Raw genomic sequence first — 55427 nt, forward strand, 5'->3', positions numbered from 1 at the left:
CTCGGATGAACGGCAATGATCATCGTCGCAGAGCGTACGCGCACGCCGAGACGGGCCAGGGCGGCGTCGAGTACGTGGCGATGATCGGCGTCGTCGCCGCGGTCGTCGCGGGGATCGTGGCGCTGACCGTCCCCACCGACACGGCCGTGGCTCTGGAGGACGCGGTCTGCCGGATCGTCAACGCGGGCGACGGCGGCGACGGCTGTGACTCCGGGGAGGGAGGCGGGGGCGACGACGGAGGTGGCGGCGGGGAAGGCGACCCACCGGAGGGACCGCCCGGCGACCCGTTCCAGCCCGCGAAGTGCCTGCTCTCGCAGGATCAGACCAAGGAAACCGTCGTCGTCCAGATCCTCTTCATCAAGATCAGCAGCTCCGAGCAGATCAAGCTCCAGCAGTGGTCCGACGGCACCGTCACCCTGGAGCGGATCACCGAGTCCGGAGGCGGCGTCACCGCCAGCATCTCCGCCGGCATCCCGGGTCTGAAGGACTGGGGCGGCAGCGCGTCGCTCAGCGGCAGCTACATGAAGGGCAGCGGCAGCGGCGGCCAGTGGCTGTTCAACGGCAACAAGACCGGCGACCCGCAGAAGGACCTGGAGCTCAATCTGGAGGACGCCAAGCAGTTCACCGAGTACCTCAAGCAGAATGACGGTTGCCGCTACCAGAGCGGCTACAACCCCGGGGCGGCGATGGGAGCCTGCCAGCAGGACGCGGCCTCCAAGAAGCCGGACCTCGAACCGGAGAAGGCGCCGGACGTCGACATCACCAAGACCAGCACCGAGGCGGCGGGCAGCGTCAGCTTCGGCAAGTCCTTCACCAAGGGCAAGGGCGGCAAGGACAAGGACGGCAAGCCGACCGAACTCGGCAACATATCCGGTGAGTTCGGGACCGGCACCATGACCGAGGACGTCGTCGTCATGCGCGCCAACACCGGCCCCGACGCCGGCAAGATCACCTTCATCTACACCTTCAGCGTCGACGCCAAGGGCGGCGAACTCGCCCAGGGCAAAGCCACCCGGATGCAGCAGGTCGCCGTCACCTACGACGCCGCCACCTACGACCAGGAAGAGAAGGACGGCAAGGAACACCGCCCGGAGAAACTCGTGATCACCACCAGCCAGGAGAACGGCGCAGGCGCCGGCGTACAGGCCGGAGCGGGCGCCAACATCCCCGGAACACCGGTCACCATCGACGTCGGCGGCGGTGGCGGCACCATCGAGTCCAAGATCCACACCGAGTCCGCCGAACTGGTCCTCGACAACGACGGCGACAGCGAACTCGTCGAGGACTGGCTCCGCGACCGCGGCGACTTCCCCGCCAGTGACGCCCTGCCCACCCCCTCGGAAGCGGCCGAGGCACCCGGCAGCGACGCCGGACCACTGGAACGCCTCCTGCACGACAAGGCCAAACTCTCCCGCCTCGACTACAACGCCAACACCGACTGGTGGAACGCCTCACTCGGCATCGGCTTCGGCATCTCCGCCGGCCAGGTCACACTCGGCTTCAAACTCTTCGGCATCGACATCACCCACGAAGAGAAGAACCAGACCATCACCGGCGACCCCACCTACGCCACCGGCCCCAAGAACGGCGGCGCACGCCCCTGGGTCGAGTGGAAGAACTGCACGCAGACAACACCGATCGCCTAGGGCCTGCCGTTGCCCCTGGGCCGGACATGCCGGCCCCGGGGCATCGCCGGGACGGACCGTGGAAGGGCCGCACGCCGCACCCGTATCATCCGCCGGGAAACGGGAGGGGCTTGGTGGCGCCGCGCGACAACTGGCCCGGGACGACCATCCGGAGAGAGCACAGAGATGAAGGTCAGTCAGTGAAGGCCGCCGTACGCCGCTGGGCCCCATACGTGGCACTGTCGTTGGCACTCGCGGTCGCCGCCGGCTACGGGTGGTACCGGATGAGCGACACCGGAAAGGGCTGGCGGTACGAGGAGCGTCTGAAGACGTTCTGCGAGGGCCTGATCCCGTACGAGGAGTCCGCCGGGTTCACGGGTAAGGACGGGGCACGTCTCTCGCGGGACTACCGCGCGGGCGGGTCCGAGGGGGACTACGACTCGTGCACGGTCGCGGGTCTCGACCTCACCATAGGACGGCTCCCCGACTCCACCTCCGACAGCGACCGCCCCGACGTCTTCGACCGGCTGGGCGAGGTCGACGCGGACTCCCCGCCCGTACCCCTCGGCGGCGGGTGGCGCGGCTACACCGACCTCGTCAACACAGCGGTTGTCCTCGCCTGTGACAACAAGCCCGGGTCGGTTGTCGTGACGGCGCACGACGACGACGCGGCGGACGCGTCCAGAGCCCAAGGAATCGCGGAGTTGGTGGCCGCCACCGCGGTCGAGGCGGCCGGTCGCTGGGACTGCGGCGTGAAGGCCGGCGGCCGGATCCCGAAGCCCGCCGCCGAGCCGGAGCGCGCCTCGCGCTTCCACGCGACGGGGACGTGCGAGGGGATACCGCTGGGCGATCAGGACGACGTGCACTGGATCAAGGAAGGTCCGGCGAGCGGCACAGCGCCCCTGGAGGAATGCGCACTGGGCGAGACGAAGGCCGAAGCCGTCAACCTGTTCGAGTTCGAGGCGGCGTTCGGGCCCTTCGCGCAGCGCCTGCGCTCGGACGATTCCGACCGCGGCGATTTCGAGCGGGGAGCGGGCGGTTCCCAGGGCTTCTTCTGGGCGACCGCCCGCTGCCCCGGTGACGGCGCCCGGGCCGTCTTCTGGGTCGATCCGACGGAATATGCCTACGTCGACAAAGAGGCGAACGAGTTCGCCAGGATGGCTCTCAGCACGTTCGCCGAACGCAGGGCGGAGCAACACGGCTGCACCGACCTGACGTTGCCGACGGCATCGTCGTAGGGGCTCTGCGCATCGCACGCGCACCACACCGGCCGCGCCGCCTGCGTCCAAGTCCGTCGCTGATGGGGAATGCTGACGGTCTGGCGGTCTGACGGACCGAGGCGAGGAGCGGTGTGGTGCGAGAGACGGACGTGATCGTCGTCGGCGCTGGTGCGGCCGGTCTCTCCCTCGCGTACAGGCTCCGCACCCCTCCCCCCGGCCATCCGGTTCCCGACGTGACCCTGGTCGACGCCCCTGCCGGTCCCTTGAGGCCGCCGGAGCGCACCTGGTGCTTCTGGGAGGCGTCCCCCGGGGACTTCGACAGCGCGTTGACCGCCTCCTGGGACTCGCTGCGCGTACGGGGGCGGGACGGGGCGGCAACTGTCGGGCGGCCCGCCCCCTTCCACTACAAGATGCTGCGGTCCGGCTCGTTCGAAGCCCTGCTGGCCGGGCGGCTGGACGTGCCCGGGGCGCCGCGCCGGGTGGTGGCCCGCGTCGACGGGATCAGGGACATGGCGTCCGGCCGCGGCGCCGAGGTGACGGGCGTCGCCGCCGACGGGAGCGTGCTGACACTGCGGGGCCGCTGGGTCTTCGACTCGCGTCCCCCGCGCGCCCTGCCACCGGCGCGGACGACGCTGCTCCAGCACTTCCGTGGCTGGTTCGTCCGGACCGACCGGCCGGTGTTCGATCCCACGACCGCCGATCTGATGGACTTCCGGACCCCGCAGCCCGTCAACGGACTGTCGTTCGGATACGTCCTGCCGACGAGCGCGTACGAGGCGCTGGTCGAATACACCGAGTTCTCCCGCGCGGTGCTGGACGACGCGGGATACGCCCGGGCGCTCAGGCAGTACACCGAGCAGGTCCTGGGGCTGGGCGCCTTCGAGGTGACCGCGACCGAGCAGGGTGTCATCCCGATGACCGACGGCCGCTTTCCCCGGCGCGCGGGCCGTTCGGTGTTCCGGATCGGGACCGCCGGCGGCGCCACCCGCCCGTCGACCGGTTACACGTTCGCCGCCGTGCAGCGGCAGGCGCGGGCCGTCGCCGACGCGTACCACACCGGACGGGTGCCCGAACCGCCGCCCGCCTACTCGGCGCGCGCCAGGGCGATGGACGCCGTTCTGCTGCGCGGGCTGGACAGCGGCCGGGTCGACGGCGCCGAGTTCTTCGAAGGGCTGTTCCGGCGCGTACCGATGGAGCGGCTGCTCCGTTTCCTGGACGGCGACACCCGACCGTACGAGGACTTCACGATCGGCCTGCGCACCCCGGTCCGGCCGATGCTGCGCACCGTCGCCGAACTGCCCTGGCTGCTCAGACGGCGGACCGGGACTCCATGAAACCCAAGAGACCGATGTGACCGACGAAACAGGTGGCACCGAAAGGAAACGGCCGTCAGATGACGCTCCTGCACGACGCGGAACTCTCCGCCGCCTTCGACCACGCCGCACTCGCCTACGACCGGCTGGTCGGCGTCAACCCCGGCTACCACGCGCATCTCAGGCGCTCCGCGCGGCGCCTGCGGCCGCCCCGTGGCGGCGCCGGGCTCCGGCTGCTCGATCTGGGGTGCGGGACCGGAGCGTCGACGGCCGCGCTGCTCACGGCCGCCCCGCACGCCGAGATCGTGGCGGTGGACGCCTCGGCCGGGATGCTGGAGCGAGCGGCCGCCAAGCCGTGGCCCACCGGCGTCTCGTTCGTCCACGCGCCCGTGGAACGGCTGGCGGAGGCGGGCGTCACCGGTCCGTTCGACGCGGTCTTCGCCGCGTACCTCTTCCGGAACGTCACCGACCCGGACCGGACACTCGCTCTCGTACGGTCCTTGCTCGCGCCGGGCGGCCGGCTCGGTGTGCACGAGTACGCGCTCGGTGGACGCGCCGTGGACCGCGCGGTCTGGACAGCCGTGTGCAAGGGCGTCGTCCTTCCCGCCGGGCGGCTGGCCGGTGACACGGACCTCTACCGTCATCTGTGGCGCAGCGTGGTCGAGTTCGACACCGCGTCGGCCTTCGGCGACCGGCTGCGCCGCGCCGGGTTCGCGGATGTCCGGGTGCTGCCGATGCCGGGCTGGCAGACGGGTATCGCGCACACCTTCGTGGGCCGCCGGGGCTCGCGGTGACCGCCCGGCACGGGACGGGCCGGAGCGACCTGGCCGTCCCGCGCCGGGGCCGGGACCGCCGCGCCCGGGTGATCCGGCATGCGCCGGGGCGGGACCGCTTCGGCGGTGACGCCCCTGACGTCGCGGTCGTCGGGGGCGGTATCGCCGGGCTCGCCGCCGCGACCGCGCTCGCGGAGCGCGGTGCGGGCGTCACGCTGTACGAGCGCGAACAGGGCCTCGGCGGGCGTCTGACCGGGTGGCCCGTCACGCTGGCCGACGGTTCGGCGGCCACCATGAGCCGGGGCTTCCATGCCTTCTTCCGGCAGTACTACAACCTCCGGGGCCTGCTCCGGCGTGCCGATCCCGGCCTCGGCACGCTGACCGGGCTGCCGGACTATCCGCTACGGCACAGCGCGGGCGCGTACGACAGTTTCGCCCGTGTTCCCCGCACACCGCCGTGGAGCGCCCTGGGATTCGTCGGGCTCAGCCCCACGTTCGGATGGCGGGATCTCGGCCGGATGGATCCGAGGGCCGCGCTGCCGCTGCTCGATGTGCGGGTGCCTGAGGTGTACGAGGAGTTGGACAAGGTCAGTGCCCAGGACTTCCTGGCCGGGATCCGTTTTCCGGAGGCGGCGCGGCATCTGGCGTTCGAGGTGTTCTCCCGCAGCTTCTTCTCCGATCCCGCCGAACTGTCCGCGGCCGAGCTGGTGTTGATGTTCCACATCTACTTCCTGGGATCGAGCGAGGGCCTGCTCTTCGACGTACCGGACGAGCCCTTCCCCACCGCCCTGTGGGAGCCGCTGGGCTCGTATCTCGCCGGGCACGGCGTCGAGTTGCGTACCGGAAGGCCGGTGGACGAGGTGGCACCCGCGGCCGGCGGTGGACTGAAGGTGACGGCGGATGGGCGGCCACGGCGGTACGACGCGGTGGTGCTCGCGCTGGACAGCGGAGGGCTGCGCCAAGTGGTCGCTCAGTCCCCCCGGTTGTGCGACGCGTGGTGGCGTGCGCGGATCGGACGGTTGCGCGAAGCCCCGCCGTTCCTGGTGTCGCGGCTGTGGCTGGACGGCCCGGTGGCCGCCGACCGGCCCGGTTTCCTGGGCACCAGCGGATTCGGCGGGCTCGACAACGTGAGTGTGCTGGACCGCTGGGAGGGCGAGGCGGCTCGGTGGGCGAGCCGGACCGGCGGCTCGGTGATCGAGCTGCACGCGTACGCCGTCGCTCCCGGCGCCGACCGGGCCCTCCAACAGAGGCTGCTGGTCGAGCAGTTGCACCGGGTGTACCCGGAGACGCGGGACGCGAGGACCGTCGACGCGCGGCACGAATGGCGGTCGGACTGTCCGCTGTTCCCGGTGGGGGGTTACGGCGACCGGCCCACCGTACGCACACCGGACCCGGATGTCGTGGTGGCGGGCGACCTCGTCCGTACGGATCTGCCGGTGGCGCTCATGGAACGCGCCGCGACCACGGGCTTCCTGGCCGCCAACGCGCTGCTGGAGAGGTGGGGCGTACGCGGTCAGACGCTGTGGACCGTACCGGACAGGGGACGGTCGGCCGGGCTGCGCGCGCTCGTACGGCTGGCCCGGCGCTGATCCGAGCGGCGGTGGCCGGTCCAGGTCCCCGGTCATCCGCCGTACTGTGCGCACTCGCTGTTGTCGCCGCCGCTGCGGCAGCCCACGGGCCCGCTCGGTGCGGGGACGGGGCGATTCCGCTCGTCCTCGTGGGACTGGAGGGCGGCTCCGGCGAAGAAGGCGCAGGCGATGAGCAGGGCCGTCGCGCCCTGGCTCACCGCGGTCACGGTCGCTCGCGCGCGGGACGCGACGACGGCGGCCAGGAACGCCACAAGGCCGACTCCGCCGAGGGCGGGCAGATAGCGCCAGAGGGATGCCGACTCGGCACTGGCGGCCGGGTCGAGGTCGAAATGGTCGAAGAAGGGCCACAGAACGACGATCACGGCCACGGCGACCAGCTCGACGAAGACGAGTGCGCAAGAGGCTCCCACGTCGGGGCCTCGCTCCGTGCGGGACTTCACCGAGGCGTCGAAGGCCGGGGGCGCGAGGGGCAGGTCGCTCATGTCGAACACACTGCCGGTCGGCGCGGCGCGCGGGCATGAGTACGGATACCTAGGGGCGTGTCCGCGAAGGAGCGCCGGCCGCCCCGGGGGGGGGCAGGGCCCGCGGCGGTTGGTGCGGTGCGTCGCGAGACGGAGGACCGGTCTCGTACCGGGCGTACTCGGCCGACTGAGGACAACGCGGCGGGTGCCGTGCCAGGCGTCGCGGGCCGGGCGGGACTTCGCGGACACGGCGTGGCCCTGTCGCCGCCGGGGCGAACGCTCCCCGGTCCCGCCTGATCCAAACGACAGACCCTAGCCCGGAAAGCGGCCCGTGCTGCGCAGGTGCCAGCGGCGTTCCGCGTACGCGAGGTCGTCGCGCCACAGGCGCCCGGCCACCGCGCGCATCAGCGGGCGCAGTGCGGGGGCGGCGGCGCGGGCGGCGGCGAAGCCCGGTCGGTCGGAGGCGGCGACGACCGCCTCGACGACGGCGGTACGGGGCCGGCCGCGGTCGTCGTGGCCGAGCGGGGTGGCATGGGTCTCCACGACGGAGCCCCGGCCCTCGCCCTCCGTGATGCGCATGACGACCGTGCGCGGCTCCGGCGCCGTGAAGACGGCGCGCACGGGCACCACGGCCCGCCCGGCGACCTTGAAGGAGACGTCCACGGCGAAGCCGTCACCCGCGTCGGACCCGGCGTCGGGGCTCTCTCCACCGCCCTCCGGGCTCGACAGGACTGTGAGATCCACGAAGGAGTACGGGTGCAGCCAGGCGCCGTGCCAGGGGTCGAGCCGGTTGGCCACCACGTCCTCGGGCTCGCACACGCCGAAGCCGGTGTAGACGGCGTCGACGGATCCGGCCGCCTCGGGCCGGGGCGGGACGACCGGCCGGTCCAACGGGCTCTCGCCCCCCGCACGGTCGAGCCGTACCCAGGCCAACACCCCGTCGTCGTACGCCGGGTAGGGCTCCCAGCCCGTGAACGGCCCGCCGTCCAGGGCGAGTCCGTGCCAGTGGCAGATGAGCGTGCCGCAGTGCACCCGGCTGTCCTTGAGCGGCGCGCCGAGGTGCGGACAGGCACCCGGGCCGGCCACCAGTTTCCCCGACTCGTCGCGCCACAGGACCAGTTCGACGCCCGAGATGGTCCGTCCCAGCGGGCGGCCGGGGCGTACGTCGCGGGCGGCGCCGGCGACGTACCAGTTGCCGGACGGCCGGGCGAGCGCCCGTCGCAACGCGCCGGCGATGACGCCCGGCCGGGCATCGCGCCAACTTGGCTTCTGCTGCGTCCAGTTGACGGCACGTCGGCGCAGCTGTAGCGGGTACCGTCCACGCTCCCCGCCGCGCACGGGTCGATCCCTCACGCCACCTCCTCGTGCACGGCGCCCTGACGCGCCCGCGTCGCTCGTACACCGGTGGACGCGGCCGGCGTACCGGGCACCCGCGCGACGACCCTCGTCCGGGCCGCCCTCGTCCGGGCCGCCGCCACCCGTACCAGCCCGTCGACGGCCACGGCGGCCCGCCGCCGGCGCGGCACGACGGCACGGCGGTGCAGTACGGCGTACCCGTCGTCGGCGACGGCGTCGAGGATCCCCCCGTACAGCACGAACGCCGCGCGGATGCAGGGCCGCGACTGCGGGGCGAGCATGGCGAGCCCCGGCGCCGCCCGCCGGTAGACCCCGCGGGTCAGGGCGACGGCGGCCTTCACCCCGGCCGTGATCCGCGGGTCACGGGCGCCGGTGGTACGACTCCACTCCAGCAGCTCGCGGTCGACTCCGTGAGCGGCGAGCAGATCCGCGGGGAGATAGATCCGGCCGCGATCGAGGTCTTCGCCGACGTCCCTGACGAAGTTGGTCAGTTGGAAGGCGACGCCCAGCGCGGCGGCGTGCGGGGCCGCCTCCTCGCGGGGGACGACGGTGCCCAGCACGGGCAGCATCTGGAGGCCGATCACGGCGGCCGAGCCGTACATGTAGCCGTACAGATCGTCGTAGGTGGCGTAGTCCGTGACCGTCAGGTCGCTGCGCATGGAAGCCATGAAGGCGGTGAACAGCCGGTGGTCGATTCCGTAGCTCGCCGCGGTGTGGGCGAGCGCCCCGACCACCGGTTCGCGACTGCGTCCCGAGCGCAGCCCGTCCTCCAACCGCGCCTGGAGGGTGTCCAGTTGGGCGGTCCGCTCGGCGGTGGTCGTGGCCGGGTGTTCGAGGTCGTCGACGATGTCGTCGGCCCAGCGGGCGAAGCCGTAGAGGGCGTGCACGGCGGGCCGCCGTTCGACGGGCAGGAGGCGGGTGGCGAGGAAGTAGGTCCTCCCGTGGCGGGCGTTGAGCCGACGGCACCGCGCGTAGGCGGCGCGCAGACAGGGGTCGGCGATGCCGGCGGCGTCGAGTTCGCGTTCGGTCATGCGCGCCGTCCTTTCGGTACGGGGACGGTCTCCAGGCCCCCGGGGCCGGTTCCCGTGACGCGGGCGGCGGCGAGCTTGCCGGAGATCAGGACGGTGGGGACGCCGACTCCGGGTGTGGTGCCGCAGCCGGCGAGCACGGCGTTCGTGGTGCCGCGCACCAGGTTGCGCGGGCGGAAGGGGCCGGTCTGCGCGAACGTGTGGGCGGCGGAGAAGGGCGTGCCCGCCGCGTGTCCTTCGGCGGCCCAGTCGGCGGGCGTGACCAGGCACTCCTCTTCGATGGCGGCACCGAGTCCGTCCAGTCCGCGCCGTTCGAGCTCGGCGAGGAGGCTGTCGCGGTAGCGCGGACCGAGGTCCGCCCACTCCTGGACGCCGGGTCCGATACGGGTGTTGGGGCAGGGCGCCAGGATGTAGTGGAGGTGGCGGCCCGGTGGTGCGAGGGAGGGGTCGGTGGCTGTGGGGCGGGTGATGAGCAGTGAGGGATCGCTCATGAGGCTCCCGGTGTGGGTCAGTTCCCTGAATGTGCCCTTCCATGCCTGTCCGAACGAGATGGTGTGGTGGCCGAGCGCCGGCCAGGTGCGGTCGGTGCCCGCGTGCAGGACCACCGCGGACGGTGAGAACCGCAGCGGGACCGTACGGTACGGCCGTCTGCCGAGCAGGCGATAGGTGACGGGCAGGTCGGGTGTGAGGACGACCGCGTCGCAGGGGATGCGTACCCGGTCGTCGCCCCGGCCGGTGATGACGGCCGTGATCCGGTCACCTGATCCCTTGTGGGATCCCCCTCCGGCTCCCCCGCCCGACCGTTCCAGGCGTGTGACGTCGTGGCCGTAACGGAAGTCGGCGCCCGCGTCGGCCGCCGCCTCCGCCATGGCCCGGGGCAGGGCGTGCATGCCGCCACGGGGGAAGTAGACCCCGGCGACGGTGTCCATGTAGGCGATGACGGCGTACGCGGCCAGTGCCTTGGCGGGCGGGACTCCGGCGTACAGGGCCTGGAAGGAGAAGATCCGGCGCAGGCGTTCGTCCGCGAGGAACGACCCGACGCGGGCGTCCAGCCGGCCGAAGCCGCCCAGTGCCGCGAGACGTGCGAGGTCGGGGTGGAGCAGTCGCAGGGGCGAGTCGAAGTTGGCGTCGATGAAACGCCGCATCTGTACCGCGTACAGCTTCTCCAGCCAGCGGCGCAGCCGACGGTAACCGTCCGCCTCACGGGCGCCCGCGAAACGCTCGACCTCGGCCGCCATCGCGTCGGCGCCGGTGTGGACGTCGAGCGCGCTGCCGTCGGCGAAGCGCGCCCGGTAGGCGGGATGCAGCGGGATGAGGTCGAGCCGGTCGGCGAGCTTGTCGCCGACCGCGGCGAAGACCTCCTCGACGAGGTCGGGCATGGTGAGGACGGTGGGGCCGGTGTCGATCCGGTAGCCGCCGCGTTCGAGATGGCCGGCGCGGCCGCCGGGCCGGGAGCCGCGCTCGACGACGGTGACGGCGCGTCCGGCGCCGAGCAGATGCAGGGCGGCGGAGAGCCCGGCGAGCCCGGCTCCGACCACGACGACGTGGTCGGTCGGTCCGTCGACTGTCTTCATCGGCCGCTCCCCCGGCCGACGCCGGCGATCGGTGGGGCGACACGGACGACGACGCGGCAGGGCGCGGCGCCGTGGGCGGGGGCGCGGTCGGGGGCCCGGTCAACCAGGGCGGTGGGCCTGCCCTGCCGGATGTCACCGCCGCCGGGGTCGCCGGTACGCCTCGGATCGCCGAAGTCGCCAGGCAGGTCCTCGCGAAGCCGGATGGCGTCAGCGGCGCGGTTCGCCGGGCGGAGCCCGTACACAAAGGTATTGAGGCCCCCGGCCCGCACCGCCCTCGTGACGGCATCCGGCCGCCAGACGCCTCCCCGCTGTCCTCCGGAGGGTCGTGCCCCGGTCCTGTTTCGGCCCATCGCGTTTCCTCTCCTCGTGTCGGACGGCCGTGTTCACCGTTCATCCGGATCGGACGGGGAGTTCGGAGGCGCTGTCCCCGGCGAGTTCTGGTGGCGCGCCTCAGTCCACCACGGTCGTCGGCCGCACGTCGGTCAGCCGCGTCAATGGTGCGCCTCTTCGGGTGACACCGCACCGCTGAGCGTCGCCCGGCCGGGTGCCGTCCCGCCGCGCCTTTCGCCGATACGGCGGAAAGACCGACGTCGGCGCGCCGTCACCCGGCCCGGTCACGTCGTGGGCCTATAGATACCCCTGACGGCCCGAACGGAGCGAACCGCGGGCACGAGTGAGCACCGTTGAGCGGAAGGAGCACCATGACCGTCTCGGTCGTCCTGTTCACCAGCGACCTGCGCCTGCACGACAACCCCACTCTCCACGCCGCCCTGGCCGGCGCGGACGAGGTGGTGCCGCTCTTCGTCCTCGACGAGGCCATCGCATCGGCCGGGTTCGCCACGCCCAACCGGTGGGCGTTCCTCGCGGACTGTCTGACCGATCTCGACGCGGGACTCCGGGAGCGCGGCGGCCGGCTCGTCGTACGCACCGGCGACGTGGTGGCGCGGGCGCGTGAGGTCGCCGCCGAGGCGGGCGCGGACGAGGTGAGGACGGCCGGCGGCGTCAGCGGTTACGCCCAGCGGCGCGAGGAACGGCTGCGGCGCGGGCTGGAGTCCGACGGCCGCCGGCTCTGTGTCCACGAGGCCACGCTCACCGCGCTCCCGCCGGGGGCCGTCACACCGGGCGGCTCGGATCACTTCGCGGTCTTCACCCCGTACTTCCGCCGCTGGTCGCGCGAGCGCCCGCGCGACGTACTCGCGGCTCCCCGGACCGTACGAGTGCCGGCCGGGATCGGTTCCGGCCGTGTCCCGGCGCGTGCGGACACCCCGGGAGTCTCGGAGGGTCTCGCCGAGGGCGGAGAGACGGCGGGCCGGAAGCGGTTCGCCGCCTGGAAGCGGTCCGGCCTCGCGGCGTACGAGGACGGTCAGGACGACCTGGCGGGCGACATGACCTCGCGGCTCTCGCCGCACCTGCACTTCGGCACGCTCTCCCCCACCGAACTCGTCGTGCGGGCGCGCCGGGCGGGCGGTGCGGGTGCCGAGGCGTTCGTACGGCAGTTGTGCTGGCGGGACTTCCACCACCAGGTGCTGGCCGCCCGGCCCGACGCGTCGGTGGCCGACTACCGCACCAAGCACGACCGTTGGCGGTCGGAGGAGTCCGCCGGTGCGGAGATCGAGGCATGGAAGGCGGGCCGTACGGGCTATCCCGTGGTGGACGCCGCCATGCGCCAGCTGCGCCACGAGGGGTGGATGCACAACCGGGGGCGGCTGCTGACCGCGAGCTTCCTCACGAAGACGCTGTACGTGGACTGGCGTGTGGGCGCGCGTCACTTCCTGGAGCTGCTGGTGGACGGCGACATCGCCAACAATCAGCTCAACTGGCAGTGGGTGGCGGGGACCGGCACGGACTCGCGCCCCAACCGGATGCTCAACCCGGTGATCCAGGGCAAGCGGTACGACCCGGAGGGGCGCTATGTACGGCGCTGGGTACCGGAGTTGAGCGGATTGGCGGGCTCGGCCGTCCACGAGCCGTGGAGACTCCCGGGGCCCGAACGGGCCGGGTACGACTACCCGGACCCGCTCGTGGAACTGGCCGAGGGCCGCGACCGCTTCCGCCGGGCACGCGAGAAGAGCTGAGCGTGCGCCGGGACAGACCCTAAGGCGTGTTCGCCGGGCCCGGACGCGCCGACGGTGACAGATGGACGCGGCAGTCGCTCAGGCCCGGCAGGTCCGGGATCCGTTCGACCCGCCAGCCGCGCGCGTACGCCGGTGGACGGGCCTGCCCCGCCACCACGAACGCCACCGGCCGCTCGCTCGCGACGGCCACGAGCTGGGCCGGGGTGATGCTCCCGTCGTGGCCGCCTGTCTGCCGTGACGCGCAGCCCGCCCGGAAGGCCACCCTGATCGCCTCGGTACCGCTGATCACACACGGCGGTCTGACACCCTGCCGGGCCAACACCGCTGCCACACCGCTCAACTTGACCCGGTCGGCCCGGCTCCGTTCCGCGCGGTCCGCGACGACGGAACCCTGGACCCACAGATGCGCGACCGCCGCCGTCACGAGGAGCCCGACGACCAGCCGGCGGGGCCGGGCGGTCCGGACGAGCCAGACCAGAAGGAGAGCGGTGGGCAGGGCGAACAGCGCGTACACGGGGAGCAGGAAGCGCGGCGCGGCGTATCCGATCAGCAGCAGGTACTGCACGGCCATCGACAGACCGACCAGCGTCGGCACCAGCACGAGAGGCAGCCGTCGCAGGCGTGCGGCGACCAGCACCCCGCCGAGGGTGAGCAGCGGCAGGGCGAACCACCAGATCGCGGTGGCCGGCCGACGCCACCGGATGTCGCAGGGGCGGCAGAGCAACCGCCCGTCGAGCGAGCGCATGTGGTCGCCGAAGACGAGGTGCCAGCCGAGGTGTCCCTGGATCTCGCTGGCGCGCGCGAGCCGCGTGAAGAGCCCGCCGTAACTGACGTACGCCTCGATGATCCACTCCGCGCAGCCGATCGCCCCGCCTGCCGCGAGCGCCGTCAGCAGGGCCCACCGCCGCCACCGTCGGACGGCGAGGGCGACGAGTGCGAGGGGCGCGCTGAGCCAGAAGGCGTCGGTGGGACGCATGAGCGCGACGAAGGCCACGGCGACGCCGAGACCGATGAGAGCCGTACGGTCGGTCCGGTCGAGCGCCGCCCTGACGAAGAAGCCGACGGCGCCGAGGCAGCCGAGGGCGACCCAGAGGTTCGGCATGACCTGCGGCCCGTAGAAGAGCGTGATCCACAGCCCTGCGAACAGGGCGCCCGCGAGGGCGAGTACGGAGGCGGGAAGCAGCCGTCGCCAGACACCGAGGGCGAGGAAGAGTCCGGCGCCCGAGAGCAACGCCAGATAGGCGCGGAGCACTTCGACGGATGAGGTGAGCGAGGTGACCGGGGCGATGAGGAAGGTAATGCCGCGCGCGCGTGGGGCGCTGAAGAACGCGGTGTCGGAAGGGGCGCGGCTGACTTGGCTGGTGTACACGGTCTCGTCCCAGCCGAGCCCGGATCCCGGTACGAGGAAGACGAGTTGAACAATCGTGTACACGCTCGCGACGACCGCCGGCCAGAGGAGACCGCCGTCGGCCGTCCAGTCCCGGCGGGCCGGGCGGCTCGTCTCTCGCAGGCCGGTCGCGACGGCCTTGGTCTGTGTCATGGCCCAAAGCTGCCTGGCCGGGACGTACCGGGCCGACGGGACACGCCACGAGACGAATATTAAGAAATCGCATCTAAAGCATACGATTCACTCGATGGGCGTGTATCCGAACGTGGGTGCCTCGCCCGGCGAGGAGACCATCCGGCGCGCCAACTGCACGATATGGGCGCGCAGATCGGTGTCGTCGCCGGCGGCCGGGCCGAGAATCAGCCGGGTGATCTGCGGGAACGCTGTCGGCAGGATGGCGAGGCCGATGAGCGCGAGGAGAGTGCTCGCCGCCTCCCCGTCGGACTCGGAACCCAGGGTGTCGGAGAGCGTTCCGACCATGTCGCGGTAGTGGGCGGTGCGCGGCTGTTCGTTCGGCAGGCCGCCTCCGTCGTAGTGGAGGGCCTCCCACATCATCAGGCGCAGCAGTTGCGGGTTGCGCCGGTGGAGGTCGTAGATCCGGCCGGCGTAATCGGCGGGGTCGCCGGACGGCGGCCCGAGCAGTGTGGCGTGTTCGGTCAGGGCCTCGGAGATGACGGCGGCGAAGAGCTTCTCCTTGCTACCGAAGTAGCCGTAGATCCGTTCCTTGCTGACGCCCGCCTGTTCGGCGATACGGCCGACGCGTGCGCCGCCCATGCCGTGGGCGGCGAATTCGTCGCGGGCGGCGGCCAGCAGCCGGGCGCGGGTTCCTGCCAGTTGATCGGTGCGAGGCATGGTGGAACCCTACATTGCCGACCAGACGGTTGGTTGGCTACGGTGCGGATCATGACAACGACACGAGGAACGGACACGGACGCGGTCACCGGTTCGGACACGGAGGTCTGGGTGACCGGGCTCGGGGCGACCACGCCGCTGGGTGGTGACGCGCCGTCGACGTGGTCCGCGATGTGCGCCGGGGAGAACGGGGTCGGCGCGCTGGACGACGACTGGGCGGCGGAGCTGCCCTCTCGGCTCGCGGCCCGGCTGCGGGTGGACCCGGCGACGGCGCTGCCGCGGACCGAGGCCCGCCGGCTGGACCGGTGCGAGCAGGCCGCGCTCGTCAGCGCCCGCGAGGCATGGGCCGACGCGGCGCGCCCGCAGGCCGATCCGGAACGGATCGCGGTCGTGATCGGCACGGGAGTCGGAGGCGTACTCTCGCTGCTCGGCCAGGACGACATCCTGGAGGCGTCCGGGCCGCGCAAGGTCTCGCCGCACACCGTGCCCATGCTGATGGCCAACGGGCCCGCCGCCTGGGTGAGCATCGACCTGGGCGCCCTGGGCGGGGCGCACACGCCGGTGAGCGCGTGCGCTTCCGGGGCCGAGGCAATCGCCACCGGGCTCGACCTGATCCGGCTCGGCCGGGCCGATGTGGTCGTGGCGGGCGGGGCGGAGGCATGTCTGCACGCGCTGCCGCTGGCGGGGTTCGGGCGGATGATGGCGCTGTCCACGGCCAACGACGATCCGGCGGGGGCCTCGCGGCCGTTCGACGCGGGACGCGACGGCTTCGTGCTGGGCGAGGGCGCGGCCGTACTGGTGCTGGAGCACGCGGAGTTCGCCCGCTCGCGCGGCGCCCGCGCCCACGGCGTGCTCGTCGGCGCCGGGGTGACGTCCAGCGGGCGGCACATCACCGCCTCGGACCCGGCCGGCCAGGCGCGCGCCATCCGAACGGCCCTGCGGTCGGGCGGGCTCACTCCGGAGGACGTCGGGCTCGTGCACGCGCACGCGACGTCCACCCCGCAGGGTGACGTGGCGGAGGCGGAGGCCATCGCCGAGGCGGTCGGCAGGCACCCGGTCGTCACGGCGACCAAGTCGATGACGGGTCATCCGCTGGGCGCGTCCGGGGCCCTGGGCGCGATGGCGGCGGTGCTCGCTCTGCGGGACGGGACGGTGCCGGCCACCAGGAATCTCGACACGCTCGACCCGGCGATCGACCTCGATGTCGTCTCCGGCCGTCCTCGTCAGGGGGCCTGGACGGCGGGGGTCGCCAACTCCTTCGGCTTCGGCGGCCACAATGTCTCGCTGGCGTTCACGGCGGCGGGATCGAACGCGCGTACGGCCGGGGGGTTCTGACCTGTCGTTGGACACACCGCGCCGCCACACGGATTATATATGGGTAAATAGCCCTTTTCGTTCAGTGAGGACGCAGTGCCGATGCCGCAGCGCACCATGCGAGGATTCTCGGTCGGATATCTCGGCGCCGCGATCGTCTTCGCGATCGGCATGCTGGGTACGACGCTGCCCACACCGCTGTACGGGCTCTACCGCGAGGAGCTCGGCTTCTCCGAGTTCATGGTGACGGTGGTCTTCGCCGTCTACGCCTTCGGGGTCATCGCCGTGCTGCTGCTGGCCGGCAACCTCTCCGACCAGGTCGGCCGCCGGCCCGTTCTCTTCATCGGGCTCGGACTCTCCGTCGCCAGCGCGGTGTGCTTCTTGTCGGAGGGCGGACTGCCCCTGCTTTTCGCGGGGCGCCTCCTGTCGGGCTTCGCGGCCGGGCTGTTCAGCGGCGCCGCCACCGCCACCGTGATGGAGCTGGCACCGCCGGGCCGTGCCGCACGCGCGGGGCTGGCCGCCACAGCGGCGAACATGGGCGGGCTGGGATGCGGTCCGCTGCTCGCGGGGCTGCTCGCGGAGTACGCGCCGCTCCCGCTGCGCCTGCCGTTCGCCGCGGCACTGGGGCTCGCGATCATCGGGATGGTCCTGACGTGGTTCCTGCCCGAGCCGGTCGAGCACCGGACACAGCGGCCGAGGCTGCAACCGCAGGGACTGAAGGTCCCCCCGCGGGTGCGCGGGATCTTCCTGCCCGCGGCGCTGGCCGGGTTCGCCGGTTTCGCCCTGCTGGGGCTGTGCACGGCGGTGGCGCCGACGTTCATCGCGACGACCCTGGGCGAGCCCAATCTGGCGGTGTCGGGCGCCGTCGTGTTCTCGGTCTTCCTGGCCTCCACCGTCGGACAGTCCCTGATGGGCCGGGTGGGTGCGGCCGGGGCGCTGCCGGGCGGCAGCCTGGTGCTGGTCGCGGGAGTCGTACTGGTCGGCACATCCCTGTTGGTCGAGTCGCTGGCACTGCTGGTGATCGGCGTGATCTGCGCCGGGCTGGGGCAGGGGCTGGCGTTCCGCGCGGCCATCACGTCCATCGGCGAGGCGGCGCCGCCGGAGTCGCGTGGCGGCACGATCTCGGCGTTCTTCGTCGTCGCCTACGTCGGCATCTCCCTGCCGGTGATCGGGATCGGCGCGCTGACGCTGCTGCTGAGCCTGCGGGTCGCGGGGCTGATCTTCACCGGCTGCGTGGCGGTGCTGGCGGCGTGTGTCGGGCTGTACGAGCTCCGTGAACTGCGGGTAAGGCGGAAGGCCGGCGCGGCGTCAGACGGCTGAGGCGCTGGTGGCTTGGGTGGGGCGGCTCACCGTACGCGTGCGGCGCCGACGTAGAAGCCGCTCTCCTCGTTCGCCGGGGCGGGCGTGTCCTTGTACCACTCGGGGGCGCGGACAAGACCGGGCTCCACCATGTCGAGCCCGTCGAAGAACCGCTCGACCTCGGCACGCGTGCGTGGGCGCAGATTGATACCGCCGGACCGGTAGGTGCCCGTGATCTTCTTCGCCTGCTCGGGGTCCAGGAAGTCCGCGGTGCCGTGCGAGATGATCAGAAGGCTGCCGGACGGCAGGGCGTCGACGAGGGTCCGGGTGACGCCGTAGGGATCGTCGTCGTCCCCGAGGAAGTGCAGCACCGCGACGAGGGACAGTGCGACGGGCCGGCCGAAGTCGAGGGAACCGCGGGCGTGTTCGAGGACTTCTCGCGGTTGGCGTACGTCGGTGTGGAGGTACTCGGTGGCCCCTTGGTCCGTGCTCACCAGCAGGGCCTCGGCGTGCCGGAGAACGATCGGGTCGTTGTCCGCGTAGACGATCCTGGCGGCCGGGACGATCTTCTGCACGATCTGGTGCAGGTTGGGCTCGGTGGGTATCCCGGTGCCGATGTCGAGGAACTGGTCGATACCGCTCCCGGCCGCCCATGCCACGGCTCGGTGCATGAACTCCCGGTTGATCTGCGCCCCGCGCTGCGCCCCCTTGGCCAGTTTCTCCGCCAGCTCCCGGTCGACCGGGTAGTTGTCCTTGCCGCCGAGGTAGTAGTCGTACAGCCGGGCGGGGTGGGGCTTGCTGGTGTCGATCTGGGGCTTGGGGGTGCCTGATGTCATGCGCGGGATTATGTCATCGCGAGCGCACGGCCGATGACCCGGCGCCGCGCCTGGGGTGACGCCAACTCGCCTGGCACGTGGGCCTGTTCATGGCTCCGACGGTCAGCTGACGGCCAGTCGGTAGACCTGACGCGAGCCGCCCTCCGGACCGGCGTCGGTCGCCTCGGCGGGGCTGAAGCCCAGCCGCTCGTAGAAGACGCGGGCCCCACTGACGACGGCTCCGGGATGGTCGGCCCCGAAGGTGACCACCTCGATGGTGCCGGGCCCCGTGACGAACCGCTTCATCGCGTCGGCCATCAACGCACCGCCGACGCCCCGACCGCGCGCCCGCTCCGACACGACGAGCCAGTGGATGCGAAAGGTCGGCGCGTCGGCGCCGAACAACAGGCTGCCGAGCAGGGGCGGTTGCCCGGCCTGCTCCCTGTCGACGGCGACGAGAGCTTTCGAGCCACTGATGTGCTCGACGACGGCCCGGCTGAAGCCGGGATCGTCGACCATGGGACCGAACCAGTGCTCGACCTGGCCCGCCAGGCCGAGAAAGCCCGGCAGATCATCCTCCCGCGCGAGTCTTACGATCATGGGGGCATTCTGGCATCGCCCGGACGCCGGGCGGCGAGCGGTGACGTGACCGGCCTCCGCCCGGCTCGTACGACGCCGATCGATCCGGCCGCGCACACGCTGGGCCACGACTCGTTCGACCGGGTGGCGGTCGCCGCGCCGTGGATCGAGGTCGACACCACCGACGGCTACGACCCCGGCCTCAAAGCGATCGTGGACCTCGTCAACGCCCGGCGATGAGCGCGTCCGCCTCCCCCGTGCGGGCCGGGCGTGAAACCGTACGGGGGGTGACCACTTTCCTACCCCCTCCGGCGACCGCGGCATGGGCGCACGAGCACGCGCGCCAGGGCTTCGAGGTCGTGTACTTCCGGCCGTCGGGCGACGGGCGGCACATCGTCGGGTGCACCACGGCCGTCGAGGACGGCCGGACCTGGACGGTGGACTACGACATCACCCTGGACGCCGACTGGGTGACCCGCCGGGCCGTCGTCACCGGGCGGTCCGAGGACGGGACCCGCTCGACGGTGCTCCAGGCCGACGGCGTGGGCCACTGGCAGGTGGACGGGGCGGCGGCGCCGTACCTCGACGGGTGTCTCGACGTCGATCTGGAGTCCTCGGCGATGACCAACACCCTTCCCGTGCACCGTTTCCGGCTGGCTGTCGGGGCGTCGGCGGCGGCTCCGGCCGCGTACGTACGCGCGCTCGACCTCTCGGTGGAGCGGCTGGAGCAGGACTACCGGCGCGTCGCCGACGAGAATTCGCGGCAGCGCTTCGACTATTCCGCCGCCGTCTTCGGCTTCCGCTGCCGGCTGGTCTACGACGAGGCAGGTCTGGTGCTCACGTACCCGGGGATCGCCGTCCGCGCGGCGTAGCACGGCCCCGCCTCAACGCGTCACGCGTCACGCGTCACGCATCAGCCTGACGCCTCATCGGATCGGGAATTCCACTCCGTGTTCGCCCTCGGGGCGCGCGCCGAAGACGCGCCGATCGGACTCCTCGATCCGCAGGTCGTTGATGCTGGCCTCGCGGCGGCGCATCAGTCCGTTCTCGTCGAACTCCCACAGCTCGTTGCCGTAACTGCGCCACCACTGCCCGCCGCTGTCGCGGCACTCGTACTGGAACCGCACCGCGATCCGGTCGCCGTCGAACGCCCACAGGTTCTTGCGGAGCGCGTAATCCAGCTCGCGCGACCACTTGCCGGTCAGGAACTCGACGATCGCCGGGCGGCCGGTGACGAAGGTGTCGCGGTTGCGCCAGACGGAATCGACCGTGTACGCGCCCGCGACACGCTCCGGGTCGCGGGTGTTCCAGGCGTCTTCGGCGGCCTGCACCTTTTTGAGTGCGGCGGCGCGGTCGAAAGGCGGTACGGGCGGACGGACGGTCATGGGCCATCTCCTGAGAACGGTCATTCTCTGACTCGCTGGTAGTCTAGAAAACGATCGTTCTCCACGTCAACGTGCCACGCCCCAGTGAGGTTTCGTGTCCCTCGTCCCCGTGTCAGATGATCCGGACCGGGAGGTCCGGGAGCAGTTGCTCGACGCCGCCGAGAAGGTCTTCTACGCACGCGGCATCCAGGCCGTCGGCATGGACCGGCTCCGTACGGCGTCGGGCGTCCCGCTGAAGCGCATCTATCAGCTCTACTCGTGCAAGGACGACGTGGTCTGCGCGTTCCTGCGGCGGCGGCACGACCGGATGATGGGCGCGATCGAGGGGTACGTCGCCCGCGCCGAGGGGCCGGACCAGCGGGTGTTGGCGCTGTTCGACTGGCTGTACGACTGGTTCGGCGAGCCGGACTTCCGGGGCTGCGCGTGGATGAACGCCTTCGGCGAACTGGGCCCGACCAACGCGGCCGTCGCGGCGGAGGTGCATCAACACAAGGACGCTTTCCGGGAGTTGCTGACCGGCACCGTCCACGACGCGGGGTATCCGGCCGTCGTGGCGGACGCCGTCTACCTCCTGGTGGAGGGCGCGGTCGTCGCCGCGCAGCTGCGGCAGGACGCCGAACCGGCCCACGAGGCGCGGCGGGGTGCGGAGATCCTGCTGCGGGCCGCACGGGGCTGACCTTTGGGGACCATGGCCGAATCCGGCCCCGGCGGGCGCCGGGGGTGGCCGATGTCGGCCACCCCCGGGGAGTTGAGAGTCGTCAGTAGACGGACAGGCCGTAGATCGACAGCAGGTCCACGACCGGCTGGTAGTAGGTGACCCCGCCCGAGGAGCAGCTTCCGCTACTGGCGATGATGATGCCCAGTGCGGTGGTTCCGGAGAACGCGGGCGCGCCCACGTCGCCGCGGTCGGAGCAGATGTTGGAGCTGAACAGTCCGCTGATCGTGCCCTCGGGGTAATGCACCGACACGTTCACGGCCGTGACCGTTCCGCAGCGGACTCCGCTCACCGGGCCGGCGTGGCACAGGGACTGACCGACCGTCGGGCGTGCGGCCCGGACGATGTCCTGCGCACCGCCGGAGCCGAGCGAGACCTCTCCGGGAAAGACCACCGCCGTACTCATGTAGCGGATGACCGCGTTGTCGTCGTTCGGGAAGCTCGATCCGGCGGTGACGCCGACGAACACGCTCCTGGCGGCGTCGGCGTACCAGTTGGTGGCGCCCCGCACGCAGCGGCCGTCCATCAGGCCGTAGGAGGTGCTGCCGCTGCGGGTGTTGAAGCCCACGGTGCAGCGGGTCCCGATGCTGCTGTAGAGGACGTCACCGCCGCGCACCTCGACCGCCTTGCCGTCGCCCGCCGTCGCGATGGTGGCCGGTGCGGCCGTCTCCTGTGCGTACGCCGTCGATCCGGTGGCGGTGAACCAGCCGAGCAGCAGGGCCAGCGCCGCCACGGCGGACGCGGCTGTGCGGAGCAGTCTGCGCAAGGGTCTTTCGGTGCGGTACGGACTCATGTGCCCTCCCCGTTTTCCCGGTCATGACATGTCATGCGCCTGCCATTGTGGGGTCGCGGGGAGAACCGCGTCAGTCGTAAAGAGGCCATTCGCCCGCGATCAGGCGGCCGCCTCCAGAGCGAGGAGTACGGACTTGGCGGCGGCGCCGCCCGCGTAACCGCCGAGGCTTCCGTCGGCGCGCAGCACGCGGTGGCAGGGGACGACGACGGGCAGCGGGTTGGTCGCGCAGGCCGTACCGACGGCGCGGACGGCCTTCGGGTTGCCGACGAGCCGGGCGACCTCGCCGTAGCTCAGCGTCCGGCCGTAGGAGATCTCCGGGAGGTGACGCTGCACCAGCTGCCGGAACCCGTGGGAGAGCGACATGTCCAGGGGCAGGCCGAACGTCCTGCGCTCGCCGCTGAAGTACTGGTCGAGTTCGCGGGCCGCGCCGTCCAGGCGCTTGGGGGCGCGCAGCACCCGGGGGCTCAGCGTGGTGGCGAGGCTGTCGAGGACCTTGTCGTGGTCCTGGTTGGTGAAGGCCACGCGGACGAGGCCCTTCTCCGTGGACGCGAGCAGGAGTCGGCCGACGGGGCTGTCGACGACGGTGTACGCGACGTCCAGCAGGCCGTCGCGGGTCGCCGCGTCCTCCAGCCTGGTATGCAGCCCGGCGAGGGTCTTGGCGTCGGTGGCGTCGTCGGTGGCGCGGTCGAGGAAGGTGCGGATGTCCGGGCCTGCGGCGGGGTCCTTCATGGCGTTGCTCCTTTCAGGACGCGATCCGCGTCGGGGTCCGGATCGGGGTCCACGAGGGTGGTTCTGAGTGCCCTGATGCCGTCCGACGCGGCGCGGCGCGCCGCTTCCGGGGTGCCGCCGACGATCTCGGCGACGTCCCGGTAGGGCAGTCCCGCGAAGTGGTGGTACGCCACCGCCTGCCGCTGTTTCTCGGGAAGCGCCTTGACGGCCTGCCAGAGGTCGCGGTCGCTCCCGCCCGGCAGTCCGACGGCCGAGGGGCGCTCGGGCACGTCCGCGACGGGGACGGCTCGGCGCTGTCCGGCGCGCGTGATGTCGATGGCCTTGCGGTGGGCGATGGTGACCAGCCACGCCTCCACGTTGGCATCGTCCGGCAGGTCCGGATAGGCGCGCATCGCCGCGAGGAACGTCTCCGACCAGGCGTCGTCGGCATCGTGGACGCCGACCACCGCCCGGCACACGCGGAGGACGGTGGCCGCGTGTGCCTCGACCACCCGCTCGAAAGGCTTCTTCATGTCCATCATTCTGTAGACGTCGGAGCCCTCCGGAACGTGAGGCCGTGCGTACGGCCTCCTGTGTGCGGGCTCCGCGTTCGGATCGCGCGTCCCGGCTCCGCCTTCGGATCCGGGATCAGAAGAGCCTGGCCTCCTTCATCGCCTCCGGCTCCTCGATCTCCAGCAGCCGCTGCTTGCGCTTGAGACCGCCGGCGAAGCCCGTGAGCTTCCCGTCGCTGCCGACCACCCGGTGGCAGGCCACGACGATGGAGATCGGATTGCGGCCGACCGCCTGGCCCACCGACTGCGCGAGTGCCTTGTTACCCAGCCGTTCGGCCAGTTCGCCATAGGTCGTCCTCTCGCCGAACGGGATCTCCCGCAGCATCGCCCAGACCCGCTCCTGGAAGGCGTCCCCGTTCGTCCGCGTCGGCAGGTCGAACGTGGTCCGGTCGCCGTCGAGGTACTCACCGAGCTGGGTCGCGGCCCGGGTGAGCAGGGCATCGTCCTGGACGTCGACGCGCCTGCCCAGCCTCTCCTCGGCGGGCATGTACCAGTGGTGCGGGAAGTAGAGACCGGTGATCGCGTCGCCCGACGCGACGACCGTCAGGCCACCGAGCGATGTCTCCACGAGCGCGTACCGTGTCTCCGTACGCGGGTCCATGTCGGTCTCCCTACTCCTGCGACGTCCTCGTTCAGTAGGTAGACGCGCGGGAGCGGCGGAACGTGAGGTCGCGCCTGCGATGGTTTGACGGGGGATTCTCGGCTGCGCTCCGTTACCGATCTTTCGTCTCTCCGTGGACATTGAGCGTCGGAACGCTGCGAAAGAAGGTTTCCGGAAGGGCCGTGAACAGCCATTTCTCGCCGCTGAAGTGCCGAAACTCATCCGTCAAGGTCAACAGGCCCGCTCGCCGGATTCTGCTCACACTCCGTAGCCATAAGGCCGGAACCGGACACCCATCGAGAAAGTTATTGTGATCTGGGGCACAGCTTCCGGCGCGCGCTGGTCGCCGAGCGGCGCGGGGTCGTCCATGTCACGTCCGCGAGCACGTCGGCCGAACTCGTGGACCCGCTGGCGGAGTTGCCGAAGGTGGGCGCCTGGCTGACGGAGCTGCTGGGCGGTCTGCGGGCGCGGATCGGTGATCCGTCCGCGCTCGGCGATCCGCGGTTCTCGCCGCACGGCGTGATCGCCTTCACGGGGCGCGAGTCGGTCGGCGACAAGCCGCTGCCGAGCGACAACGTCCATCTGGTCGGCCCCGCCGTGGCACCGCGCGCCGGGAGTTCGGACTTTCCGTGGGAGCTCCTGGACCCGGCGCGCCGCCTGGTCCTGGTCTCGCTGGGCACGGCCAACGCGGATACCGGAGGCCGCTTCCTCACCGAGGCGGTGACCGCGCTCGACGCGCTCGGCGACCGGGTGCAGGGGGTCGTCGTCGATCCCGGCCGCACCCTCGGAGCCGTACCGCCCGGGGTGATCGTGCGCCCGCACGCGCCCCAACTCGACCTGCTGGCACGGGCCGACGCCGTCGTCTGCCACGCCGGCCACAACACGGTGTGCGAGTCGCTGTGGCACGGACTGCCGCTCGTGCTCGCACCGATCCGCGACGATCAGCCCATCGTCGCGGGACAGGTGGTGGACGCGGGCGCCGGTGTGCGGGTCCGTTTCCGCCGCGTGGACGCCGCCCGGCTCGGGGCGGCGATCAAGACCGTGCTGGACGACGCGGGTGGACACCGCACCGCCGCCGAGTCCATCGGCCGGTCGCTGCGCGCGGCGGGCGGCCGGTCCGCCGCCGCCGACCGTCTCGAACGGATCGCGGCGCGCCGTGCCCCCGTCCCCGCGTCCGGCTGACCCCCGCCCCGCCGCCCTCTCCCCGACCGCTACCACGGGACCCCCCATGACTTCGGCTTACGCTCCCCCGACTCCCGCACCGAACCACCCCCCGGTGACCCCCTCGTGATTGACGGCCCGTCAGGTACGGCTCCGCTGCGGGTCCTGCTCGGTTACGCCAGGCCGCACCGCCTCGTCCTGTTCGCCTCGCTGCTGCTCCTCCTGGCGGCGAGCGGGGCGGGCCTCGTACAGCCGCTGGTGGCGCGGTACGTGCTGGACGGGCTCGGCGACGGCACCGGGGTCATGGGACCCGTACTGCTCCTGGCCGCGCTCGTCGTCCTGGGGGCGGTGCTCACCGGACTCCAGTCGTGGTGGCAGCAGCGCACCTCGGAACGCGTGGTGCGGCAGATCCGGCGGGATCTGGTGTTCCGGCTGATCCGGCTGCGGGTGCCGGAACTCGACCGCCGCGCGCCGGGTGATCTCATCTCCCGTGTCACGTCCGACAGCACCCTCGTCCAGAACGCCGCGACCGGGGGCCTGGTGATGGTCGCCAACGGTGTGCTCAGCATCCTGGGGCCGTTGTCCTCATGGGGCTGGTGCATCTGGGGCTGCTCGGGGTGACCATGGCGGTACTGCTCGGCGTCACGCTGGTGATGGTGCTCATCCTGCCCCGGATCCGTGAGGCGGTGGCCCGCTCGCAGGAGTCGATCGGTTCCATCGGCGCGGCGCTCGACCGGGCCCTGGGTGCGGCCAGGACCGTGAAGGCGAACGGCGCCGAGGGCCGGGAAACGGCTCTCGCGTACCGGGCCGTCGAGGGCGCCTACCGCGCGGGGCTGGTCGGCGCCCGGTACGTGGCGATGGTGAAGGTGCTGTCCGGCGTCTCCATCCAGGCCGCGTTCCTGGCCGTGCTCGGGGTGGGCGGCGCGCTGGTCGCCTCGGGGAGTCTTGAGGCGTCGGCGCTGATCGCTTTCCTGCTGTACGTGTTCTATCTGGCGAGCCCGATCGGCTCGCTTGTCGCGGGGCTGGGGATGCTCCAGCAGGGGCTCGGCGCCGTGGAGCGTATCGAGCAGGTCGGGCGGATGCCGATCGAGGACGAGGTCGACGAGGTCGACGTGGCTGCCGACAGGGGCCGTTGGGACGGGAAGGACGCACCGCCGGTGGAGTTCCGGGACGTCCACTTCTCCTACCCGGACCGGTCCCCCGCGTTGCGGGGCATCTCCTTCACGGTGCGCGGCGGCACGCAGAGCGCCCTGGTGGGTCTCTCGGGTGCGGGAAAGACCACGATGTTCGCCCTGCTCCAGCGGTTCTACGAGCCGGTGGCCGGCCGCATCCTGATCGGCGGCGTGGACATCGCCTCCCTGCCGCGCGCCGAGGTGCGCCGCCGGATCGCCTATGTCGAGCAGGAGTCGCCCGTCATGGCCGGCACGATCGAGGACAACCTCACGTACGCGGCGTCGGACGTCACGCACGAGGAAGTCGCCGAGGTCCTGCGGCTGACGCGGCTCGACTCGCTGATCGAGCGGCTGCCGCGGGGGCTTCGGACGGAGGTCGGCACCCGGGGCCTCGCGCTGTCGGGCGGTGAGCGGCAGCGGCTCGCCATCGCGCGGGCCCTGCTGCGCGGTCCCGAGGTGCTACTGCTCGACGAGGCGACGGCGCAGCTCGACGCGAACAACGAGCGGGCGCTGCGCGAGGCCGTGGAGCAGGCGGCGCGGCGCTGCACCGTGCTGCTGATCGCGCACCGGCTCTCGACGGTGACAGGGGCGGATCAGATCGTGGTGCTGGAGCACGGCCGGGTACGTGGCACGGGGACGCACCGGGAACTGGTCGAGGCCGACGTGCTGTACCGCGAACCGGCCGCCTCCCAGATGCTGGTCGGCGACGACGGCGACGGAGCCGGCGCCGCCGGTGCCGGCGGACCTACGGAGGAGCCGGTGCCGGTGATTCGGTGAAATGCGGTGGGGGCATTCCGCTCGTTCGCGGAATGCCCCCACCCGTTCTCAGTCGCTCAGTTTTTCTCGATCAATGCGATCCGGTCAGCCGGTAATGGAATTCAGGGCTGCCAGATAACCATCCCTGTGGCCTTCCACATTCGGGTGGTAGGACTCATTGATCTTGTCCCATTCCAGGCTCGTGACCCATTCCGAACCACCCGAGCAGAGGGCGTGCGGGTCAAATGCGGGGCGAGGATCCAGGAAGGTGAATCCAGCCTCCGCCGCGCGGCTCGCCATGATGTCGTTCAGTACGTCGGCCGCCGAATTCATGGCCGACCGTTCGGCGTCGCTCAGACCGAGGATTCCGCAGGAACCGCGGATCTTGACGACGTCGGCCGTGGTCGCGCCGGAGCACGAAGCCTCGACGAATCCGACGGACGGGTGCTGGGCGGCCCAGAGCCGGGGGTAGGTCGGCGGGCCGCGCCGGCACGGGTCGTCGGGATTGTCGTAGGTGCGGGTACCGGGGGCGACCGCGTAGGAGTCGCCGATGGCCACGTACTTACCGTCCGCCTTCGGTGCCGCGGTCGCTGTGGGGGCGACGGTTGCGGCTACGACCATTGCCAGAACAGCGGCGATGAGTGGTCTTTTTGAGCGCACGAGAAATTCTCCGATGAGTGGGGTCATGGACTCCTATGTAAATAGCACCACTTGATGCCCCGCGGCATACCGGTCCATAAAATATCTGATGGCAATTCACCGACTCCCGACCGCCCCGCCGCCCACCTGTCCCCGGGTTACGGCTGGAGGCCGCTCACCACGTTCGCGGTGGAGTCGATGCCGTCCTGGATGGTGGGTGCCATGCTGGTGCCCGCGAGGAAGAAGCCGAGTAGTACGCAGATGATCGCGTGCCCCAGCTTGAGTCCGCTGTTGCGGACGAAGATCACGGTGAGAACCAGCAGTAGTAGGACCAGTGAGATCGAAATGGCCATCGCCAACCTCCTCCGCCGCGCCGGAATTGCGGCATTCGGCCGTCAGTCTGGCGGAGCGGAGGGGCAGTTCGAGCAACTGGCGTGTAGGCCGTACGGGTTGACTACCGGTTGACTTGTCCGCCGCCCACCGGCTACCGGTCGTTCTTGGCGAGGAAACTCTCCAGGCCGGCGAGGTCGTCCGTGTTGATGTGGTCGACGCCCGCGTCGAGCAGCTCGGTCCAGACGGCGTCACGGGCAGGCCCGGCCGCCTCCGGGGTCGCCCAGAACCGGACGCGCCGGCCCCCGCTGTGGGCGGTCCGGACGACGCGGTGCAGTTCGGCGCGTTCGGCGGCGGGGAAGGCGCCGACTCCCAGCCAGGTGAAGCTCGTTGTCCAGTTGCTGCTGATGAGCGGGATGAACGAGGCGCGCGCGGTGCCGCCGAGGTCTTCGAGCCGGCCGTCGTAGAAGGCGTAGCGGGTGCGCTGGGCCTCCATCGGGACGCGGGCGGCGCGGTCGCCGGAGATGACCGGGGTGACGGCCCCGTGCCGTACCCCGCCGTGGGAGTAGGTGCTCAGCATGGAGCGGTAGGCGCGCAGCTGGTCGTGGAGCTCCAGGTAGGCGGCGGCGCCGTCCGTCTTGATGTCGATGAGCAGCTGTACCGGCCGCCGGTAACCCCGGTACACGGCGCCGCCGTTGGCCCTGACGCGGTCGCGCAGCGGGTCGAGGTAGAGCGAGCGGAGCGTACGGGTGGGGTCGAGCGTCGCGGGCTCGTGGGCGACCAGCAGCTCGCCGTCGACCAGGAAGACATCGGCCTCGACGCTGGTGAAGCCGTGGGACAGGGCGTCGTGGAGGGGGCGCTCGTGCAGATAGTCGTTGTGCGCGTGGGCGCGGCGCAGCGGCTGGGGGCCGTTGCCGCGCTCCGTCGCCTGCGCGTAAGAGGGTACGGCGACTGCTCCGGCGAACGCGGCGGCGATGGTGGTCACCGCTCTGCGTCGGGTCGTGAGGGCCATGATGCCTCCGAGATCTGTGGGGCGGGGACGAGGCCGAGTATCCGCCGCCACCTGCCTCAAGGGGCAGGGTCTTACGAAGAGTTCGACCACCCGACGGCTGCGATTCAGACGGCCTCGGCGATCTCCGGCCAGCGCACCGTACGGTCGCACCAGCGCTCCAGCAGCACCCGGTCGTGGCCGACGGCCAGCAGTCCGGCACCCTCGGCGCGCCGGTACTCCTCGACCACCGTGACCAGCGCCGCCGTGGTCGACGCGTCGAGCATCGCGGTCATCTCGTCGCAGACCAGCCAGCGCGGGCGCAGTACCAACGCGCGTGCGAGACAGGCGCGTTGGAGCTGACCGTCACTGACCTCGTGGGGCCTGCGGCCGAGCAGGTCGTCGGTGAGTCCGACGGTCCGCGCCAACGCGCCCACGCGGTCGGCCACTTCGTCGCGCCGGCCGTTGGCGCGCAGCGGCTCGGCGATCAGGTCAGTCAGCCTGAGCCGGGGGTCGGCCGCCAGTCGGGGCTGCTGGAAGACCACCCCGATCGCGGTGCGCTGAGCTCTCGGGGCTCGGTGGCGCCAGCCGGTGACGCGTGCGCCGTCGATGGTGACGGTGCCAGCGTCGGGCCGGTGCAGCAGGGCGGCGACCCGGGCGAGGGTGGACTTGCCGCAGCCACTGGGGCCGAGGAGCCCCAGCGACTCGCCGGGGGCCACGGTGACGGACGCGCCCTTGACGACGGGGGCGCCGCGTTCGTAACCGGCGGTGATGCCGAGGAGTTCAAGCATCGACGCGCCCCTCGGCGTGATGGCAGGCGACGGACGAGCCGTGCCCCGGTGTCAGGGCGGGCAGCGTGGCGCAGATGCCGGTGGCGCGCGGGCAGCGGGCGGCGAAGGCGCAGCCGTCGGGGAGATCGCCCAGCTCGGGCGGCATTCCGGGGATGGCGGTGAACTCCCGCTCGGGCAGGGCGTCCAGGAGCCCGCGCGCGTAGGGGTGGCGTGGGCCGTCATCGCCGAAGAAGCTTCCCGCGTCCGCGAGTTCGACGATCCGGCCCGCGTACATGACGGCGACCCGGTCGGCGATCCGCTGGGCCGCCGCCAGATCGTGGGTGATCATCAGGAGGGCCCGGCCGTCGTCGGTGTGGCGTCGCAGTTCGTCGGCCGTACGGTCGACCAGGTCGCGGTCGAGTCCGGTGGTCGGTTCGTCCGCCAGCAGCAGCGGGGCGTCGCCGATCAGCGCGAGGGCGGTCGCGGCGCGCTGCGCGAGGCCGCCGGAGAGTTCGTGCGGATAGCGGTCGAGATGGTCGGCGGGGTAGGCCGCGCGTTCGGCCGCCGCCTCGACGGCCTTCGCGGGCGCCGGACCCCGGGCGCCTGTCAACTCGCGCAGCACCTCGGCGAGTTGGGACCGCACGGTGCGCACCGGGGTGAGGTGCGCCGCCGGGCTCTGCGGTACGAGGCCGACGCGCCGGCCTCGTACCGTACGGGCCAGGGTCCGTTCGTCGGCGGCCGGCAGGTCGACTTCCCCGGCCGGCCCACGCGCCGCCAGCAGGGCGGACCCGGTGGTCTGCGCGTTGCCCGGCAGCAGCCCGAGCAGCGCCGACGCCAGCACCGACTTGCCGCAGCCGCTCTCACCGACGAGCGCCAGGCACTCCCCCACGGCCAGGTCGAAGGTGACGTCGGTGACGGCCGCGACATGCCGTCCGCCGCGCATCCGGAAGCGGACGCCGAGGCCGCGCACCGACAGCACGGGCGACGGCGCGGGGGGCGGTGCGGGGGGCGGTGCGGGGGACGGTGCGGGGGACGGTGCGGGGGACGGTGCGGGGGACGGTGCGGTCGACTCGGGCGTGGTCACAGCATCAGCTCCGATCGGCGGCGCGGATTGATCCGTTCCCGCCACACCCCGGCGAGCCCGGCGATGGCGAGGGTCGGGACGATGAGGAACAGCCCGGGGAAGAGCGTCGGCCACCAGTCGCCCGCGAGCAGCGAACCTCGCGCCGTCTGCGCCAGATTGCCGAGGCTCGCCCGGTGGCTCGGCAGGCCGAGACCGAGGAAGGAGAGCGCCGACTCGTGCCACATGGCGTGCGGCACCATCAGTACGGCGGCGAGCCCCGCCTGCGGCAGCACCCCCGGCAGCAGATGGCGCACCGTGATCCGCCACCGCGAGGAGCCGCCGGAGACCGCGGCGTCCACATACGGTCGCGAGCGCAGCGACAGCACCTCGGAGCGGACGATCCGGGCGGTGGAGAGCCAGTGCGTCAGCGCGACCGACACGATCACCGGCCAGACGCCGGGCCGGAACATCGCGACGATGAAGATGCCGAGGAGCAGGTGCGGCACCGACGAGAACGTGTCGACGAGCCGCATGACGATCCGGTCGGTCCAGCCGCCGAGGGCCGCGGCGGCGGCGCCCACGGCGGTGCCGATGACGGTGGCCACGAGGGCGGCGACCAGTCCGACGAGGAGCGAGACGCGGAGCCCGTACACACAGCGCAGGAGCAGGTCGCGGCCGACATCGTCGGTGCCGAACGGGTGGTCGAGGGACGGCGGTTGGAGCTTGAGCGCGAGATCGACCGCCTGCTGGTCGAGCCGGACGACGGGCGGGACGATCAGGACGGCCAGCGCCACGGCGCCGACGACGACGGCCGAGGTGACGGCTCGGACGGTGCGGGTCGAGCGGCGGCTGCGTCCGCGCGAGCGCCAGTGCGGGCCGCCCGCCGCCTTGGGTGCGGTCAGGGGCGTGGTGTCATCCATCGAAGCCCACCCTCGGGTCGGCGAGTCCGTACAGCAGGTCGGAGAGGAGATTGCCGAGGAGCACGGCCGCCGTGGCGAGCACGGTGAGCGCCGCCAGCAGCGGGAAGTCCACGGAGGTCGCCGCCTCGACGGTGGCCGCCGCGATCCCGGGCCAGCTGAAGACCGTCTCGATCAGCAGCGCGCCGGTGATGAGTTCGGGCACGCGCGAGCCGATGAGGGTGAGCATCGGCAGCATCCCGGAACGCCAGGCGTGCCCGAGCAGCACGGTCCGCTCGCTCAGTCCCCTGGCGCGCGCCCCACGTACGGGGTCCTCCTCCAGCGCGTCGGCGACACCTTGCCGTACGTAGAGGTAGAACCACGGCATCTGGGAGACACCGAGCACGGCCGCCGGCAGCACCAGATGCGAGGTGACCTGGCCGAAGGTGACGATGTCGCTCCCCGAGTCGGTGAGACCGCCGGCCGGCAGGACATCGAGCCGCAGCGCGAAGAACCAGATGGCGAGCAGCCCGAGCCAGAACGCCGGCGCGGCTTCCAGGGTGTACGCGACCGTGCTGACGCAGCGGTCGAGGAGGCCACCGGGGCGGCGGGCGGCCGCCACGCCCAGCGCCGTACCGAGCAGGATCGCGAGGAGGAACGCGGTGGTGGCCAGGAGCACGGACCAGCCGAGGCGTTCGGTGATCACGTCGGCGACGGGCCGGCGCATGACGCTGGAGTCGCCGAGGTCGCCGGTGACGGCCGACGTCAGCCACTCCCACCAGCGCGGGACGAGTGCCCGGTCCACGCCGAGATTGGCGCGCAGTTGGTCGAGGGTCTCCCGCGAGGCGGTGAGACCGGCGGTGCCGGCGTATGCCTTGACCGGGTCGAACGGGGAGGCGGCGGCGACGGCGAAGACGCCGAAGGTGACGACCAGCAGGACCGGGGCGGCGAACAGCAGTCGCCGCCCCGTCATACGGGCCATCGCCCCCCACGGGAGGCGGCGGCTCACGGCGTGCGGGCCCACTGCTCGACGTTCCACCAGGGGCCGGACGCGAGGCCGTGGTCGTGCGGTTCGACCTGGGTGGTGAGGGTTCCCCAGGTGTCGTCGACGACGTAGATGTGGTCGATGTGGGTCAGGAAGGTGTAGCCGGGGTTCTTCACCAGTTCGCGCTGGACGGTGTCGTACGCGGCCTTCCGCGCGGGCTTGTCCCCGCTCTCGCGGCCGGTGTCCAGGGCCTTGTCGACGGCCGGATTGTCGTACCAGGCCATGTTGTTGAAGCCGTCCCCGGCGAGGCCGGAGTTGAGGAGGCCGAACTGGTCGAAGTCCGGGTCGCCGGGCGCTCCGCCGCCCGCCAGGACGGCGTCCACCTTCATCCGGGGCTCGATGACCTCCCACGTACCGGCCTGGGTCTTGATGTCGATGCCGGCCTTCTTGGCGTCGGACGCGTAGGCGAGTGCGTGGTCCTGGCGGAGCTTGTCACCAGTCAGATACCAGAGCGGGAAGCTCGCGCGTACGCCGTCCTTCGTGCGGATGCCGTCCGGGCCGGTCCTCCAGCCCGCCTCGTCGAGAACGCGCTTCGCCTCCGCGAGGTCGAGGGGGCGCTCGGTACCCTTGGTGAACCACTCGCTGTCGGTGGGGACGGGGCCGTAGGCGGCCCTGCCCGCGCCGTCGAGGATCTTGTCGACCATGGTGTCGCGGTCGACGGCGACGTCGAGGGCGCGGCGTACGGCGGTGTCGCCCGCGACCTTGTTGTGGGTCGGGAGGGTGACGGTGCGGTAGTCGTACGTCGTGGCGGTGTAGGTCCGCTTTCCGTTGTCGTTCTTGAAGCCCTTGGCGAGGTTGGGCGGCAGGATCGCGCCGTCGAGGTCACCGGCGCGCAGCCGGGTGGCGCGTACGTCGTCGTCCTTGATGATCGCCATGGTGAACTTCTTCACCTTGGGCTCACCGCCCCAGTACTCCGGGTTGGCCCTGAAGCTGATCTTCTCGCCCTTGGACCAGTTGGTGAGGAGATACGGCCCGGTGCCGACGGGCTTGCTGGTGAACGGCCCGGAGTTGACGTCCTGCTTGCCCGCGACGTGCTCCGGCGCGATGGGGAGCACGGTCCGCTGGGCGAAGGGCGCGTAGGGGTACTTCAGGGTGAAGACGACCGTGCTCTCGCCCTTGGCGGTGACGTCCTTGATGGCGGCCAGCTCGGTCCTGGACGGGTTGTTGGTCTTCGCGTCGAGGATGGTGCGGTAGGTGAAGACGACGTCCGCCGCGGAGAAGGGCTTGCCGTCGCTGAACTTCACATCGTCGCGCAGCCGGTAGGTGTAGGTCATGCCGTCCGCGGCGACCTCGGGCAGCGCGGAGGCGAGGGCGGGCTTCAGATTCATGGAGCCGTCGACGGTGAGAAGTCCGTCGAAGAGCTTGGAGTTGCCGTCCTTGCCGTAACCGAGCAGCGGGCTGAGGCTGTCCGGCTCGTAGGCGATCCCGACGACGGCGGACTCCTGGTCCCCGCCGCCGTCGCCGGAGCCGCTGTCCGGGTTCGAGCAGGCCACGACGGTGAAGGCCAGCGAAGAGGCCAGCGCCGCCGCGACCGTGCCACGTATGGAACGGGCGGTCATGGATTCCACACCCCTACTGAAGATCAACCGTTATTGCGAATAGCTCGCAATTAAACAGTATCCAAAGGGGGGCTTGTCCAGGTGGTATGCCGCTCGAACCGGTGGCAGGAGCTACCTCGTCGGCGCGCCCGGCGCCGGCAGAGCGGTCAGCTCCGCGAGCCTCTCGCGGTGCGATCCGGTCGAACCCAGCGCGATCTCATCGGACTTGGCCCGCTTGAGATACAGATGGGCGGGGTGCTCCCAGGTCATGCCGATACCGCCGTGGAGCTGGACGCACTCCTCGGCCGCGTGAACGGCGACCCGGCCGCAGTAGGCCTGGGCGACCGCCACGGCGAGCGGTGCGCCGGGGCTCTCGGTGGCCAGCGCGTCGGCGGCGTTGCGTGCGGCGGCGCGGGCCGAGACGACCTCCAGCCACAGCTGGGCCATCCGGTGCTTGAGGGCCTGGAACGAGCCGATGGGGCGGTTGAACTGGTGCCGTTCGCGGGTGTGCCGCACGGTCTCCTCCAAGCACCATTCGGCGAGGCCGAGTTGCTCGGAGGCGAGGAGTCCCGCACCGGCCAGCAGTCCGCGGCGTACGGCGGCCTCGGCCGTGTCCGCGTCGGCGATTCGGCTCCCGGCGGTGAGTGCGGCGGCGTCCACGGTGACGGTGGAGAGCGGGCGCGTGAGGTCGAGCGGGGTCTGCGCGCGGACGGTGACACCGGGCGCCGCCGTCTCGACCGCGTACAGCCCGTCGTCCCCGAGGACGAACAGGACGTCGGCGATCGCGGCGTCGGCGACGGCCCTGATCGGGCTCCCCGGGACCGTGTTGGGGAGCGGGGCGTCCGGTCCGGTGGAGAGCGGGACGGCGAGAACGGCGACCGTACGGCCTTCGGACAGCGCGCCGAGCAACTTCGCGGCGGCCCCGTCGCCGTCATCGGTGCCGCAGGCGAGCAGCGCCTGTGTCGCGATCACCGAACTGGTCAGATACGGCGCGGGGGTGGCCGCCCGCCCCAGCTCCTCCAGCACCACCGCCGCCTCGCGGTGGCTCGCGCCCTGCCCGCCGAGCGCTTCCGGCACGAGCAGCCCGGCCGCGCCGATCCCGGCGGCGAGCGATGTCCAGAGCGCGGTGTCGTACGGGGCGCCCGACTCGGCGCGGGCGAGCGCGGCGGGGACATCGCCGCGGCCGGTGAGCAGGGACCGTACGGCGGCGCGCAGGTCGTCCTCCGCCCCGGAGTACAGCAGGTCGGGCGCGTCATCCACGGTGCTCATCGGGTGAGGTCCTTCCATGCGACGTCCTTGTCGTCGCGCGGCTCCGCGGGCAGACCGAGGACGCGTTCGGCGACGATGTTGAGGAGTACCTCGCTCGTGCCGCCCTCGATGGAGTTGCCCTTCGAGCGCAGATAGCGGTAGCCGGCCTCGCGGCCGGTGAAGTCGACGAGTTCCGGGCGGCGCATCGTCCAGTCGTCGTACAACAGGCCCTCGTCGCCGAGCAGTTCGACTTCGAGCCCGCTGATCTCCTGGTTGAGCCTCGCGAAGGAGAGCTTCAGGCCCGAGCCTTCGGGTCCCGGCCGTCCCACGGCGAGCTGCTGGCGCAGCCGTTCGCCGGTCAGCCGCGCGACTTCGGCGTCCACCCAGAGCGCGAGAAGGCGCTGGTGCAGCTCGTGGGTGCGCAGTTCGGGGTGTTCGCGCCAGGTCCGGGAGACCGTGCCGATCATGCCGCCCTCGCGCGGGAGACGGGCGCCGCCTATCGAGACGCGTTCGTTCATCAGCGTGGTCCGGGCGACGTTCCAGCCGTCGCCGACCGCGCCGAGCCGGTGTGCGTCGGGGATCCGGACGTCCGTGAGGAAGACCTCGTTGAACTCGGCCTCGCCGGTTATCTGCCGCAGCGGGCGGACTTCGACGCCGGGGGCGGTCATGTCGCAGAGGAAGTAGGTGATGCCCCGGTGTTTGGGCAGGGCGGGATCGGTCCGGGCTATGAGGATGGCCCAGCGCGCGAGATGGGCGCTGGAGGTCCACACCTTCTGCCCGTTGACGATCCAGTCACCGCCGTCACCGTCACCGTCACCGTCACCCTCGCCCTCCCGCACCGCGCGGGTCCCGAGCGCGGCGAGGTCCGACCCGGCGCCCGGCTCGCTGAAGAGCTGGCACCAGACTTCCTCGCCGACCCACAGGGGCCGCAGGAACCGGCGCTTCTGCTCCTCGGTGCCGAACCCGAGAATGGTGGGCGCGGCCATGCCCAGGCCGATGCCTATGCGGCGCGGGTCGTTGTCGGGGGCGCCCGCGGCGGCCAGTTCGGCGTCGACGACCGACTGGAGGGAGCGGGGGGCGTCGAGTCCGCCGAGACCGGCCGGGAAGTGCACCCAGGCGAGTCCGGCGTCGAAGCGGGCCTTCAGGAAGTCGGTCGGTTCCGCCTCGCCCGGCGGGTGCGCGGCGAGCAAGTCCCCCGTACGGCGGCGCAGTTCGGCCGCGTCGATCGCGTGAGCCGCGTCTGTCGCACCTGCCGTGCCTGTCGCGTTCATCGGGCCCTCGCCCCCGACGCGAGGGCGGGAAGGACGATGAGACGGCCGGTGGTCGTGCCGTCGGCGACGCGCTGGACGGCCGACGCGGCCTCCGCCATCGGGACGCGCGCGCTGATGAGCGGCTTCACGACGCCCTTGGCGGCGAGTTCCGTCAGCTCCTGGTGGCAGCGCAGGATCGCGGCGGGGTCCTTCTGGGTGTACAGGCCCCAGTGCAGACCGACGATCGAGTAGTTCTTCACGAGCGCGTGGTTGAGCGCGGGGCTCGGGATCGCGCCGCTCGCGAATCCGATGACGAGGATGCGGCCCTCGAAGGCGACGCACTTGGCGGACTTGGCGTACGCGTCACCGCCGACCGGGTCGTACACGACGTCCGCGCCGCGCCCGCCGGTGAGTTCCTTCACGGTGGCGACGATGTCGTCGGTGCGCCGGTCGATGACATGGTCGCAGCCCAACTCCCGTGCCACGCGGACCTTTTCCTCGCCGCCGGCCACCCCGATGACGGTGGCGCCCGCGGCCTTGCCGAGCTGGACGGCCGCGCTGCCGACGCCTCCGGCGGCGGCGTGCACGAGCAGCGTCTCACCCGCCTGGAGGTGCGCCCTGCGGTGCAGGCCGAACCAGCCTGTCTGGTAGCCGATGTGCAGGGCCGCGACCTCGGCGTCGTCGAGGGCCTCGGGCGCGGGAAGTACGGCGGCCTCGTCGGCGACGACGTACTCGGCGAGTCCGCCGTGGGGCAGTGCCGGGGTCGCGATGACACGCCGCCCGTCCTCGGTCTCGGCGCAGACCTCGACGCCGGGTGTGAAGGGCAGCGGCGGGCGGACCTGGTACTGGCCCCGGCAGAGCAGGGCGTCGGGGAAGTTGATGTCGGCGGCCAGGACCTTCAGCAGGAGCTGCCCGTCCCCCGGTGCCGGCCGGTCCACCTCGTCCAGGCGCATCACCTCGCTCGGCTCGCCGTTCCGGTGCACTCGCCATGCCTGCATGGGGGGCCTCCACAGATGAGGGTCGGTACGCGCTCATCCGCATACTAAGCGGTCGCTTGCCCCCTGGGAACAGCCCTGCGAGGGCGGGGCCACCTTCGCCGGGTCACCTCACCACTCCGGCGCCGCCGAGCCCGCTTTTCCGTTCAGCCACCACATCACGGGCGAAATGTGCTCATCGCGGGGGACGGCAGCCGCGATATCGCGGCGCAGCGCGATTCCTTCCTCCATCACGCCGTCCTTGTGGTCCGGGAAGACCATCTCGGACCCCCGCGCGGGACTCGTCAGAGCTCCCCGCGTGCCAGGCCGAGCAGCCGGTCGAGCACCCGTGGGCCCGAGACCCGGACGCCGTCGTGCTCGTACTCGTCGGTGACCCAGGTGCGCAGCCCCCGGACGGCGCGCGCCGTCCGGAGCGCGTGGGCGGTGTCGACGTACATGTCGTCGTGGTAGACGGCCGCGGCGACCGGGACCTCGTTGGCGGCCAGCCGGCCGGCGTCGTACAGCGCGGGCCAGTCCGTGCGCGCGGCCAGCAGCTCGGCGGTCTCACGCAGCGGGCGCAGCGCGGGGTCGCCGGTGAAGTGCCAGGGGTGGATCGTCTCTCCGGTGAAGAGCAGCGGGGTGTCCCCTGCGAGTGTCCGCTCCGCGTCGAAGCGGGGGAATTCCGCGCGTACCCGCTCGGCCGACCATGCGGTGGGACGGTCGTCCTGGGCGTAGATCGCCTCGTGGACCAGCGCGTAGAGGGGGTGCCCCGCGAAGGAGAGTTCCGCGGCCACCTTCTCCTGGAAGGCGTCGGACAGCTCGTGCCCGGCCGCGGTCTTCACGAACGCGTTGTCCAGCAGCTGGTGCAGCTGGTGGGTGCCGTCGCCGGTGCCGAGGAGGATGCCGAGCGACTGGAACGCCTCGGGCGTCAGCGTGTAGCCGTTCGGCAGGACGGGACGGTGCTCGGCGATGTGGGCGACGATACGGCGGGCCCGCTCGACGTCCTGCGGATAGCGGGCGTAGTGCGCGGCGACCTTGCGTTCGATCCGCGGGTAGGCGGCGCGGTAGATGTCGTCGGGCCCCGCGTCGAGCGAGGGCAGACCGCCGGTGATCAGTACGGTGCGCAGGCCCTCGGGCGCGGTCGAGAGATAGCGGACGGCGCAGAAGCCGCCGAAGCTCTGGCCGAGCACGGTCCACGGGGCGCCGCCGGTCAGCTGCGGGCGGATCGCCTCGCAGTCGCGCACGATGTTGTCGGACCTGAAGAGGGCCAGGTGGTCGGCCTGTTGCTGCGGGCCGCCGAGCGCCGGGAGGGTCTGGCGGTTGAGGGGGGTGGAGAATCCGGTGCCGCGCTGGTCGAGGTGGAGCACCCGGAACTCTTCGAGGGCCCGGCCGAGCCACGCCTGCTTGCCGATGAAACGGCGGGCGCCGAAGCCGGGGCCGCCTTCCAGATAGACCAGCCAGGGCAGGTCGGCGTCGGCCTTGGAGGCGGCGACGGCCTCACGTCCGTACAGCTCGATCCGCTCCCCCGACGGATTCGCGTGGTCGAGCGGGACGGAGAAGCGGTGGTCCGTGATGACGACGCCGGGCTGGCGGTAACTGGTCAAGGGTGCTCCTGGTTCGTTACTGGTCCGGTCACCTCGGCCGGGCCTCCCCAGACGGTACGACGGCCCGATGCCGGCTCGCCGGACGGGCCGCACCACGGCCCGTCCGGCGAGGGTGGGTCAGGCGCGTGCCACCGCGATCGAGCCCTGGAGGCGCTCACCCGCCTCGTAGATCATGTACGGCACCCCCCGGTCGGTCCCGAAGCTCGGCGAGGCGCTGCGCCCGTTGTCCGGGGCGCTGTTGGCCGAGTCGTAGAAGAGACCGAGGTGATTACGGCGGCTGAAGTCGTTGCCGACCTCGGTGATCAGCAGATTGCCGCCGTTCTCCTTGCTGGTGTTGTAGACGACGTACGTGCTGCCGTCCCGGCTCAGCAGATGCGGGCCGCCGACGTTGTTCGCGCCGACGTCGGAGTGGCGCACGAGCGGTGTCTGGTCGAACGTCCAGTTGCGGCCGTCCTTCGACCAGCCCCAGGCGATGTCACGGTGGTTGGACTGGTTGTTGAGCATGAAGAGCATCACGTAGCGGGCGTCGCGCGAGGGCAGGTCGTGCCGGAAGACGCGCGCGTACGAGGTCTCGTTGCTGCCCGCGGGCATCATCGCGGTGGTGAGCACCACCTTGTCGTACGTGAAGGTGATGCCGTCCTTGGAACGGGCGAGGCGGGTGGTGCCGTTCTCGCCGTGGAAGTAGAGCCACAGCTCCTTGACGTCCTCGTTCCACAGGACGTGCGGCGAGGCGACATGGCTGACGTTGTAGTGCGGCTGCCAGTTGTTGGAGACGATCGGGTTCGCGGTGTACTCGGTGAACGGCCCCTCCAGCGAGTCGCCGTAGGCCAGGCAGATTCCGCCGGGCGCGTCGTGCGGGCCGTAGTAGAGGTAGTAACGGCCCAGCGGGTTCGCCAGCTTGTCGTAGACACCCCTGACGCACGGGAAGATGATCTCCCCGGTGGGGTTGTACTTGAGCTGAGAGGGCGTCAGAAGCGTCTTCAGATAACGGTAGTCGGGGAAGCCGCCGGGTGCGGCGGCGGCAGCCGGTGCCCCGGCCGGCGCGGTGGCGGCGCCCGCGCTGCCCGCCGTCACGCCGGTGGCCACCACACCGGACGCCACGGCGGCGGTCGCGGCCGCGGCGCGCAGGAATATCCGCCGGCCGGGGTTCCTCGGCTCGCCGCTGTCGCTGTCGTGCCGCTTCGGGTCGCTGTCGTGCTGTGTCATGTCGTTCTCCGTCCCGGGGAGTTGAGAGATCACAGATAGGTGGCGGCGGTGACGCAGAACCCGCCGAGCGCGACGGCCCAGACGTACGGCAGGGTCCGCAGCATCACCTGCTGCGGTGTGACTCCCGCGTACTGCGCGCTCCACACGGTCTGGGTGCTGGTCGGGTCCGACACACCGAAGACCTGGTTGTAGGAGGTGGCGATGCCGAGCACCGCGACGGCCGGGTAGATGCCGGCGGCGATGAGGACACCGGCGATGCCCGCGCCGAGACCGTAGACGTTCAGCGGCCCGCGGTAGAGGCAGAGCGGTACGAGCAGGGTGAAGACCACGACGAACAGCACCGGGTTCTGCGGGCTGACCGCCTTGATCAGGGGTTCCAGGGCCTCCACGGCGCCGGGCAGCTTCACCGCGGCGAGCAGGATGCCGATCGCGACGAACAGCACGATCGGCGCCGCCGCGATCTCGAAGCCGCCGTACAGGGTGCGCAGGAGCCGCTTGCTCATCTCGCCCGGCCGGGTGGTGGTGACCAGCGCGTACAGCACACCGGCCAGCATCGACGGCAGGATCGCGATGTCGAGGCCGAGGGCGAGGATCAGCGGTACGAGCGGGGTGAGCAGCGCGTACCACGGGGCGTCGCCGAGCTGCTTACGGCGCGAAGCGGGCTTGGCGGACGCGGACTTGAGCGACCAGGCGTGTTCGACGCCGCGCCGCCGCGTCTCGATGAGGACGAAGAGGATGGCGGCGGCCAGCGCGAACGGGAACAGCTTCAACATGAAGCCGCGCACGGTGTCCACGGGCAGTTCGAGCGCGGTGGAGAAGAACTGCCAGATGGGCAGCTCAAAGGGCATACCGGCGGCGATGCCCATCAGGATCGTGCCGGCCGCGGTGACCTTGGGGATGCCGACGGCGATCATGGCGGGGATGCCGATGATGCCGGCGAGCATCGCGGCGGGCGCCGAGCCCGTGACCGTACCGACGAGGGTGGAGACGGCGAGGACACCGAGGGCGACCACGACCGGCCGGTCGCCGCCGAATTCGACGATCTTACGGACGAGGGTGCCCGCGATGCCGGTCTCGTCGAGGAGCTTGCCGAGCCAGGAGCCCAGCAGGATCGCGATCATCGTCGCGGCGAGAGCCGGCGCGCCCTCCTGGATCACCGTGTCCAGGACGCTGTTCTCGCCGGTCAGCGGGGCGCCCGCGAGGAAGGCGATGACCACGGCCAGGATGACGAGGGCGAAGGCGGTGGGAAGCCTGCGGGTGAGCATCGCGGCGACACCGGCCGCCATGACAAGAAGGATGACGACGCCCATGGCGTTACTTCTTTCTTCCGTGCGGGGAGCCTTGCTGCGGATCGGCCGCGACGGCCAGGGCGGCCGTCAGCAGGAGTGGGCTCCGGCCGAGGCCGCAGACCGTGCGGGCGTAGGCGTGGGCGGCGATCTCGTCGGCGCCCGCGACATGGCCGTACAGACGGTGGCGTCCCGCGCGCAGCACGACATGGCCGAGGGACCGCTTCAGGGCGGCCTTCGCCGGTCCGTGGTGGAGCTGCTCGTGCACGGCCTCGTGGGCGATGGCCGCTTCGCGTACCGACCCGGCCGGATACCAGTGGCGCCAGCCGAGCCGGTCGATCAGCTCCTCGGCGAGGGCCAGGGTGTCGGTGAACAACTCGACGGTCGGGACCGGCCGGGAGGTGTAGCGGGCCAGCAGACCCCTCTCCAGGCCGTCGCCGCTCTCCACGACCCGTGCTGTGGGGGTGACATGGGCGAGCGCGGCGCCGAACTCGTCGGCGGTCCGCGCCCATTGGCGCAGCAGGGCGGGATCACGGCTCTCGTGGGTGGGGGTGTTCGCGAGCAGCCGGACGCCGAACTCGACGTCGTCCGTCGCTTCGAGTGCCTCGATCGCCGCGAGAGTGGCGCGGTCGAGCAGTGTGGTTGTCATGAGCGCACCTCCAGTACGGCGATGACCGGCTCGTCGGCCGCGCGTGCCCGCAGTTCGCTGCGGGCGAGCGCGAGCAGCGGCTGCGGGTCGAGTACGCCGGAGAGGTCGGCGATCCGGGAGCCGATGAGCAGCCGCAGCGCGGGGGCGCGGACGCCGCCGTCGCCGTACGACGTGGCCTCCCCCACCAGCCCGGCGAGTACTTCGGGCGCACGGCCGACGGTGGTGGACTCGACGCGGGCGTCCGGCGCGTGGAGCCGTACGACCCCGTCGGCGTCCACGACGCGCACCGGGTGGCGGTCCGCGCGGAACCGGCGGTGCACGTCGGTGCCGTACACGGTGTGCGCGGGGGTGCCCGCGAGCACCCGCACCGACGCCGGGTCGGTCTTGAGACTGTCGGCGGCCGCGCGCAGCCGTTCGGCGTCGTCGGCCCGGTGGGCGCGGTCCTGTGTACGCAGTTCGGTGGCGCCGGTCGCGACGGCCCGCACGGTGCTGGTCTGCGGGTCGACGGTGACCTCCACCTCGACGCCGTCCGCGGCGGCGCCCTGGGCGACGACGGCGGCCTCGGCCTCGGCCCGTACGGCGAGGATCTGTTCCTCGCCGGCGCCGGGGATGATGCGTTCGACCTGCTCCCGGATGAGGGCGAGGGCGACGCCGATGGGGCTGATCACCTCGTTGTGGCGGGCGATCCTGCCCTCCTGGCCGGTGACCGCCGCGAGGTGCGGGGTGACGGTGGCGGCGCCGCCGCCACCGCCGACGAGCACGGCGGTGTCCTTGTCCAGGCGGTACTCACGGATCATCGCGTCGACCACGGACTTCACCTGGTCGGTGCCCGCGTCCAGGACACGGGCCGCCGCCGTGGCGACGTCCGTGCCGAGCGCGGCGGCCAGGGGGGCTATCGCGGCCTTCGCCACCGCCGGATCGCAGTGGGCGAAGTCCCCTTCGGGGACCCGGCCCAGCGCGTTGGCCGCGCAGGTCATGGTGATCGCGAAGCGTCCGCCGGCGGCGTCGAGCACCGCGTAGTCCGCCGGGTCGTCCGCCATCGGCCGGATCGTGGTGACCTTCGCGTCCCGCAGGTCGTCCAGGGCCGCGAAGCAGGCGTACGGCAGCCCGGCGATGTGCGCGCTGCGCGGTCCGGCGCCGGTGACCCTGCCGCCGCCGATACGGACCATCGAGCCGCCGCCGACACCGACGGTCCTGACGTCGAGCGCCGACAGGTACGACGTCTTGCCGAGGATCGTGGCGTGCCGGACGGCGACCTTGCCGCGCCGTACGACGCTGATGTCGGTCGATGTGCCGCCGGTCTCCAGGAACAGGCCCTCGCTGACGCGCTCCTGCATGAGCGCGCCCGCGACACCCGCCGCCGGGCCGGACAGCACGGTGAGCAACGGCCTGCGCCGCATCTCGTCCAGCGACATCACTCCGCCGTCGCAGCGCATCACCATCAGCGGCGCGCTCACGCCCGCCTTGGTGATGGACGCGTCGACCAGGTCGGCCGTGGCGAGCATGCGCGGCAGGATCGCGGCGTTCACGACGGCGGTCCTGGTCCGCTTGTGGAGCCCGTAGAGCGAGGTGATCTCGTGCGCGGCGGTCGTCGGCAGTCCGCGCTCCCTGGCCACGGCGACGACCGTGTCCTCGCCTTCGGGACGGTCGACGCTGAACGGCTGGCTGGCGACGACGACTTGGGCGCCCTCGCGGACGACCGCGTCGACGGCGGCGCGCACGGCGGGCGCGTCGTCCGGGTCGGCGACATGGGCGTACGCGAGCGGAAGCCGCTTGGCGGGGGTGAGTTCGAGCTTCCGGAAGGCGGCGAGCCTGCGGGTGAACCCCGCGCTCGGACCGGCGCCGACGCCGATCAGACCGACCGTGGCGACGTCTCCCTCCAGCAGGGCATTGGTAGCCTGGGTGGTGCCGTGGGCCAGGAAGGCCACGTCCTTCGGGGCGTGTCCGGTCTGCTCCAGCAGACGGTCGAGAGCTTCCACGATGCCGTGGGCGACGCCGTCCTCATGATGGTGGCTGGTGGGGACTTTCACCTGCCCCAGGAGTCGCAGGGTCGTGGCGTCTACGGCCACGGCGTCGGTGAAGGTTCCGCCCACGTCGATGCCGACGCGGATGCGGTGGGTGTTCATGGCTTGGGCACCTCCTTGTGCACAGTTGGCATGGTGCGGGCGGTAGGCCGGGCGGGGCAGGTGGAGCTGCTCCTGCCCGGCTGTTCCACCCCGTGTTGCTGGGTGTCGTCAGTAGCCGCGTACGTCGGGCCAGTGGCGCTGAACTCCTTCGCGGTCGAGCAGCCGGGCGAATCGGTCGAACCGCTTGTCCTCGGCCTGGACCTGGTGCGGTTCGACGCCCTCGGCGACGCAGTGCGCGGCCAGCGCGCCCGCGACCTCGCCGATGTTCCATTCCACCGGGTGGAGCCGGTAGCAGCCGTTGGTGATGTGGGTGGTGCCGATGTTCTTTCCGGCGGGCAGCAGATTGCGGACGCGGCGCGGTACGAGCGCGCCGAGGGGGATCTCGAAGGGCACCGAGCCGATGTCGATGTAGTTGTCGCCGCCGGTCGAGGGGTGCAGGTCGATGCGGTAGTTGCCGACGCCGACCGAGTCCCGGTAGCGGGTCCCGCCGTAGGGTCCGACGATGTCGATCGCGACATCGTGCTCGGTGACGGTGGTGACGGCCTTGATACGGCGTGACTCCCGTACGTACGGCGCCTTGGCGAGCCCGTCGGCCGTGCCGGTGACATCGGGGCGCAGCCGCAGGCCGGGGAATCCCTTGCCGCCGTCGGCGCGCGGTGCCTCGGTCTGGAGCCAGTACAGGACGGAGAGCGACAGCTGGCGGGCCTCGGCGAGCGCGGCGGCCGACGTCTCCTCACCGGCGCCTATGAGGGGCTTCAGCCAGTAGTCGTTGAGCGGCCAGTTGACGAGGGTGATGTCGGAGTCGAACGCGCCCGGCCGGTGCAGCTTGCGGGCGAGGATCCGGCGGAAGCCGAACAGCTCCTTGTCGCCCGCGTCGGCCGACTGGTCGGCGGTGACGTCGAGCGGGTCGAGGTCCGGGTTGGGCACGAAGGTGCGCGGTACGGCCTGAAGGGTGCGGGGGTCGGGCGCGAGGAAGCCGAGCAGCGGTCCGGGCCAGAAGTCCGGCTGGTACGTGTGCCAGAAGTCGTAGTCGGCCGGGCGCTCGATGGTGTGGTCCTCGCCCTCGTGGTGGGAGAGCGCGAAACACACGGTGATGCCCTGCTGGTTGAGGGGCTCTGCCTCCTCGGGGGCGTGCGGCTCGTCGAACTCGCTCCGTGCCTCGGCGCCGATCACGTGCTCCACACCGGCGAGTTCGAGCAGTTCGCCGGTCTCGGTGGCGTCGATCACGTAACGGGCGCCGATCGTACGGCGGCTGCCGTCACGCAGGTCGGTGAGCGTGACGGACCGTACGGTGTCGTCGTCGCCCGCCTCGGCGGCGACCGGGCGGTGTTCGGTCAGCAGCGTGAGCCGGCCCGACGAGCGGTGCGGCGCGAGCATCGCCTCCAGCACGGCGAGCGCGACGCGCGGCTCGTGGCAGAGCTTGCTGACGCGGCCCGCGCCGGGATTGAGATCGGTGAGGGCCAGCGCCTCGGAGCGCAGCGGGTACCACTGGCGGTAGTGGTCCCTGATGGACTCGCGCAGTCTGCGGTACGAGGCGGTGGTGCCGAACTGCTCGACCCACGGGTGCTCGTCCGGCGGGACGGCCTGGGAGGTGAGCTGGCCGCCGATCCAGTCCGTCTCCTCGGTGAGGACGACGGTGCGTCCGGCACGGCAGGCGGCGAGGGCGGCGGCCACGCCGCCGAGCCCGGAGCCCACGATGAGGATGTCGGGTGCGGATGTCACGGATCTCCTTCAAGTGCCTTGTGGTGCTTGGTGCTTGGTGCTTGGTGTGTGTTCGGTTCGCTGTGCGTTCGGGTGCGCTGTGCGCCCGGTCGGGATCAGAGGCGGGCGGGCGGTGTGCCCGCCGTCGTGCCGGGTCGGAAGGCACAGGCCACCAGCGGTTCCATGGCCTGCTCCCCCGCCACCAGCGCGGCGAGCATCCGCACGGCGGCGGCGCCCAACTGGGTCCGGGGGATGTCGAATCCGGTGGGCGTCGGCCCGTCGGACAGGTCCGGCGGCGGGCTGCCCAGCAGCGCGAGCGACGCGTCGCGCGGGCAGTCGATGCCCACGAAGTGCGCCGCGCCGTGCAGCGCCCGCCAGGCGTCCCCGGTGTCGGTCTCCTCGGCGACGAACGCGGTGACGCCGTCGTCGAGCCAGCCGCGCAGCCGCTCGGCGGTGAGGTCGTGCTCCGGGTCCGCGGAGCGGAAGACGGCTGCCGGGCCGCCCGGCAGCCCGGCCTCCTCCAGACCTTTGAGAAAGCCGTGCTCACGGTCGGTGGACGCGGCGGCCTCGTCGTCCTCCCGTATCAAGACGATCCGCCGGTGTCCGAGCCCGGCGAGGTGCGTGACGACCTCCTTGCTGGCGCTGACGTAGTCGGCGCCGACCCACGCCAGTCCCTCCAACTCGTCCCTGCGGCCCAGGTGGACCACGGGGAAACCGTCGGCGACCAGGCGCAGCAGTTCGTCGGCGGGCGCGTGGCGGCCGAGGAAGAGACAGCCGTCGGCGAGCCGTACCCGGTTCAGGGCGTGCGGTCCGGCGGCCCCCGCGCCGCCGGTGCTGGAGCCGGTGAAGAGCACCAGGTCGTAGCCGCGTGCGGCGGCTTCCTGCTCGACGCCGACGAGGAACGGGTAGTACGAGTGCTGCACGTCGGTCGGGAAGGTGGAGGTGAAGCTGAAGACCCCGAGCAGGTTGTTCCTGGCGGCGGCGAGCCGGCTGGCCGCCGGGTCCGGGACGTAGCCGAGGCTGCGTACGGCGTCGAGCACCTTCCGCCGGGTCTCCTCGGAGATCGTCGCCCCCTGCTTCCGGGCCCCGAGCACCAGCGAGACCGTGGCCTGTGAGACCCCGGCGAGCCTGGCGACCTCGGCCTGGCGCGGCCTGGACGTACGGCCCGTGGGTGCGGGGGTCCGGCCCGGCCGGGCCCGCTTCCTGGGTTCCTCCACCGTGTTCCTCCGGATCGTTAATGCGTATTAGTAATGCGCATTAACGAGTACTGTGGACCTCCGGTGCGGCGCCGGTCAAGAGATCGCCAAAACTTCTTTCGCGCACCCCCGCGGCTCCTGGACGACCCCGCCTCGTGTCTCCTTCAGGCCCTTCAGGGGCACTTCTGCGACCGGGACGCGGGACGTACGGTGTGATCGTCCGCCCGCGAAACCCGAGGTGATACCGCACATGGCCTTGTTCGATCTGCCCCTCGACGAGCTACGGAGCTACCGGAGCCGCTCCGTGGAACCGCCCGACTTCGACGCCTTCTGGGCGACGACTCTCGCCGAGGCCCGCACCCACGATCTGGAACCGGCCTTCAAGCCCGTCGAGACGGGTCTGTCGACCGTCGAGGTGTCCGACGTGACCTTCGCCGGCTTCGGCGGGCACCCGGTCAAGGGCTGGTTCGTCCTGCCGGCGGGGACCCGTGAACCGCTGCCCCTGGTGGTCGAGTTCGTCGGTTACGGCGGCGGGCGCGGGCTTCCCCACTCCCGGCTGCTCTGGCCGTCGGCCGGCTTCGCGTACTTCGTGATGGACACGCGGGGCCAGGGCGCCGGATGGGGCGGCAGCGACACCCCGGACCCGGTGGGCAGCGCGTCCGCGTTCCCCGGCTTTCTGACCCGGGGCATCGAGGACCCGCACGAGTACTACTACCGCCGGGTCTTCACCGACGCGGTCCGCGCGGTGGAGGCCGCCCGCACGCATCCGCTCGCGGACGCCTCCCGCACGGCCGCGATCGGCCGCAGCCAGGGCGGCGGGATCACGCTGGCGGTGGCCGGACTGGTGCCGGACCTGGTGGCGATCGCGCCCGACGTGCCGTTCCTCTGCGACTTCCCCCGGGCGACGACACTCACCGACAAGCACCCGTACCGGGAGGTGGGCATGTACCTCAACACCTACCGGCGCCGGGGCGAGTTGGTCCGGCGAACGCTCAGCTACTTCGACGGGGTCCACTTCGCGGCGCGCGGCAGTGCCCCCGCGATGTTCTCGGCGGCTCTGGAGGATCAGACCTGCCCGCCGTCGACGGTGTTCGCGGCGTTCAACGCCTATCCGCACGAGGACCGGACGATCGAGGTCTACGAGTTCAACGGCCACGAGGGCGGCGAGCAGTACCAGGAAGAGGCCCAACTGGGCTGGCTGCCGCGCCGCCTGACGGCCTGACACCTCCTGGCAACGGGTCGTCTCGCCGCCGCCCCGGTCATTCCGGCGCGGCGTCCTCCGGTGTGCCGCGCGCCAGCGTGGCGAGGAGGTCCAGGGCGTCGGTGAGCGTGGGGTGGGAGGGGGTGCCGAGGGCCAGCCGCACGGCGTTCGGGGCGCGCCCGGTGCCGACGGTGAACGCCGCCCCGGGCGCGATGGCGATGCCGTGGCGGGCGGCGGCGGCCACGAATGTCTCGGCGCGCCAGTGATCGGGCAGTTCCCACCAGCAGTGGTAGGCACGGGGGTCGGCGTGGATGGTGAAGCCCGCCAGGCTCTCGGCCCTGATCCGCTGGCGCTCCACCGCGTCGGCGCGCTTGGCCCGGCCGATCGCGGCGGCGGTGCCGTCGCTCGTCCACCGCGTCGCGGCGTCGAGGGCGAACCGGCCCGCCGACCACGCTCCCGACCGCAGGGCCGACGCCAGGCGCTGCTCGAAGCCGGGTGGTGCCACGGCGTAACCGAGCGTCAGACCGGGCGCGAGCCGCTTGGACATGCTGTCGAGGACGATGGCGCGTTCGGGGGCGAGGGCGGCGAGCGGCGGCACGTCGTCGCGGAGGAATCCGTAGATGGCGTCCTCGATGACGTGCAGATCCAACGCCCTCATCGTTTCGACGAGTTGAGCTCTGCGGCCGGGCGGAGCCGTCATGCCGAGCGGGTTGTGGAGCGTGGGTTGCAGATAGACGGCCCGTAGCGGCGGCGCGTCGGCCAGGGCTTCCGGCAGGAGGCCGTCCTCGTCCATGGCGAGCGGGACCAGGGTGATCCCGAGGCGGGCGGCGATGCCCTTGACGACGGGATAGGTGAACTCCTCGACGCCGAGCCGTTCCCCGGCCGGGACACAGGCCGCGAGAGCCGCCGCGATCGCCTGGCGGCCGTTGCCGGTGAAGAGGATCCGCTCCGGTTCCGGTGCCCAGCCGCCGCGCGCGAGGAGCGGCGCGGCGGCCTCGCGGGCGGCGGCGGAACCGGAGCCGCCCAGCGGGCGCAGGCTTGCCGCGAGCACGTCGGGGCGCTGCATGCGCGCCATACCGGCGGCGAGCAGTTCGGCCTGCTCGGGCAGTACGGGGAAGTTGACCTCCAGGTCCACCCTGGCCTCACTGGGCTCCGTGAGCGTCGGCTGCGGACCGGGCGGCGCGGCTCGTACGAAAGTCCCGCGGCCCACCTCGCCGACGGCCAGTCCGCGCCGGATCAGCTCGCCGTAGACCCTGGCCGCCGTGGAGTTGGCGATGTTACGGCTCCGGGCGAACGGCCGCTGGGGCGGCAGCCGCTCCCCGGGGCGCAGGCGCCCGGTCCGGATGTCGGCCGCCAGTTGGTCGGCGATCAGCCGGTAGTCCTCCATGGCACCCCTTCCCATATTGCACCGAGGTCAATTTCATCATTGCATCGAGATATTGCACCACTTAGCATCGAGGCGCAAGCCGGACGGCACAGCGGCCGAGGCCCGAGCACAGAGCACCGAGGCCCGAGGCCCGAGGCCCGAGCACAGAGCGAAGGACGCTTACATGAGCACCACGACGCCGCACGACATCACCATCACCTACGACGACGCGGGTGGGGACGGGAATGAGGGCGGCGCCGAGGTGTTGGTCCTCGTACACGGCCACCCGTTCGACCGCTCCATGTGGCGCCCCCAGATCGAGACGTTCGCCGGCCCCGGGCGGCGGGTGATCGCCGCCGATCTGCGCGGCTACGGCGGGTCCACCGTCGTGCCCGGCACGACGACGCTCACCACCTTCGCGTGGGACATCGCCGCACTCCTCGACCGGCTGGGCGTGGACCGTGCCGTGCTGGGCGGCCTGTCCATGGGCGGCCAGATCGTCCTGGAGTTCTACCGGCTCTTCCCCGAGCGGGTCCGGGCCCTGGTGCTGGCCGACACCTACGCCGCCGCCGAGACGGAGGCGGGCAAGGTGGCGCGCAACGCGATGGCCGACCGGCTCCTGCGGGAGGGAATGGGGCCGTACGCGGACGAGGTGCTGACCAAGATGGTGGCGCCGCGCACCGTCGGGGCGCTGCCCGCGGTGGCCGCGCACGTACGGGACATGATGCGCGGCGCGCCGCCCGAGGGAGCGGCGGCGGCCCTGCGGGGACGGGCCGAACGGCCCGACTACGTCGCCATGCTGGGGCGCGTGACGGTGCCGGCGCTCATCGTGGTCGGCAGCGAGGACGAGTACACGCCGGTCGCGGACGCGCGAGTGATGAGCGACGGGATACCCGACGCGACGCTCGCGGTCATCGAGGGCGCCGGGCACATGCCCAACCTGGAGCGGCGGGCGGAGTTCGACGCGGTGCTCGGTGCGTTCCTCGGCTCCCTGCCGCCCATTACCTCTCGGGTAATCGACCAGGACGGCGGCTTCGAGAACCATCAGGGGGGTCAAGCCGCTTCCCCGAGGAGGAACCCATGAGTTCGTCGGATTCGTTCGGTGTCCCCGCCCCGTCCCGGACGGCCGCGCCCGCCGATTCCACCGCCGTGCACGGTGACACGGGCCTGTTGCGCTTGGCGCTGCGGCTCGACGCCGCCGCCACGGGCGCCGTGGGGGCCGCCGCGCTGATCGGCTGCGCCGCGCTGGACTCGGCGCTCGGCCTGCCCGCCGCGTTCCTCGCCGGGACCGGTGCCTTCCTGGTGCTCTACGCGCTCTTCGTGGCACGGGTCAGCACCGCGCGGGCACCGCACCGCACGGCGGTGCGGTTGGTGATCGGCAGCAACCTGGCGTGGTTCGCGCTCGGCGTCCTCACGGCCGCCGCGGGGTGGCTCGATCCGACCGGTCTGGGTACGGCACTGATCGTGGTCCAGGCGGTGGCGGTGCTGGGATTCGCCGATCTCCAGCTCTACGCGCTGCGCAGAGCGCGCAAGTCGCTCTCCTGACGGGTCGTACCCCTCCCGCCGTGTCTCTCCTATGCTTTGGCGGCGCGCTACCAGGGCCGCAGTCCGGAATGGAGATGCACATGCTCAGCAAGCATGAAGCCGCCGAAGCCGTTCGCGAGGCCAAGGTGAGGACCGGGATCACCTGGGCCCAACTCGCCGAGGCCGTCGGCAAACCGCTTGCCTGGACCACGGCCGCGCTCCTCGGCCAGCACCCGATGGAGAAGGACGACGCCAACACGGCGGCGGCCCTCCTGGAACTGGGCGACGACGTCGCGGTCGCCTTCCAGCTCCAGCCGTCGCGAGGGGCGCTGGACGCGGCGGTGCCGGTCGACCCGACGATCTACCGGCTGTACGAGGTCGTCCAGGTCTACGGGCCGACGATCAAGGAACTGATCCATGAACAGTGCGGCGACGGCATCATGAGCGCCATCAACTTCCGGCTCGACGTCCAGCGCGTGCCCGACCCCGCCGGTGACCGCGTGGTGATCACGCTCGACGGAAAGTACCTCCCGTACCAGTGGTGACGGGTTTCCCTAGGCCGGCGTCCGGACGAGGGCCAGGCGTGCCACGGTGTCGGGGCCGTAGAGGCGGTAGCCGGCCGGGGTGCGGCCGGCCGGCGGCACGATCCCGCGGTCGGAGTAGAACCTGATGGTCTTGACCGTCAGCCCGGTACGCCGGGCCAGCTCGCCGATCGGGTGGAGCGTCTCGCCGTCCATGACCTCGGCTCTCCTGTCTCCCCCGACGGAAGAGTCAACCAAGTGGGACCCGCCCCAGCACGTACGCCTGGATCGCCGTCACCGCCGCGCCGCGCGCCCAGAGGCCGAAGTCCACCGGCCGTACGTCGAGCGAGACGGCCGCCGCCCCCGGATCGCGGTCGTACGCCAGGCCCTCGCGCAGCGCCTCGTGGGCCACCTCCGCCAGCCGTGCCCCCTCGCCGGTCAGGACGATCTCCGTGGTGAGAGTGAGGTTCGCGACGGCGGCGATCAGCCGCCCGAGCGCCCGTCCCGAGGCCATGACCAGTGGCGCGGCCACCGGGTCGCCGGCCGCCGCCAGATCGAGGCACTCGTCGTACGGGACGTCCCGCCGCAGTCCGACGGAGGCGGCGGCACGGAGGGACGCCATCGACAGCATGGCGGTCGCGCAGCCGCGATGCCCGCGCGGACAGAGCGGTCCCAGGGGGTCGAGCGGGAAGTGTCCGAGCAGGCCGACCCCGGCGTCGGCGCTGTCCACGACGCGGTCGTGCACGACGAGGCCGTAGCCGATGCCCGCGCCGACGGTGAGGACCGCGAAGCGGTCGTGCCCGCGTGCGGCGCCGAACCAGTGTTCCGCGCGGGTGAGCGCGAGCAGGTCGTTGTCGACGGCGGTGGGCACCCCGAGCGCGTCGACGAGCAGGCCACCGAGCGGCACGTCGTCGTCCCACTCCAGGAACGGCGCGGCGGTGACCGTCGCGTGGTCGGCCACACAGCCGCCCAGGCTGACGCCGGCGGCGGTGATGTGCGTTGTTCCCGGGGCGAGTTGGGCGGCGAGTTCGGCCGCGAGTGAGCGCAGGACGGCGACGACCGTGGCCGGGTCGCGTCCCGGCAGGTCCGCCCGCGCGGAGGCGACGACCTCGGCGCGGAGCGTGGTCAGTACGGCGTGCACGTCCTCGTGGGTGATCTTGGCGCCGATGAAGTGGTGCGCGCCGGCGGCGATGTCGAGCGGCCGGGTGGGGCGGCCGGCGCGTGACTCGTGGCTGGTACCGGACTCGACGAGGAGCCCGCTGTCGAGGAGCGGTTTCGCCAGCCGGGTGAGGCTGCCCGCGGACAGGTCGAGCCGGCGGGCGAGTTCACTGCGGGACAGGGGGCCGCGCAGCAGCACCTCCAGGGCGACGGCGTGCGTGGCTCCCGAGAGCGGGGTCCACGGCGCTGGGGTCACGTACAAGGGAGGGGCCTTCCGCGGCGGGGCGACGCCGGACACTCGCTCATCCTGCCAGGCGGGCTCAGTTACTTCTACACCGGAAGTAAACATGCCTTGACAGATAGGTTTCCGCCACACCGGACAACACCGCACCCACCTATTGACGGGCGGAAACTTCCACCGCGAAACTAAAAAGGCTTACGAGTTCACACACGGGCCGACCGGCGGCCGATGGACGACGGACAACCCGAGGAGTCGTATGCGGACCGGCGCCACCCGTGGCCACCTCCACCTCCGCGCCCCGGGTACGAGCCTGGTCCTGGACTGCACCGGCGACCGGCTGCCCCGCGTACTCCACTGGGGCGACGATCTCGGGGACACCGGGGACACCGGGGACACCGGACTCGCCGAGCTGGCCACGGCGAGCGCCGCCCGGCAGATGTCCAACACCCTCGATCTGCCCGTCCCTCTCTCACTTCTGCCGGAGCACTCGGCCGGCTGGCTCGGCACGCCGGGCCTCACCGGGCACCGCGACGGGGCCGACTTCTCCACCTCCTTCACCGTGCGCTCGATCCGTACCGTCCGTACGCCGGACCTCCCCGAGGCGCACCAGCTCACCGTCGACGCCGTGGACGAGCACGCCCGGCTCGGCCTCGTGCTGGAGATCGAGCTGACCCCCTCCGGGCTCGTACGCCAGCGCGCCACCGTCACCAATCGCGACACCGGCGAGCGCCCGTACGTCCTCGACGGTCTGCTGCTCACCCTCCCCGTGCCCGCCCACGCCACCGAGATCCTCGACCTCACCGGCCGGCATGTGCGCGAACGCAGCCCGCAGCGGCACGAGTTCACGCTCGGTACGCATCTCCGCGAGAACCGGCGGGGCCGCACGGGCACGGACGCGACGCTGCTGCATCTCGCGGGCGAGCGCGGCTTCGGATTCCGTACGGGCCAGGTGTGGGGTCTGCATGTGGCGTGGAGCGGCAACCACCGCACCCTCGCCGAACGCACCCCCGCGGGTGTGTCCCTCCTGGGCGGCGGCGAGACGCTGCTCTCGGGCGAAGTCCTGCTGGCGGGCGGCGAGTCGTACACGAGCCCGTGGATCATCGGGTCGTACGGCCATGGGCTGGACGAGGTGGCCGGGCGGTTCCACCGGCATCTGCGCGCGAGGACGTACCACCCGAGGCGGCCCCGGCCGGTCACCCTCAACACCTGGGAGGCCGTCTACTTCCAGCAGGACCTCGGCAAGCTCACCGCCCTGGCCGACGCCGCCGCCGAGGTGGGCGCCGAGCGGTTCGTCCTGGACGACGGGTGGTTCAAGGGCCGCCGGAACGACCGCGCCGGGCTCGGCGACTGGTACGTGGACGAGACGGTCTGGCCCGACGGGCTGCGTCCGCTGGTCGACCATGTCCGGGCCCTGGGGCTGGAGTTCGGGCTGTGGGTCGAGCCCGAGATGGTCAATCCCGACTCCGACCTCGCCCGCGCCCACCCCGAGTGGATCCTCGCGACGGGCGGTCGTCTCCCGCCGGAGTCCCGGCAGCAGCAGGTGCTCGACCTCGGGCACGCCGGGGCGTACGACCATCTCCTGGAACGGCTCGACGCGCTGGTCACCGAGTACGCCATCGACTACCTCAAGTGGGATCACAACCGGGATCTCGTGGAGGCCGGACACAGTCCGACGGGCGCCGCCGGGGTCCACGCGCAGACGGCCGCCGCGTACCGGCTCCTGGACGAACTGCGCGCCCGGCACCCGGAGTTGGAGATCGAGTCCTGCTCGTCCGGCGGTGGCA

General features: G+C 71.9%; 53 protein-coding genes and 2 pseudogenes (1 of these 55 only partly in view). 19 read left to right on the forward strand and 36 right to left on the reverse strand.

The features are described from left to right. Positions 1-5: 5 nt before the first annotated feature. From ACIBBB_RS18095 to ACIBBB_RS18115, 5 genes are all read left to right on the forward strand, one after another. On the forward strand, positions 6-1646 hold the full coding sequence (locus tag ACIBBB_RS18095; RefSeq protein WP_398983012.1) for a hypothetical protein: 1641 nt from the start codon (positions 6-8) through the stop codon (positions 1644-1646). Between the two features lie 263 nt (positions 1647-1909). Further along, positions 1910-2863 carry a hypothetical protein gene (locus tag ACIBBB_RS18100; RefSeq protein ID WP_398983014.1) on the forward strand — a complete coding sequence of 318 codons (954 nt, stop codon included), beginning with the start codon at positions 1910-1912 and terminating at the stop codon, positions 2861-2863. A 116-nt stretch (positions 2864-2979) separates the two neighbouring features. Further along, positions 2980-4179 (forward strand): lycopene cyclase family protein, encoded by a 1200-nt coding sequence (locus ACIBBB_RS18105; RefSeq protein ID WP_398983016.1) that lies wholly within the window; start codon positions 2980-2982, stop codon positions 4177-4179. Between the two features lie 59 nt (positions 4180-4238). Then, positions 4239-4952, forward strand: a complete 714-nt coding sequence (locus tag ACIBBB_RS18110; protein ID WP_398983018.1) for a class I SAM-dependent methyltransferase — start codon at positions 4239-4241, stop codon at positions 4950-4952. Then, positions 4949-6520 (forward strand): FAD-dependent oxidoreductase, encoded by a 1572-nt coding sequence (locus ACIBBB_RS18115; RefSeq protein ID WP_398983020.1) that lies wholly within the window; start codon positions 4949-4951, stop codon positions 6518-6520. Before ACIBBB_RS18110 ends, ACIBBB_RS18115 begins: the two co-directional genes overlap by 4 nt. Before the next feature lie 32 nt (positions 6521-6552). On the opposite strand, the gene ACIBBB_RS18120 is transcribed toward ACIBBB_RS18115, so the two are convergent. From ACIBBB_RS18120 to ACIBBB_RS18140, 5 genes are all read right to left on the reverse strand, one after another. Continuing rightward, complete coding sequence (locus ACIBBB_RS18120) at positions 6553-7002, reverse strand: DUF6234 family protein (protein ID WP_398983022.1); 450 nt, start codon at positions 7000-7002, stop codon at positions 6553-6555. Between the two features lie 291 nt (positions 7003-7293). After that, entirely contained in the window at positions 7294-8334 is a 1041-nt protein-coding gene (locus ACIBBB_RS18125) for a DUF5914 domain-containing protein (RefSeq protein WP_398983024.1), read from the reverse strand. Further along, positions 8331-9368 carry a phytoene/squalene synthase family protein gene (locus tag ACIBBB_RS18130; RefSeq protein ID WP_398983026.1) on the reverse strand — a complete coding sequence of 346 codons (1038 nt, stop codon included), beginning with the start codon at positions 9366-9368 and terminating at the stop codon, positions 8331-8333. Before ACIBBB_RS18130 ends, ACIBBB_RS18125 begins: the two co-directional genes overlap by 4 nt. Then, positions 9365-10939, reverse strand: a complete 1575-nt coding sequence (locus ACIBBB_RS18135; RefSeq protein WP_398983028.1) for a phytoene desaturase — start codon at positions 10937-10939, stop codon at positions 9365-9367. The genes ACIBBB_RS18130 and ACIBBB_RS18135 overlap by 4 nt, the downstream gene beginning before the upstream one ends. Then, positions 10936-11181, reverse strand: coding sequence for a hypothetical protein (locus ACIBBB_RS18140; protein WP_398983030.1), 246 nt, complete (start codon positions 11179-11181; stop codon positions 10936-10938). Before ACIBBB_RS18140 ends, ACIBBB_RS18135 begins: the two co-directional genes overlap by 4 nt. 459 nt (positions 11182-11640) lie before the next feature. On the opposite strand from ACIBBB_RS18140, the gene ACIBBB_RS18145 reads away from it, so the two are divergent. Beyond that, positions 11641-13014 (forward strand): cryptochrome/photolyase family protein, encoded by a 1374-nt coding sequence (locus tag ACIBBB_RS18145; RefSeq protein ID WP_398983032.1) that lies wholly within the window; start codon positions 11641-11643, stop codon positions 13012-13014. Positions 13015-13033: 19 nt separating this feature from the next. Here ACIBBB_RS18145 and ACIBBB_RS18150 read toward each other — a convergent pair whose 3' ends face one another. Together ACIBBB_RS18150 and ACIBBB_RS18155 are read right to left on the reverse strand one after the other, a co-directional pair. After that, positions 13034-14554 carry a hypothetical protein gene (locus ACIBBB_RS18150; protein ID WP_398983034.1) on the reverse strand — a complete coding sequence of 507 codons (1521 nt, stop codon included), beginning with the start codon at positions 14552-14554 and terminating at the stop codon, positions 13034-13036. Positions 14555-14641: 87 nt separating this feature from the next. Next, complete coding sequence (locus tag ACIBBB_RS18155) at positions 14642-15253, reverse strand: TetR/AcrR family transcriptional regulator (protein WP_398983036.1); 612 nt, start codon at positions 15251-15253, stop codon at positions 14642-14644. A 51-nt stretch (positions 15254-15304) separates the two neighbouring features. Between ACIBBB_RS18155 and ACIBBB_RS18160 the strand changes: the two genes are divergently transcribed. Then, positions 15305-16588, forward strand: coding sequence for a beta-ketoacyl-[acyl-carrier-protein] synthase family protein (locus tag ACIBBB_RS18160; protein ID WP_398983038.1), 1284 nt, complete (start codon positions 15305-15307; stop codon positions 16586-16588). 81 nt (positions 16589-16669) lie between these two features. Continuing rightward, positions 16670-17887 carry an MFS transporter gene (locus tag ACIBBB_RS18165; RefSeq protein ID WP_398983040.1) on the forward strand — a complete coding sequence of 406 codons (1218 nt, stop codon included), beginning with the start codon at positions 16670-16672 and terminating at the stop codon, positions 17885-17887. A gap of 26 nt (positions 17888-17913) precedes the next feature. On the opposite strand, the gene ACIBBB_RS18170 is transcribed toward ACIBBB_RS18165, so the two are convergent. Further along, on the reverse strand, positions 17914-18702 hold the full coding sequence (locus ACIBBB_RS18170; protein WP_398983042.1) for an SAM-dependent methyltransferase: 789 nt from the start codon (positions 18700-18702) through the stop codon (positions 17914-17916). A 102-nt stretch (positions 18703-18804) separates the two neighbouring features. Continuing rightward, positions 18805-19281: a GNAT family N-acetyltransferase gene (locus tag ACIBBB_RS18175; protein WP_398983044.1), complete on the reverse strand. Its 477-nt coding sequence runs from the start codon at positions 19279-19281 to the stop codon at positions 18805-18807. 45 nt (positions 19282-19326) lie between these two features. Here ACIBBB_RS18175 and ACIBBB_RS18180 point away from each other — a divergent pair, with 45 nt between their 5' ends. Continuing rightward, on the forward strand, positions 19327-19500 hold the full coding sequence (locus ACIBBB_RS18180; protein ID WP_398983046.1) for a hypothetical protein: 174 nt from the start codon (positions 19327-19329) through the stop codon (positions 19498-19500). A gap of 47 nt (positions 19501-19547) precedes the next feature. Continuing rightward, a complete protein-coding gene (locus tag ACIBBB_RS18185) occupies positions 19548-20132 on the forward strand; it encodes a putative glycolipid-binding domain-containing protein (protein WP_398983048.1) in 585 nt (194 codons plus the stop codon). A gap of 54 nt (positions 20133-20186) precedes the next feature. On the opposite strand, the gene ACIBBB_RS18190 is transcribed toward ACIBBB_RS18185, so the two are convergent. Beyond that, entirely contained in the window at positions 20187-20645 is a 459-nt protein-coding gene (locus ACIBBB_RS18190; RefSeq protein ID WP_398983050.1) for a nuclear transport factor 2 family protein, read from the reverse strand. Between the two features lie 109 nt (positions 20646-20754). Here ACIBBB_RS18190 and ACIBBB_RS18195 point away from each other — a divergent pair, with 109 nt between their 5' ends. Next, the gene (locus tag ACIBBB_RS18195; protein WP_398983052.1) at positions 20755-21321 is read left to right on the forward strand and encodes a TetR/AcrR family transcriptional regulator; all 567 of its coding nucleotides are present in this window, start codon (positions 20755-20757) and stop codon (positions 21319-21321) included. Positions 21322-21403: 82 nt separating this feature from the next. Here the strand turns inward: ACIBBB_RS18195 and ACIBBB_RS18200 are convergent, their stop codons facing one another. The 4 genes from ACIBBB_RS18200 to ACIBBB_RS18215 all read right to left on the reverse strand — a co-directional run bounded on the left by ACIBBB_RS18200 (position 21404) and on the right by ACIBBB_RS18215 (position 24034). Continuing rightward, positions 21404-22153 carry a S1 family peptidase gene (locus ACIBBB_RS18200; protein WP_398983054.1) on the reverse strand — a complete coding sequence of 250 codons (750 nt, stop codon included), beginning with the start codon at positions 22151-22153 and terminating at the stop codon, positions 21404-21406. A 99-nt stretch (positions 22154-22252) separates the two neighbouring features. Then, positions 22253-22882, reverse strand: a complete 630-nt coding sequence (locus ACIBBB_RS18205) for a methylated-DNA--[protein]-cysteine S-methyltransferase (protein ID WP_398983056.1) — start codon at positions 22880-22882, stop codon at positions 22253-22255. Continuing rightward, positions 22879-23394 (reverse strand): RNA polymerase sigma factor, encoded by a 516-nt coding sequence (locus tag ACIBBB_RS18210; protein WP_398983058.1) that lies wholly within the window; start codon positions 23392-23394, stop codon positions 22879-22881. Before ACIBBB_RS18210 ends, ACIBBB_RS18205 begins: the two co-directional genes overlap by 4 nt. A 115-nt stretch (positions 23395-23509) precedes the next feature. Next, positions 23510-24034: a methylated-DNA--[protein]-cysteine S-methyltransferase gene (locus tag ACIBBB_RS18215; RefSeq protein WP_398983060.1), complete on the reverse strand. Its 525-nt coding sequence runs from the start codon at positions 24032-24034 to the stop codon at positions 23510-23512. Between the two features lie 399 nt (positions 24035-24433). Between ACIBBB_RS18215 and ACIBBB_RS18220 the strand changes: the two genes are divergently transcribed. The 3 genes and pseudogenes from ACIBBB_RS18220 (at position 24434) to ACIBBB_RS18230 (ending at position 27144) form a co-directional block, all read left to right on the forward strand. Then, positions 24434-25216, forward strand: coding sequence for a glycosyltransferase (locus ACIBBB_RS18220; RefSeq protein ID WP_398983062.1), 783 nt, complete (start codon positions 24434-24436; stop codon positions 25214-25216). 237 nt (positions 25217-25453) lie between these two features. Further along, a pseudogene (locus ACIBBB_RS18225) lies at positions 25454-26136 on the forward strand (ABC transporter transmembrane domain-containing protein); the annotation flags it as partial. 138 nt (positions 26137-26274) lie between these two features. Further along, a complete protein-coding gene (locus ACIBBB_RS18230) occupies positions 26275-27144 on the forward strand; it encodes an ABC transporter ATP-binding protein (RefSeq protein WP_398983391.1) in 870 nt (289 codons plus the stop codon). 84 nt (positions 27145-27228) lie between these two features. On the opposite strand, the gene ACIBBB_RS18235 is transcribed toward ACIBBB_RS18230, so the two are convergent. The 19 genes from ACIBBB_RS18235 to ACIBBB_RS18325 form a co-directional block, all read right to left on the reverse strand. Further along, entirely contained in the window at positions 27229-27810 is a 582-nt protein-coding gene (locus ACIBBB_RS18235; RefSeq protein WP_398983064.1) for a hypothetical protein, read from the reverse strand. Between the two features lie 110 nt (positions 27811-27920). Next, positions 27921-28115: a hypothetical protein gene (locus ACIBBB_RS18240; RefSeq protein ID WP_398983066.1), complete on the reverse strand. Its 195-nt coding sequence runs from the start codon at positions 28113-28115 to the stop codon at positions 27921-27923. A gap of 131 nt (positions 28116-28246) precedes the next feature. Next, positions 28247-29104 (reverse strand): phosphatidylinositol-specific phospholipase C/glycerophosphodiester phosphodiesterase family protein, encoded by an 858-nt coding sequence (locus ACIBBB_RS18245; protein ID WP_398983068.1) that lies wholly within the window; start codon positions 29102-29104, stop codon positions 28247-28249. Positions 29105-29208: 104 nt separating this feature from the next. After that, on the reverse strand, positions 29209-29871 hold the full coding sequence (locus ACIBBB_RS18250; protein WP_398983070.1) for an ABC transporter ATP-binding protein: 663 nt from the start codon (positions 29869-29871) through the stop codon (positions 29209-29211). Beyond that, entirely contained in the window at positions 29864-30934 is a 1071-nt protein-coding gene (locus tag ACIBBB_RS18255; RefSeq protein WP_398983072.1) for an ABC transporter ATP-binding protein, read from the reverse strand. The genes ACIBBB_RS18250 and ACIBBB_RS18255 overlap by 8 nt, the downstream gene beginning before the upstream one ends. Next, positions 30931-31833 (reverse strand): ABC transporter permease, encoded by a 903-nt coding sequence (locus tag ACIBBB_RS18260; protein ID WP_398983074.1) that lies wholly within the window; start codon positions 31831-31833, stop codon positions 30931-30933. The genes ACIBBB_RS18255 and ACIBBB_RS18260 overlap by 4 nt, the downstream gene beginning before the upstream one ends. Further along, positions 31826-32791 carry an ABC transporter permease gene (locus ACIBBB_RS18265; RefSeq protein WP_398983076.1) on the reverse strand — a complete coding sequence of 322 codons (966 nt, stop codon included), beginning with the start codon at positions 32789-32791 and terminating at the stop codon, positions 31826-31828. The genes ACIBBB_RS18260 and ACIBBB_RS18265 overlap by 8 nt, the downstream gene beginning before the upstream one ends. Positions 32792-32814: 23 nt before the next feature. Then, a complete protein-coding gene (locus tag ACIBBB_RS18270) occupies positions 32815-34413 on the reverse strand; it encodes an ABC transporter substrate-binding protein (RefSeq protein ID WP_398983078.1) in 1599 nt (532 codons plus the stop codon). 111 nt (positions 34414-34524) lie between these two features. Further along, the gene (locus ACIBBB_RS18275; protein ID WP_398983080.1) at positions 34525-35661 is read right to left on the reverse strand and encodes an acyl-CoA dehydrogenase family protein; all 1137 of its coding nucleotides are present in this window, start codon (positions 35659-35661) and stop codon (positions 34525-34527) included. After that, positions 35658-36911, reverse strand: coding sequence for an acyl-CoA dehydrogenase family protein (locus ACIBBB_RS18280; RefSeq protein WP_398983082.1), 1254 nt, complete (start codon positions 36909-36911; stop codon positions 35658-35660). The genes ACIBBB_RS18275 and ACIBBB_RS18280 overlap by 4 nt, the downstream gene beginning before the upstream one ends. After that, positions 36908-37888 carry an NADPH:quinone oxidoreductase family protein gene (locus tag ACIBBB_RS18285; RefSeq protein ID WP_398983084.1) on the reverse strand — a complete coding sequence of 327 codons (981 nt, stop codon included), beginning with the start codon at positions 37886-37888 and terminating at the stop codon, positions 36908-36910. Before ACIBBB_RS18285 ends, ACIBBB_RS18280 begins: the two co-directional genes overlap by 4 nt. Before the next feature lie 108 nt (positions 37889-37996). Beyond that, entirely contained in the window at positions 37997-38146 is a 150-nt protein-coding gene (locus ACIBBB_RS18290) for a hypothetical protein (RefSeq protein ID WP_398983086.1), read from the reverse strand. A 23-nt stretch (positions 38147-38169) separates the two neighbouring features. Then, positions 38170-39468: an alpha/beta fold hydrolase gene (locus ACIBBB_RS18295; protein ID WP_398983088.1), complete on the reverse strand. Its 1299-nt coding sequence runs from the start codon at positions 39466-39468 to the stop codon at positions 38170-38172. 117 nt (positions 39469-39585) lie between these two features. Continuing rightward, a complete protein-coding gene (locus tag ACIBBB_RS18300) occupies positions 39586-40674 on the reverse strand; it encodes a hypothetical protein (protein ID WP_398983090.1) in 1089 nt (362 codons plus the stop codon). A gap of 29 nt (positions 40675-40703) precedes the next feature. Next, positions 40704-41984, reverse strand: coding sequence for a transporter (locus tag ACIBBB_RS18305; RefSeq protein ID WP_398983092.1), 1281 nt, complete (start codon positions 41982-41984; stop codon positions 40704-40706). 4 nt (positions 41985-41988) lie between these two features. Further along, entirely contained in the window at positions 41989-42609 is a 621-nt protein-coding gene (locus ACIBBB_RS18310) for a hypothetical protein (RefSeq protein WP_398983094.1), read from the reverse strand. Further along, complete coding sequence (locus tag ACIBBB_RS18315) at positions 42606-44735, reverse strand: hydantoinase/oxoprolinase family protein (RefSeq protein ID WP_398983096.1); 2130 nt, start codon at positions 44733-44735, stop codon at positions 42606-42608. The genes ACIBBB_RS18310 and ACIBBB_RS18315 overlap by 4 nt, the downstream gene beginning before the upstream one ends. A 108-nt stretch (positions 44736-44843) precedes the next feature. Next, positions 44844-46457 (reverse strand): FAD-dependent oxidoreductase, encoded by a 1614-nt coding sequence (locus ACIBBB_RS18320; RefSeq protein ID WP_398983098.1) that lies wholly within the window; start codon positions 46455-46457, stop codon positions 44844-44846. A 95-nt stretch (positions 46458-46552) separates the two neighbouring features. Continuing rightward, positions 46553-47653 (reverse strand): LacI family DNA-binding transcriptional regulator, encoded by a 1101-nt coding sequence (locus ACIBBB_RS18325; protein ID WP_398983100.1) that lies wholly within the window; start codon positions 47651-47653, stop codon positions 46553-46555. A gap of 229 nt (positions 47654-47882) precedes the next feature. Between ACIBBB_RS18325 and ACIBBB_RS18330 the strand changes: the two genes are divergently transcribed. Beyond that, positions 47883-48854 (forward strand): acetylxylan esterase, encoded by a 972-nt coding sequence (locus ACIBBB_RS18330; protein ID WP_398983102.1) that lies wholly within the window; start codon positions 47883-47885, stop codon positions 48852-48854. A gap of 37 nt (positions 48855-48891) precedes the next feature. Here ACIBBB_RS18330 and ACIBBB_RS18335 read toward each other — a convergent pair whose 3' ends face one another. Beyond that, positions 48892-50220: a PLP-dependent aminotransferase family protein gene (locus ACIBBB_RS18335; protein ID WP_398983104.1), complete on the reverse strand. Its 1329-nt coding sequence runs from the start codon at positions 50218-50220 to the stop codon at positions 48892-48894. 163 nt (positions 50221-50383) lie between these two features. On the opposite strand from ACIBBB_RS18335, the gene ACIBBB_RS18340 reads away from it, so the two are divergent. From ACIBBB_RS18340 to cynS, 3 genes are all read left to right on the forward strand, one after another. After that, the gene (locus tag ACIBBB_RS18340; RefSeq protein ID WP_398983106.1) at positions 50384-51283 is read left to right on the forward strand and encodes an alpha/beta fold hydrolase; all 900 of its coding nucleotides are present in this window, start codon (positions 50384-50386) and stop codon (positions 51281-51283) included. Beyond that, positions 51280-51744 carry a hypothetical protein gene (locus tag ACIBBB_RS18345; protein WP_398983108.1) on the forward strand — a complete coding sequence of 155 codons (465 nt, stop codon included), beginning with the start codon at positions 51280-51282 and terminating at the stop codon, positions 51742-51744. The genes ACIBBB_RS18340 and ACIBBB_RS18345 overlap by 4 nt, the downstream gene beginning before the upstream one ends. 80 nt (positions 51745-51824) lie before the next feature. Further along, positions 51825-52268: a cyanase gene (gene cynS, locus ACIBBB_RS18350; RefSeq protein ID WP_398983110.1), complete on the forward strand. Its 444-nt coding sequence runs from the start codon at positions 51825-51827 to the stop codon at positions 52266-52268. 18 nt (positions 52269-52286) lie between these two features. Here the strand turns inward: cynS and ACIBBB_RS18355 are convergent. Beyond that, positions 52287-52460, reverse strand: a pseudogene (locus tag ACIBBB_RS18355) (MerR family DNA-binding transcriptional regulator); the annotation flags it as partial. A 34-nt stretch (positions 52461-52494) separates the two neighbouring features. Next, on the reverse strand, positions 52495-53658 hold the full coding sequence (locus ACIBBB_RS18360) for an ROK family protein (RefSeq protein ID WP_398983112.1): 1164 nt from the start codon (positions 53656-53658) through the stop codon (positions 52495-52497). A 241-nt stretch (positions 53659-53899) separates the two neighbouring features. Between ACIBBB_RS18360 and ACIBBB_RS18365 the strand changes: the two genes are divergently transcribed. Beyond that, positions 53900-55427 carry the 5' portion of an alpha-galactosidase gene (locus tag ACIBBB_RS18365; RefSeq protein ID WP_398983114.1) on the forward strand. 650 nt of this gene lie beyond the right edge of the window, so the window shows 1528 of its 2178 coding nt (coding positions 1-1528); it begins with the start codon at positions 53900-53902; its stop codon lies off the right edge, out of view.

This window comes from Streptomyces sp. NPDC051217 (genome assembly GCF_044455465.1).
Lineage (GTDB): Bacteria > Actinomycetota > Actinomycetes > Streptomycetales > Streptomycetaceae > Streptomyces.

What these genes read in the sequence shown, in the direction of transcription:
- ACIBBB_RS18095 (WP_398983012.1), top strand. Translation starts at nt 6, where the DNA reads ATGAACGGCAATGATCATCGTCGCAGAGCGTACGCGCACGCCGAGACG.
- ACIBBB_RS18100 (WP_398983014.1), top strand. Translation starts at nt 1,910, where the DNA reads ATGAGCGACACCGGAAAGGGCTGGCGGTACGAGGAGCGTCTGAAGACG.
- ACIBBB_RS18110 (WP_398983018.1), top strand. Translation starts at nt 4,239, where the DNA reads ATGACGCTCCTGCACGACGCGGAACTCTCCGCCGCCTTCGACCACGCC.
- ACIBBB_RS18120 (WP_398983022.1), bottom strand. Translation starts at nt 7,002, where the DNA reads ATGAGCGACCTGCCCCTCGCGCCCCCGGCCTTCGACGCCTCGGTGAAG.
- ACIBBB_RS18130 (WP_398983026.1), bottom strand. Translation starts at nt 9,368, where the DNA reads ATGACCGAACGCGAACTCGACGCCGCCGGCATCGCCGACCCCTGTCTG.
- ACIBBB_RS18135 (WP_398983028.1), bottom strand. Translation starts at nt 10,939, where the DNA reads ATGAAGACAGTCGACGGACCGACCGACCACGTCGTCGTGGTCGGAGCC.
- ACIBBB_RS18145 (WP_398983032.1), top strand. Translation starts at nt 11,641, where the DNA reads ATGACCGTCTCGGTCGTCCTGTTCACCAGCGACCTGCGCCTGCACGAC.
- ACIBBB_RS18150 (WP_398983034.1), bottom strand. Translation starts at nt 14,554, where the DNA reads ATGACACAGACCAAGGCCGTCGCGACCGGCCTGCGAGAGACGAGCCGC.
- ACIBBB_RS18155 (WP_398983036.1), bottom strand. Translation starts at nt 15,253, where the DNA reads ATGCCTCGCACCGATCAACTGGCAGGAACCCGCGCCCGGCTGCTGGCC.
- ACIBBB_RS18160 (WP_398983038.1), top strand. Translation starts at nt 15,305, where the DNA reads ATGACAACGACACGAGGAACGGACACGGACGCGGTCACCGGTTCGGAC.
- ACIBBB_RS18165 (WP_398983040.1), top strand. Translation starts at nt 16,670, where the DNA reads ATGCCGCAGCGCACCATGCGAGGATTCTCGGTCGGATATCTCGGCGCC.
- ACIBBB_RS18170 (WP_398983042.1), bottom strand. Translation starts at nt 18,702, where the DNA reads ATGACATCAGGCACCCCCAAGCCCCAGATCGACACCAGCAAGCCCCAC.
- ACIBBB_RS18175 (WP_398983044.1), bottom strand. Translation starts at nt 19,281, where the DNA reads ATGATCGTAAGACTCGCGCGGGAGGATGATCTGCCGGGCTTTCTCGGC.
- ACIBBB_RS18190 (WP_398983050.1), bottom strand. Translation starts at nt 20,645, where the DNA reads ATGACCGTCCGTCCGCCCGTACCGCCTTTCGACCGCGCCGCCGCACTC.
- ACIBBB_RS18200 (WP_398983054.1), bottom strand. Translation starts at nt 22,153, where the DNA reads ATGAGTCCGTACCGCACCGAAAGACCCTTGCGCAGACTGCTCCGCACA.
- ACIBBB_RS18205 (WP_398983056.1), bottom strand. Translation starts at nt 22,882, where the DNA reads ATGAAGGACCCCGCCGCAGGCCCGGACATCCGCACCTTCCTCGACCGC.
- ACIBBB_RS18210 (WP_398983058.1), bottom strand. Translation starts at nt 23,394, where the DNA reads ATGAAGAAGCCTTTCGAGCGGGTGGTCGAGGCACACGCGGCCACCGTC.
- ACIBBB_RS18215 (WP_398983060.1), bottom strand. Translation starts at nt 24,034, where the DNA reads ATGGACCCGCGTACGGAGACACGGTACGCGCTCGTGGAGACATCGCTC.
- ACIBBB_RS18230 (WP_398983391.1), top strand. Translation starts at nt 26,275, where the DNA reads ATGCCGATCGAGGACGAGGTCGACGAGGTCGACGTGGCTGCCGACAGG.
- ACIBBB_RS18235 (WP_398983064.1), bottom strand. Translation starts at nt 27,810, where the DNA reads ATGACCCCACTCATCGGAGAATTTCTCGTGCGCTCAAAAAGACCACTC.
- ACIBBB_RS18240 (WP_398983066.1), bottom strand. Translation starts at nt 28,115, where the DNA reads ATGGCCATTTCGATCTCACTGGTCCTACTACTGCTGGTTCTCACCGTG.
- ACIBBB_RS18245 (WP_398983068.1), bottom strand. Translation starts at nt 29,104, where the DNA reads ATGGCCCTCACGACCCGACGCAGAGCGGTGACCACCATCGCCGCCGCG.
- ACIBBB_RS18250 (WP_398983070.1), bottom strand. Translation starts at nt 29,871, where the DNA reads ATGCTTGAACTCCTCGGCATCACCGCCGGTTACGAACGCGGCGCCCCC.
- ACIBBB_RS18260 (WP_398983074.1), bottom strand. Translation starts at nt 31,833, where the DNA reads ATGGATGACACCACGCCCCTGACCGCACCCAAGGCGGCGGGCGGCCCG.
- ACIBBB_RS18265 (WP_398983076.1), bottom strand. Translation starts at nt 32,791, where the DNA reads ATGGCCCGTATGACGGGGCGGCGACTGCTGTTCGCCGCCCCGGTCCTG.
- ACIBBB_RS18270 (WP_398983078.1), bottom strand. Translation starts at nt 34,413, where the DNA reads ATGACCGCCCGTTCCATACGTGGCACGGTCGCGGCGGCGCTGGCCTCT.
- ACIBBB_RS18275 (WP_398983080.1), bottom strand. Translation starts at nt 35,661, where the DNA reads ATGAGCACCGTGGATGACGCGCCCGACCTGCTGTACTCCGGGGCGGAG.
- ACIBBB_RS18280 (WP_398983082.1), bottom strand. Translation starts at nt 36,911, where the DNA reads ATGAACGCGACAGGCACGGCAGGTGCGACAGACGCGGCTCACGCGATC.
- ACIBBB_RS18285 (WP_398983084.1), bottom strand. Translation starts at nt 37,888, where the DNA reads ATGCAGGCATGGCGAGTGCACCGGAACGGCGAGCCGAGCGAGGTGATG.
- ACIBBB_RS18290 (WP_398983086.1), bottom strand. Translation starts at nt 38,146, where the DNA reads ATGGTCTTCCCGGACCACAAGGACGGCGTGATGGAGGAAGGAATCGCG.
- ACIBBB_RS18300 (WP_398983090.1), bottom strand. Translation starts at nt 40,674, where the DNA reads ATGACACAGCACGACAGCGACCCGAAGCGGCACGACAGCGACAGCGGC.
- ACIBBB_RS18305 (WP_398983092.1), bottom strand. Translation starts at nt 41,984, where the DNA reads ATGGGCGTCGTCATCCTTCTTGTCATGGCGGCCGGTGTCGCCGCGATG.
- ACIBBB_RS18310 (WP_398983094.1), bottom strand. Translation starts at nt 42,609, where the DNA reads ATGACAACCACACTGCTCGACCGCGCCACTCTCGCGGCGATCGAGGCA.
- ACIBBB_RS18315 (WP_398983096.1), bottom strand. Translation starts at nt 44,735, where the DNA reads ATGAACACCCACCGCATCCGCGTCGGCATCGACGTGGGCGGAACCTTC.
- ACIBBB_RS18330 (WP_398983102.1), top strand. Translation starts at nt 47,883, where the DNA reads ATGGCCTTGTTCGATCTGCCCCTCGACGAGCTACGGAGCTACCGGAGC.
- ACIBBB_RS18335 (WP_398983104.1), bottom strand. Translation starts at nt 50,220, where the DNA reads ATGGAGGACTACCGGCTGATCGCCGACCAACTGGCGGCCGACATCCGG.
- ACIBBB_RS18340 (WP_398983106.1), top strand. Translation starts at nt 50,384, where the DNA reads ATGAGCACCACGACGCCGCACGACATCACCATCACCTACGACGACGCG.
- ACIBBB_RS18345 (WP_398983108.1), top strand. Translation starts at nt 51,280, where the DNA reads ATGAGTTCGTCGGATTCGTTCGGTGTCCCCGCCCCGTCCCGGACGGCC.
- cynS (WP_398983110.1), top strand. Translation starts at nt 51,825, where the DNA reads ATGCTCAGCAAGCATGAAGCCGCCGAAGCCGTTCGCGAGGCCAAGGTG.